This window comes from Herbaspirillum aquaticum, from assembly GCF_002213425.1.
GTDB lineage: Bacteria > Pseudomonadota > Gammaproteobacteria > Burkholderiales > Burkholderiaceae_D > Herbaspirillum > Herbaspirillum aquaticum.
Map to the genome: position 1 here is coordinate 1 of NZ_NJGV01000013.1, position 57,671 is coordinate 57,671.

Annotated in this window: 46 protein-coding genes and 1 pseudogene (1 of these 47 running past the window's edge); 36 read left to right on the top strand and 11 right to left on the bottom strand. The window is 63.4% G+C overall.

Features of this window, described 5'->3' with window-relative positions:
• The 8 genes from CEJ45_RS14285 to CEJ45_RS14320 all read left to right on the top strand — a co-directional run.
• A partial coding sequence (locus CEJ45_RS14285) for an ABC transporter ATP-binding protein (protein WP_088755759.1) occupies nt 1–583 on the top strand: 583 nt, incomplete at its 5' end.
• Nucleotides 584–598: 15 nt separating this feature from the next.
• The gene (locus tag CEJ45_RS14290) at nt 599–1,324 is read left to right on the top strand and encodes an ABC transporter ATP-binding protein (RefSeq protein WP_088755760.1); all 726 of its coding nucleotides are present in this window, start codon (nt 599–601) and stop codon (nt 1,322–1,324) included.
• A gap of 456 nt (nt 1,325–1,780) precedes the next feature.
• Complete coding sequence (putA, locus tag CEJ45_RS14295) at nt 1,781–5,479, top strand: trifunctional transcriptional regulator/proline dehydrogenase/L-glutamate gamma-semialdehyde dehydrogenase (RefSeq protein WP_088755761.1); 3,699 nt, start codon at nt 1,781–1,783, stop codon at nt 5,477–5,479.
• Between the two features lie 199 nt (nt 5,480–5,678).
• Nucleotides 5,679–6,215, top strand: coding sequence for an ATP-dependent protease subunit HslV (gene hslV / locus CEJ45_RS14300; protein WP_006464149.1), 537 nt, complete (start codon nt 5,679–5,681; stop codon nt 6,213–6,215).
• 64 nt (nt 6,216–6,279) lie between these two features.
• A complete protein-coding gene (hslU, locus tag CEJ45_RS14305; protein ID WP_088755899.1) occupies nt 6,280–7,623 on the top strand; it encodes an ATP-dependent protease ATPase subunit HslU in 1,344 nt (447 codons plus the stop codon).
• 41 nt (nt 7,624–7,664) lie between these two features.
• Nucleotides 7,665–7,868: a hypothetical protein gene (locus CEJ45_RS14310; RefSeq protein WP_088755762.1), complete on the top strand. Its 204-nt coding sequence runs from the start codon at nt 7,665–7,667 to the stop codon at nt 7,866–7,868.
• A 295-nt stretch (nt 7,869–8,163) separates the two neighbouring features.
• The gene (locus CEJ45_RS14315) at nt 8,164–9,339 is read left to right on the top strand and encodes a porin (RefSeq protein ID WP_088755763.1); all 1,176 of its coding nucleotides are present in this window, start codon (nt 8,164–8,166) and stop codon (nt 9,337–9,339) included.
• 580 nt (nt 9,340–9,919) lie between these two features.
• The gene (locus CEJ45_RS14320; RefSeq protein ID WP_088755764.1) at nt 9,920–11,455 is read left to right on the top strand and encodes a tetratricopeptide repeat protein; all 1,536 of its coding nucleotides are present in this window, start codon (nt 9,920–9,922) and stop codon (nt 11,453–11,455) included.
• Nucleotides 11,456–11,530: 75 nt separating this feature from the next.
• On the opposite strand, the gene gspG is transcribed toward CEJ45_RS14320, so the two are convergent.
• Entirely contained in the window at nt 11,531–11,986 is a 456-nt protein-coding gene (gene gspG, locus CEJ45_RS14325) for a type II secretion system major pseudopilin GspG (RefSeq protein ID WP_088755765.1), read from the bottom strand.
• Between the two features lie 101 nt (nt 11,987–12,087).
• Nucleotides 12,088–12,420, bottom strand: a complete 333-nt coding sequence (cyaY, locus tag CEJ45_RS14330) for an iron donor protein CyaY (protein WP_088755766.1) — start codon at nt 12,418–12,420, stop codon at nt 12,088–12,090.
• 49 nt (nt 12,421–12,469) lie between these two features.
• Between cyaY and lptM the strand changes: the two genes are divergently transcribed.
• The 17 genes from lptM (at nt 12,470) to CEJ45_RS14415 (ending at nt 32,225) form a co-directional block, all read left to right on the top strand.
• The gene (gene lptM / locus CEJ45_RS14335) at nt 12,470–12,706 is read left to right on the top strand and encodes an LPS translocon maturation chaperone LptM (protein WP_088755767.1); all 237 of its coding nucleotides are present in this window, start codon (nt 12,470–12,472) and stop codon (nt 12,704–12,706) included.
• Between the two features lie 114 nt (nt 12,707–12,820).
• A complete protein-coding gene (lysA, locus tag CEJ45_RS14340) occupies nt 12,821–14,113 on the top strand; it encodes a diaminopimelate decarboxylase (RefSeq protein WP_088755768.1) in 1,293 nt (430 codons plus the stop codon).
• A 324-nt stretch (nt 14,114–14,437) separates the two neighbouring features.
• Nucleotides 14,438–15,358, top strand: coding sequence for a phage tail protein (locus tag CEJ45_RS14345; RefSeq protein WP_088755769.1), 921 nt, complete (start codon nt 14,438–14,440; stop codon nt 15,356–15,358).
• A 257-nt stretch (nt 15,359–15,615) separates the two neighbouring features.
• Nucleotides 15,616–17,073, top strand: coding sequence for a high affinity choline transporter 1 (locus CEJ45_RS14350; RefSeq protein ID WP_088755770.1), 1,458 nt, complete (start codon nt 15,616–15,618; stop codon nt 17,071–17,073).
• A 198-nt stretch (nt 17,074–17,271) separates the two neighbouring features.
• Entirely contained in the window at nt 17,272–18,018 is a 747-nt protein-coding gene (gene otsB, locus CEJ45_RS14355; RefSeq protein ID WP_088755771.1) for a trehalose-phosphatase, read from the top strand.
• 83 nt (nt 18,019–18,101) lie between these two features.
• Nucleotides 18,102–19,991 carry a glycoside hydrolase family 15 protein gene (locus CEJ45_RS14360; RefSeq protein WP_088755772.1) on the top strand — a complete coding sequence of 630 codons (1,890 nt, stop codon included), beginning with the start codon at nt 18,102–18,104 and terminating at the stop codon, nt 19,989–19,991.
• Complete coding sequence (gene otsA / locus CEJ45_RS14365; RefSeq protein WP_088755773.1) at nt 19,991–21,385, top strand: alpha,alpha-trehalose-phosphate synthase (UDP-forming); 1,395 nt, start codon at nt 19,991–19,993, stop codon at nt 21,383–21,385. Before CEJ45_RS14360 ends, otsA begins: the two co-directional genes overlap by 1 nt.
• 177 nt (nt 21,386–21,562) lie before the next feature.
• Nucleotides 21,563–21,919, top strand: a complete 357-nt coding sequence (locus tag CEJ45_RS14370; RefSeq protein ID WP_088755774.1) for an FmdB family zinc ribbon protein — start codon at nt 21,563–21,565, stop codon at nt 21,917–21,919.
• A 19-nt stretch (nt 21,920–21,938) separates the two neighbouring features.
• On the top strand, nt 21,939–22,574 hold the full coding sequence (locus tag CEJ45_RS14375) for a DUF502 domain-containing protein (protein ID WP_088755775.1): 636 nt from the start codon (nt 21,939–21,941) through the stop codon (nt 22,572–22,574).
• A gap of 96 nt (nt 22,575–22,670) precedes the next feature.
• A complete protein-coding gene (gene aspS / locus CEJ45_RS14380; protein WP_017451842.1) occupies nt 22,671–24,476 on the top strand; it encodes an aspartate--tRNA ligase in 1,806 nt (601 codons plus the stop codon).
• A gap of 301 nt (nt 24,477–24,777) precedes the next feature.
• Nucleotides 24,778–26,079, top strand: a complete 1,302-nt coding sequence (locus CEJ45_RS14385) for an MFS transporter (RefSeq protein WP_088755776.1) — start codon at nt 24,778–24,780, stop codon at nt 26,077–26,079.
• Nucleotides 26,080–26,087: 8 nt separating this feature from the next.
• Nucleotides 26,088–27,317, top strand: a complete 1,230-nt coding sequence (locus CEJ45_RS14390; RefSeq protein ID WP_088755777.1) for a metal-dependent hydrolase family protein — start codon at nt 26,088–26,090, stop codon at nt 27,315–27,317.
• Between the two features lie 120 nt (nt 27,318–27,437).
• Nucleotides 27,438–28,343 (top strand): LysR substrate-binding domain-containing protein, encoded by a 906-nt coding sequence (locus CEJ45_RS14395; RefSeq protein WP_088755778.1) that lies wholly within the window; start codon nt 27,438–27,440, stop codon nt 28,341–28,343.
• A gap of 50 nt (nt 28,344–28,393) precedes the next feature.
• A complete protein-coding gene (gene nudB / locus CEJ45_RS14400) occupies nt 28,394–28,897 on the top strand; it encodes a dihydroneopterin triphosphate diphosphatase (protein WP_088755779.1) in 504 nt (167 codons plus the stop codon).
• 52 nt (nt 28,898–28,949) lie between these two features.
• The gene (locus CEJ45_RS14405) at nt 28,950–29,747 is read left to right on the top strand and encodes an endonuclease/exonuclease/phosphatase family protein (RefSeq protein ID WP_088755780.1); all 798 of its coding nucleotides are present in this window, start codon (nt 28,950–28,952) and stop codon (nt 29,745–29,747) included.
• 2 nt (nt 29,748–29,749) lie between these two features.
• On the top strand, nt 29,750–30,913 hold the full coding sequence (locus CEJ45_RS14410; RefSeq protein WP_088755781.1) for a phospholipase D-like domain-containing protein: 1,164 nt from the start codon (nt 29,750–29,752) through the stop codon (nt 30,911–30,913).
• Nucleotides 30,914–31,049: 136 nt separating this feature from the next.
• A complete protein-coding gene (locus CEJ45_RS14415; RefSeq protein ID WP_088755782.1) occupies nt 31,050–32,225 on the top strand; it encodes an acetyl-CoA C-acetyltransferase in 1,176 nt (391 codons plus the stop codon).
• Between the two features lie 108 nt (nt 32,226–32,333).
• Here CEJ45_RS14415 and CEJ45_RS14420 read toward each other — a convergent pair whose 3' ends face one another.
• Genes CEJ45_RS14420 through CEJ45_RS14430 form a run of 3 tightly spaced genes read right to left on the bottom strand, consistent with a single transcriptional unit; the run spans nt 32,334 to nt 38,805 of the window.
• A complete protein-coding gene (locus tag CEJ45_RS14420) occupies nt 32,334–33,962 on the bottom strand; it encodes an SEL1-like repeat protein (protein ID WP_338152870.1) in 1,629 nt (542 codons plus the stop codon).
• Complete coding sequence (locus tag CEJ45_RS14425) at nt 33,959–35,878, bottom strand: phospholipase D-like domain-containing protein (protein ID WP_088755900.1); 1,920 nt, start codon at nt 35,876–35,878, stop codon at nt 33,959–33,961. Before CEJ45_RS14425 ends, CEJ45_RS14420 begins: the two co-directional genes overlap by 4 nt.
• A 26-nt stretch (nt 35,879–35,904) precedes the next feature.
• Nucleotides 35,905–38,805, bottom strand: coding sequence for a type VI secretion system Vgr family protein (locus tag CEJ45_RS14430; protein WP_088755784.1), 2,901 nt, complete (start codon nt 38,803–38,805; stop codon nt 35,905–35,907).
• Nucleotides 38,806–38,988: 183 nt separating this feature from the next.
• Here CEJ45_RS14430 and CEJ45_RS14435 point away from each other — a divergent pair, with 183 nt between their 5' ends.
• The 7 genes from CEJ45_RS14435 to CEJ45_RS14465 all read left to right on the top strand — a co-directional run bounded on the left by CEJ45_RS14435 (nt 38,989) and on the right by CEJ45_RS14465 (nt 47,361).
• Complete coding sequence (locus tag CEJ45_RS14435; protein WP_039785255.1) at nt 38,989–39,363, top strand: RNA-binding S4 domain-containing protein; 375 nt, start codon at nt 38,989–38,991, stop codon at nt 39,361–39,363.
• Nucleotides 39,364–39,446: 83 nt separating this feature from the next.
• Entirely contained in the window at nt 39,447–39,908 is a 462-nt protein-coding gene (locus tag CEJ45_RS14440; protein ID WP_088755785.1) for a hypothetical protein, read from the top strand.
• 216 nt (nt 39,909–40,124) lie between these two features.
• Complete coding sequence (locus CEJ45_RS14445) at nt 40,125–40,826, top strand: TetR/AcrR family transcriptional regulator (RefSeq protein WP_088755786.1); 702 nt, start codon at nt 40,125–40,127, stop codon at nt 40,824–40,826.
• Between the two features lie 17 nt (nt 40,827–40,843).
• A complete protein-coding gene (locus CEJ45_RS14450) occupies nt 40,844–42,634 on the top strand; it encodes an acyl-CoA dehydrogenase C-terminal domain-containing protein (protein ID WP_088755787.1) in 1,791 nt (596 codons plus the stop codon).
• 222 nt (nt 42,635–42,856) lie between these two features.
• Nucleotides 42,857–45,244: a 3-hydroxyacyl-CoA dehydrogenase/enoyl-CoA hydratase family protein gene (locus tag CEJ45_RS14455; protein ID WP_088755788.1), complete on the top strand. Its 2,388-nt coding sequence runs from the start codon at nt 42,857–42,859 to the stop codon at nt 45,242–45,244.
• Nucleotides 45,245–45,294: 50 nt separating this feature from the next.
• Nucleotides 45,295–46,491, top strand: a complete 1,197-nt coding sequence (locus CEJ45_RS14460) for an acetyl-CoA C-acyltransferase (protein WP_008334355.1) — start codon at nt 45,295–45,297, stop codon at nt 46,489–46,491.
• A gap of 105 nt (nt 46,492–46,596) precedes the next feature.
• Complete coding sequence (locus CEJ45_RS14465) at nt 46,597–47,361, top strand: enoyl-CoA hydratase (protein WP_187697684.1); 765 nt, start codon at nt 46,597–46,599, stop codon at nt 47,359–47,361.
• Between the two features lie 27 nt (nt 47,362–47,388).
• On the opposite strand, the gene CEJ45_RS14470 is transcribed toward CEJ45_RS14465, so the two are convergent.
• From CEJ45_RS14470 to CEJ45_RS14485, 4 genes are read right to left on the bottom strand one after another with little or no spacing between them, the layout of a single operon-like run.
• Nucleotides 47,389–47,892 (bottom strand): Lrp/AsnC family transcriptional regulator, encoded by a 504-nt coding sequence (locus tag CEJ45_RS14470; RefSeq protein ID WP_088755790.1) that lies wholly within the window; start codon nt 47,890–47,892, stop codon nt 47,389–47,391.
• 29 nt (nt 47,893–47,921) lie between these two features.
• A complete protein-coding gene (locus CEJ45_RS14475; RefSeq protein WP_088755791.1) occupies nt 47,922–49,289 on the bottom strand; it encodes an aspartate aminotransferase family protein in 1,368 nt (455 codons plus the stop codon).
• The gene (locus tag CEJ45_RS14480) at nt 49,286–50,353 is read right to left on the bottom strand and encodes a phosphotransferase (RefSeq protein WP_088755792.1); all 1,068 of its coding nucleotides are present in this window, start codon (nt 50,351–50,353) and stop codon (nt 49,286–49,288) included. The genes CEJ45_RS14475 and CEJ45_RS14480 overlap by 4 nt, the downstream gene beginning before the upstream one ends.
• 33 nt (nt 50,354–50,386) lie before the next feature.
• Nucleotides 50,387–51,052 (bottom strand): haloacid dehalogenase type II, encoded by a 666-nt coding sequence (locus tag CEJ45_RS14485; RefSeq protein WP_088755793.1) that lies wholly within the window; start codon nt 51,050–51,052, stop codon nt 50,387–50,389.
• A gap of 312 nt (nt 51,053–51,364) precedes the next feature.
• Between CEJ45_RS14485 and CEJ45_RS14490 the strand changes: the two genes are divergently transcribed.
• Nucleotides 51,365–52,639: an NAD(P)/FAD-dependent oxidoreductase gene (locus CEJ45_RS14490; RefSeq protein WP_088755794.1), complete on the top strand. Its 1,275-nt coding sequence runs from the start codon at nt 51,365–51,367 to the stop codon at nt 52,637–52,639.
• Here CEJ45_RS14490 and CEJ45_RS14495 read toward each other — a convergent pair.
• Nucleotides 52,620–53,786 carry a GGDEF domain-containing protein gene (locus CEJ45_RS14495; protein ID WP_088755795.1) on the bottom strand — a complete coding sequence of 389 codons (1,167 nt, stop codon included), beginning with the start codon at nt 53,784–53,786 and terminating at the stop codon, nt 52,620–52,622. The two genes, CEJ45_RS14490 and CEJ45_RS14495, sit on opposite strands and share 20 nt — an antisense overlap.
• Nucleotides 53,787–53,892: 106 nt before the next feature.
• Complete coding sequence (locus CEJ45_RS14500; protein WP_088755796.1) at nt 53,893–54,084, bottom strand: hypothetical protein; 192 nt, start codon at nt 54,082–54,084, stop codon at nt 53,893–53,895.
• A 277-nt stretch (nt 54,085–54,361) separates the two neighbouring features.
• Here CEJ45_RS14500 and CEJ45_RS14505 point away from each other — a divergent pair, with 277 nt between their 5' ends.
• The 3 genes and pseudogenes from CEJ45_RS14505 to CEJ45_RS14515 form a co-directional block, all read left to right on the top strand.
• Nucleotides 54,362–56,320: a putative bifunctional diguanylate cyclase/phosphodiesterase gene (locus CEJ45_RS14505; protein WP_241517348.1), complete on the top strand. Its 1,959-nt coding sequence runs from the start codon at nt 54,362–54,364 to the stop codon at nt 56,318–56,320.
• A gap of 172 nt (nt 56,321–56,492) precedes the next feature.
• Nucleotides 56,493–57,446, top strand: a pseudogene (locus CEJ45_RS14510) (bifunctional enoyl-CoA hydratase/phosphate acetyltransferase); the annotation flags it as partial.
• Nucleotides 57,443–57,671, top strand: the start of a protein-coding gene (locus CEJ45_RS14515) for an acetate/propionate family kinase (RefSeq protein ID WP_088755799.1). The gene runs 959 nt beyond the window's last position; 229 of the gene's 1,188 nt are visible here — the first part of the coding sequence; its start codon is at nt 57,443–57,445; its stop codon lies beyond the right edge, outside the window. The pseudogene CEJ45_RS14510 and the gene CEJ45_RS14515, both read left to right, overlap by 4 nt.

Sequence of the window (57,671 nt, forward strand, 5' to 3'; positions counted from 1 at the left end):
CGAGCTGGACGGCAAGCCTTATTCGCCGAGCGCACCGCACGAAGTGGCCAAGGCCGGCATCGCGCGTACCTTCCAGAACATTCGCCTCTTCGGTGAAATGACCGTGCTGGAAAACGTGATGGTCGGCTGCCACGTGCGCACCAAGCAAAATGTCTTCGGTGCCGTGTTCCGCCACAAGGCAGCACGTGACGAAGAGGCGGCGATCCGCGCCAAGTCGCAGCAGCTGCTGGACTTCGTGGGCATCGGCCAGTTCGCCAAGCGCACGGCGCGCCACCTGTCGTATGGCGACCAGCGCCGCCTGGAAATCGCCCGTGCCCTGGCGACCGATCCGCAACTGCTGGCGCTGGATGAACCGGCGGCCGGCATGAACGCTACCGAGAAACTGGGCCTGCGCGAGCTGCTGGTGAAGATCCAGGCTGAAGGCAAGACCATCCTGCTGATCGAACACGATGTGAAGCTGATGATGGGCCTGTGCAACCGCATCACGGTGCTGGACTACGGCAAGCCGATTGCCGAAGGTGTGCCGGCCGACGTGCAGAAGAACCCGGCGGTGATTGAGGCCTACCTCGGTGCAGGACATTAAGCGAGACCACAGAACATGACAACGAACATCCTCAAAGTCGAACAACTGAGCGTGGCCTATGGCGGCATCCAGGCCGTCAAGGGCATCAGCCTGGAAGTCAACGACGGTGAACTGGTTACCCTGATCGGCGCCAATGGCGCGGGCAAGACCACCACCTTGAAGGCCATCACCGGCACGCTGCCCAGCAGTAAAGTCGATGGTCACATCTACTATCTCGGCAATCCGTTGAAGGGCAAGAAGTCCTTCGAGCTGGTCAAGGACAAGCTGGCGATGGTGCCGGAAGGCCGTGGCGTATTTACGCGCATGAGCATCCAGGAAAACCTGTTGATGGGGGCTTACACCAGCAATGACAAGGGCCAGATCCAGGCCGACATCGACCGCTGGTTCGAGGTCTTCCCGCGCCTGAAGGAACGTGCGGCGCAGATGGCGGGTACCTTGTCGGGTGGCGAGCAGCAGATGCTGGCGATGGCGCGCGCGCTGATGAGCCATCCCAAGCTGTTGCTGCTGGATGAACCGTCGATGGGCCTGTCGCCGATCATGGTGGAGAAGATCTTTGAAGTGATCCGCAATGTGTCGGCGCAGGGGATCACCATCCTGCTGGTGGAACAGAACGCCAAGTTGGCACTGCAGGCGGCGCATCGCGGTTATGTGATGGAGTCGGGCCTGATCACCATGGAAGGGCAGGCGCAGCAGATGCTGGATGATCCGCGGGTGAAGGCGGCTTATCTGGGTGAGGGTTGAGTCGATTCGTCAATGATTCAATTCGTTGATTCATTCAGTCATTAATTCGTAAATGATATAAATCATTTGTGATGTATGTGATGCATGTGATGCATCTGATGTATCAACGAAAAAAGCGCACCCTCGGCTGCGCTTTTTTGCTTTGAGACTGAGTACATCATTTGGATGAATGCTCATCGCCTCGACATGCATCACCTTCGGCGGCCAGCAAAGGAACGGACAACGTGCAGACACCGCGCCTGCCCCCGGCGCATGCGGCCCAAGGGGCTGGCCGCCCGCCAAGCCGCGACAGTGCTGCGCAGGCGGAGCATATTGGCATCATATGGAAAATTAAAGTTCGTAAAAACTATAGTTACCGAATTAAATATTGGATATATGCCTGAAATACAGAATTAATATTGGCATCAAGCACATAGAATCCGGTAGCCCATTTCCATCCCATTTCGACTCCAGACCATGACCACCGTCGCCTCCGCCGCCCCTGCGGCCTCCGCTTCCAGCCTGCCTTTTGGCACTTTCCAGGCCGAGTTGCTGCCGGCCCCCAGCCCGCTGCGTGCGGCCATCACCGCCGCCTATCGCCGCGACGAGCGCGAGGCCGTGCAATGGCTCCTGCAGCAGGTGCAGGGCCAGCAACCCTGGAAGGATGCCACCCAGCAACTGGCCAAGAAGCTGGTGCAGCAGGTGCGCGAGAAGCGCACCCGGTCCTCCGGCGTGGATGCGCTGATGCATGAATTCTCGCTGTCCTCCGAAGAAGGCGTGGCGCTGATGTGCCTGGCCGAAGCGCTGCTGCGCATCCCCGACCGCCAGACTGCCGATCGCCTCATCGCCGACAAGATCAGCAAGGGCGATTGGCGCAAGCACCTGGGCGAGTCGCCCTCGCTGTTCGTCAATGCCGCCACCTGGGGCCTGCTCATCACCGGCAAGCTGGTCTCCACCAGCAGCGAAAGCGGCCTCACGCAAGCCATCACGCGCCTGATCGGCAAGGGCGGCGAACCGCTTATCCGCAAGGGCGTGGACCTGGCCATGCGCATGCTGGGCAACCAGTTCGTGACCGGCCAGACCATCGAAGAAGCGCTGGAAAACAGCCGCGACAACGAAAAGCGCGGCTATCGCTATTCCTACGACATGCTGGGCGAAGCCGCCCTGACCATGCACGACGCCGACGCCTACTACCAGTCCTACGAGACCGCCATCCACGCCATCGGCCGCGCCTCCAACGGCCGCGGCATCAAGGACGGCCCGGGCATCTCGGTCAAGCTCTCGGCCCTGCATCCGCGCTACTCGCGCGCGCAGCATGCACGCGTGATGGGTGAACTGCTGCCGCGCCTGAAGCAGTTGCTGCTGCTGGCCAAGCAATACAACATTGGCCTGAACATCGACGCCGAAGAAGCCGATCGCCTCGAACTGTCGCTGGACATGATGGAAGCACTGGTGGCTGACCCCGACCTGGCCGGCTTCGATGGCCTGGGCTTCGTGGTGCAGGGCTACCAGAAGCGCTGCCCCTTCGTCATCGACTACCTGGTCGACCTGGCCCGCCGCAACGGCCGCCGACTGATGATCCGTCTGGTCAAGGGCGCTTATTGGGACAGCGAAATCAAGCGCGCCCAGGTCGATGGCCTGGAAGGCTATCCGGTCTACACCCGCAAGGTGCACACCGACCTGTCCTACCTGACCTGCGCGCAGAAACTGCTGGCGGCCACCGACGTCATCTATCCGCAGTTCGCCACGCACAATGCCCACACGCTGGCAGCGATCTATCACTGGGCCAAGCAGCACCAGGTCGACAACTACGAATTCCAGTGCCTGCACGGCATGGGCGAGACCCTGTACGACCAGGTGGTCGGTGCCGAGAACCTGGGCAAGGCCTGCCGCATCTATGCCCCGGTGGGGTCGCACCAGACCCTGCTGGCCTACCTGGTGCGCCGCCTGCTGGAAAACGGCGCCAACTCTTCCTTCGTCAACCAGATCGTCGATGAGGCCGTGCCGCTGGAGCGCCTGGTGGCCGATCCCATCGAGACCGTGCGCGCCCAGGGCGGCGCGCCGCATCCGGCCATCGCCTTGCCGCATCTGCTGTATGGCCAGGAGCGCAAGAATTCGGCGGGCATTGATCTCTCCAATGAATCGCGCCTGCAACAACTGGGCGAACTGTTCGTCTCCATGGCCCAGCACCAATGGCAGGCGGCCCCGCTGATCGCGGGTGAGCTGGCTGCGCAGCCGGCGCAGGTGGTGCGCAATCCTGCCGATCATCGCGAAGTGGTGGGGCAGGTCAGCGAAGCCACGGTGGCAGATGTCAATACGGCCCTCGCTGCGGCGACCGACTATGCCCCGCAATGGCAATCGACTCCGGCCGCCGAGCGCGCTGCCATGCTGGAACGCGCGGCCGACCTGCTGGAAGAACATATTGCCGAACTGATGGCACTGGCCGTGCGTGAAGCCGGCAAGTCGCTGCCCAATGCGATTGCGGAGGTGCGCGAGGCGGTCGACTTCCTGCGCTACTACGCCATTGCCTCGCGTCACGACGGCAACGTGCTGGCGTGGGGGCCGGTGGTCTGCATCAGCCCGTGGAACTTCCCGTTGGCGATCTTCATCGGCGAGGTCAGCGCTGCGCTGGCCGCCGGCAACGTCGTGCTGGCCAAGCCGGCCGAGCAGACCGCGCTGATCGCCCATCGCGCCGTACAACTGCTGCATGAAGCGGGCGTGCCGCGCGCTGCGCTGCAGCTGCTGCCGGGCCGGGGCGAGACCGTGGGTGCCGCACTGACCTCGGATGTGCGCGTCAAGGGCGTGATCTTTACCGGTTCCACCGAAGTGGCGCAATTGATCAACCGCACCCTGGCCCAGCGCAAGCATGATGATGGCGATGGCAGCGGCGAACATGGCGATGTCCCGCTGATCGCCGAGACCGGTGGCCAGAATGCGCTCATCGTCGACTCCTCGGCCCTGGCCGAACAAGTCGTGCAGGATGTGCTGTCATCGGCCTTCGACAGTGCCGGCCAGCGTTGCTCGGCCCTGCGCATCCTGTGCCTGCAGGAAGACATCGCCGACCGTACCCTGGAGATGCTCAAGGGCGCCATGGCTGAACTGCGCGTGGGCCGCCCGGACCGCCTCTCCACCGACATCGGCCCGGTCATCGATGCCGAGGCGCAACAGAACCTGCTGGCCCACATCGAGCGCATGCGCAAGAGTGCGCGCGCTGTGCACCAGCTGCCGCTGGGCGAGGATTGCCAGCACGGTACCTTCGTGGCCCCGACCGTCATCGAGATCGACGACCTGGCGCAACTGCAGCGGGAAGTCTTCGGCCCCGTACTGCACGTGCTGCGCTATCGCCGCGATGCCTTGCCGCAGCTCATCGATGCCATCAATGCCACCGGCTATGGCCTGACCCTGGGCGTGCATTCGCGCATCGACGAGACCATCGATTTCGTGGCCCAGCGTGCGCACGTGGGCAACATCTACGTCAACCGCAATATCGTGGGCGCGGTCGTGGGCGTGCAGCCCTTCGGCGGCGAAGGCAAGTCCGGCACCGGTCCCAAGGCCGGTGGCCCGCTCTACCTGAAGCGCCTGCAGCGCAATGCGCAACTGCATGAGGAACTGACCCGCGCGCAACCGGCGCAGGTACCCAACACGCTGCTGGACAGCCTGCTCGACTGGGCCCGCACCCACGGCCACGAGCGCCTGGCCACCAGCGGCCAGCGCTATCATGGTGACAGCCTGCTGCAGCGCAGCCTGCTGCTGCCCGGCCCCACCGGCGAGCGCAATACCCTGGGCTTCGCCCCGCGCGGCCTGGTGCTGTGCGTGGCCGCCAGCGTCGGCACACTCTTGAATCAACTGGCGGCCGCCTTCGCCACCGGCAATACGGTCGTGGTCGACGAAGCCACCGCGGCGCTGTTGCCGGCCGGCTTGCCTGCGCCGGTGCGTGCGGCCATCCGCCGTGCCAGCCAGCTGGAGGCCGAGCCGCTGCAGGCCGCCCTGGTGGACAGCCATCAGGCCGCCGCATGGCGCATGCGCCTGGCCGCCCGGGAAGGTGCGCTGGTGCCGCTGATCCTGTGCAGCGAAGACGGTGCGATTCCGCTCTGGCGCCTGCTGGCCGAACGTGCCTTGTGCGTCAACACCACGGCCGCCGGCGGCAATGCCAGCCTGATGACCATTTCGGTGTAATCGCTCCCGCCACCTGAGACGGGCGGCCCGGCCTTGTGGCCAGGGCGCCCGTTTTTCTTGGCGCGTACAATATTGGCCCGGATGGCGGCCGCCCCGATGGCATGACTTGCAATCCGGCCGGCCAGCCCCATCTCGTCAGGAATGCGGAATCGGTACGTCCCTCCGCTGCTCCCCCGGCACATATTGAACAGAGGCAAGCATGGAACAATTTCACGGCACCACCATCCTTTCCGTCCGTCGCGGCAACCAGGTCGCGCTCGGCGGCGACGGCCAGGTGACGCTTGGCAACATCGTCATGAAGGGCAGTGCGCGCAAGGTGCGCAAGCTCTACCACGGCAAGGTCCTGGTCGGTTTCGCCGGCGGCACGGCCGACGCCTTCACCCTGCTCGACTTGTTCGAAGCCAAGCTGGAAAAGCACCAGGGCAACCTCATGCGCGCCTCGGTCGAGCTGGCCAAGGACTGGCGCACCGACCGCATGCTGCGCCGCCTGGAAGCCATGCTGCTGTGCGCGGACCGCGACACCACCCTGGTCATCACCGGCAACGGCGACGTGCTCGAACCCAATGACGGTATCGGCGCCATCGGTTCCGGAGGCAGCTATGCACAATCGGCCGCCAAGGCCTTGTATGAGAACACCGAGCTGACGCCTGCCGAGATCGTCAAGAAGTCGCTGACCATCGCTGGCGAGCTGTGCATCTACACCAACCTGAACCACATCATCGAGACGCTGGATTAAGCCGCACAGTGCGCATTTCCTGCCTATTTCTCCGATGAATCGTCACAGCGAAAAGATCACCACCATGAATATGACTCCCAAGGAAATCGTCTCCGAACTCGACAAGCACGTCGTCGGCCAGGCCCGCGCCAAGCGCGCGGTGGCCATTGCGCTGCGCAACCGCTGGCGCCGCCAGCAGATCGAGGAGCCGCTGCGCCACGAGATCACGCCCAAGAACATCCTCATGATCGGCCCCACCGGCGTGGGCAAGACCGAGATTGCACGCCGCCTGGCCAAGCTGGCCGATGCGCCCTTCATCAAGATCGAAGCCACCAAGTTCACCGAAGTCGGCTACGTGGGCCGCGACGTGGACACCATCATCCGCGACCTGGTCGACATCGGCATCAAGCAGACGCGCGAGCTGGAAACGCGCAAGGTGCGCACCCGTGCCGAGGATGCGGCAGAAGACCGCATCCTGGACGTGCTGCTGCCGCCGGCACGCGATTTCGGCTTTACGCCGGAAGGCGGTGCCAGCGGCGAGAAGGACGACAAGAACACCACCCGCCAGACCTTCCGCAAGCGCCTGCGCGAAGGCGCGCTGGATGATCGCGAGATCGAACTGGAATTGAACGACGCCGCACCGTCGATGGAAATCATGGCACCGCCGGGCATGGAAGAAATGACCGAGCAGATCAAGACCATGTTCTCGGGCCTGGGCAACCAGCGCAAGAAGGCGCGCAAGATCAAGATCAAGGAAGCCATGAAGCTGCTGATCGAGGAAGAAGCGGCCAAGCTGGTCAACGAGGAAGAACTCAAGCAGAAGGCCATCGCCAATGTCGAGCAGAACGGCATCGTCTTCCTCGATGAGATCGACAAGATCGCCACCCGCTCGCAGAATGGCAATGCCGACGTCTCGCGTGCCGGCGTGCAGCGCGACCTGCTGCCGCTGGTGGAAGGCACGACCGTCAATACCAAGTACGGCATGATCAAGACCGATCACATCCTCTTCATCGCGTCGGGTGCATTCCACCTGTCCAAGCCTTCCGACCTGATTCCGGAATTGCAGGGCCGTTTCCCGATTCGCGTTGAGCTGGATTCGCTGTCGATCGCCGATTTCGAACGCATCCTGACCGGCACCGATGCTTGCCTCACCAAGCAGTACGAAGCGCTGCTGGCCACCGAAGGCGTGAAGATCGAATTTGCCGACAGCGGCATCAAGCGCCTGGCCGAGATCTCGCATACGGTCAATGAGAAGACCGAGAACATCGGTGCTCGCCGTCTCTATACCGTGATGGAAAAGCTGCTGGAAGAGATTTCCTTCACGGCAGGGGAGGCCGGTGTGGATGGCCTGCGCATCGATGCCGACTATGTCAACGAGCGCTTGGGCGAGCTGGCCGTGGATGAGGACATGTCGCGCTACGTGCTGTAACGCGATGCGATGATGACGCCCGCTGGGGCAAGGAGAATGCGATGGCCAACAAGACCTTGGGAACACGGCAGAAGCTGAGTTTTCGGATCGAGCCATCGCAATCCAAGCCACGCAATCCGGTGGCGCTGGCTGCACAGCAGCGTGCCGGTGGTGCGGGTGCGCATCGCAAGAATGCCTCGGCACAGCGCCAGCAATTGAAGTCGGATCTGTTGAAGAAGCTGGTCGGTGATCCTGAAAAGGAATGAAGGCCCCGGCAAGCTCTGCTGGCAAGATGTATCAAAATGTTAGAAATGACGAAAAGCGCCGGTAGGGATACCGGCGCTTTTTCCTTGATGGAGGCCGATGTGGAAGCGGGGCCTTATCAGTACGAGCGAAACCGGCGATAAAAAAATACAACAATTGCCATTTCAATCTTTGGCTCCCGTCTAAAAAATGACTTCTATCGACCAAGGTGCAGTCATGCGCGGCGAGAAGCATTAATGTTTGCCCATCCGACTGCAAGTGCGGATCCTCAAGACTATTTTTAGAGAAGGACGTCACATGAAAAAATCTCTGCTGGCACTCGCCGTTCTGGGCGCGTTCGCAGGCGCAGCCAATGCGCAAAGCTCCGTCACGATCTACGGTATCGTCGATACCGGTGTTGTCTACCAAAGCAAGGTTGCTACTGCCGCCGGCGGCACCGGCACCAAGTTCGGCCTGAACTCGGGCGTCATCCAGGGTTCGCGTATCGGCTTCAAGGGTGTTGAAGATCTGGGCGGCGGTCTGTCGGCTGTGTTCAACCTGGAAGCTGGCTTCGCCAACGATACCGGTGCTCTGGACGATTCCAAGACCAGCAACACCCTGTTCCGTCGCAAGTCGGTGGTCGGTCTGGCCGGCAACTTCGGTACCGTCCTGGTGGGTCGTCAAACCGACTTCGCTGACACCATCTCCGCTTACACCGCCGTCAACGACTTCGGTGGCTGGGTCAGCAACTCCGGTTCCGGTCTGGATCGCCTGCAAGGCACCCGTACCAACAACTCCATCAGCTACACCACGGCCAACCTGAACGGCTTCACTGGTAACCTGATGTACGGCTTCGGTGAGACCGCTGGTCAAACCTCGGCTGGCCAGTCCTTCGGCGTCGGCGGCAAGTACGACAACGGCCCCCTGGGTCTGGGCGTGGCTTACTACCAGTCGAAGGCTGGTTCGACCCCGTCTGACACCTCCCTGCTGGCCGCTGCCAACGCTACCAGCGTGAGCAGCCTGAGCTCCGTGTCCGGCAATACCGCACAGAAGGTCCTGAACGTGGCAGCGTCCTACCAGTTCGGCCCGGCACGTGTGTACGGTAACTACTCGCGCGTCAAGCAAGACCTGAACAACCAGGCCAACCTGACCGCAGTGGGCGTCGGCTCGCTGACCACGGTGACCAACCGCACCCTGGCCCGTTCCAACAAGGCTGACATCTACGAAATCGGTACCGCTTACTCGCTGAGCCCGTCGCTCAAGCTGCTGGCGGCTGTTGACCACACCCGTGCCAACTTCGACGGCGTGTCCAACAAGGCCAAGCTGACCCAAGTCAGCCTGGGTACCGACTACTGGCTGTCCAAGCGCACCGACCTGTACGCCTTCCTGGCTTACACCAAGGCTAGCGACATGGTCAATCCGGGCGTCTCCGACAGCACCGGCACCGATGGCAACCAAGGCGCCGTCGCCGTGGGTATCCGTCACAAGTTCTAATGTGAGTTGAGCTGCGTCGTCTTCCCGGCGGCGCAGTGTGATGCACAAGTGAGCAAAAGAAGCGCCGCATGAGGTTCATGCGGCGCTTTTTTCTTGCTCAATACGCGTTTCATTTTGTTAGTTTTTGTAACAGTGTTTTTCGTGCGTGGTACCAATGTCCCGTTTTCATGGAACATTCCCTTCTCTACTTCGCATTCCCATCAAATTTGGTGCGTCTCGCATGCCGCAGCCATGTTGAGCGCCTCTTTGTGGCACCGCAAAAAGCTCGCTTTTACATCGTAAATAGCTGACGAAACCCTTACTGGTAGCGGCTCTTGATGGCTGTAAAGAAAGCGTAATAAGCTCTCGCCTATGCGCACTTTTTTGCTGCGCACTGCTCTAATAGGAGCACTATTTCGATGCGTGACGAGCTCATCCTCTTCCATGACCCACGCATCGCACCGCCCCAAAACGTAGTGGCGGATCCGCATCCAAATACTTAGTTTTTGATGCACACCGGACTGACGCAGCCTGCTGCGCCAGTGGGGACGTTTTCGTCTGCAGTTTTGCGACTGCGGATTTGCTGAGAAAGGAAAAGAACATGGCAACGAGAGAAGAGCTGGCCGTCATCAAGGCCGCGCGTGCGGGTGAGTCGCGTGCGCAGCTGGCCCTGGGCCGACGCTACCTCAACGGCGGCAGCGGCCTGCCGCGCAGCAAGGGCACTGCCTTCTATTGGCTGCGGCGCGCTGCGCAACAGGGCGTGGATGATGCGTGGATAATCATCGGCCGCAACATCACCTACGACCAGGTCAAGGAATTGTCTTCGCCGCAGGAAGCGGCCATCTGGTACGAGAAGGCCTTCGAAGCCGGCGTGCCGCAGGCCGGCATCATCTTTGCACGCCTGGTGCTGGAGCATACCGAGCAGTTCGACAGCAACGCGCATGCGCGTGCGATTGCGGCACTGTCCCTGCTGGCCAGCCGCGACGATCATGAGGCGCAATGGTTGCTGGCCCAGCAGATGCAGCGTCACGGCCAGCCCATGGTGCCCGGCCTGCCTGCCTCGGCCGTGGAAGAACGGCTGGTGCGGGAAGCTGCACGCGCCGGCATCGAGCAGGCGCAATACGCGCTGCTGGACAAAGCCTGGAACCAGGGCCAGGGCGAGGCCTTTGCGCGGGGCGCAGTGGTGCTCGTCAAGCGCCTGATGGAGCGCAACAGCGCAGCGCTGGCGCAGCTGGACAAAGACGGGGATGCCACCGGCCTGGTACAACTCAACGCCGAGGAGGCCACGCTGCTGCTGCGCTATGGCCAGTGGCAGGCACGCGCGGCCAAGCCGGAGCTGTCGCAACTGATGCGCCTGTTCGAACTGGCGGCCGAGGCCGGCGACGTCGAAGCGCGGCTGGAACTGGGACTGCTGTGCGCCAAGATCGACCGCGCCGGCAACCGCGTATTCATGGAGCAGGGCCTGGCCAATTTCAAGAAGGCGCTGCACTGGCTGCAGCTGGCCGGCGAGGGCGGTTCGGCCCAGGCATGGCATGCATTGGCACGCATTTATTCGCGCTCGATCTATTCGCAGCGCAACCTGCAGGTGGCCCAGCAATACCTGGAGAAGGCCGCCGAAGCGGGACTGTCCGAGGCCCAGTGCGAACTGGCCCAGATCTTCTGGCGCAATCGCCGCGACGATCCCATGCACGACGTGAAGGCGCTCTACTGGTGGCAGCAGGCCGCCGCGCAGGGCGAGCGCAGCGCATCTGAAGCGCTGCGACCTTTCATGGCCGAGGAGACTGCCCAGCCATGGGCGCAGCAGGCACTGGCCCAGCTCAGCGACAAGCTGCGCAACAGCAATCCCTTCCTCAGCGCCCGTATCGAACTGGCGGCCATCTTCGGGCTGACCAAGCCGGAGGCGCTGCTCATCGACATCAAGCAGGCCGATTACGGCCATTGCCTGGTGGTCGACATCTGCGCCCATCATGCCCGCAGCAAGCGACGCCTGATCGCCGTGCAGACCGAAGCCCAGCGGGCTGCCATCAATCGCGTCAGCCGCTTGTTCGGTGACGTGGACTGTGGTTTCAGCGGGCCGGAAGGCAATTACCGGCAGCGCCAGTACCGGCTGCGCACGGCCCTCCCGGATCTGGCCTGAAGCAGGATAGCCGGGATGAAACGCAACGGGGCGGCCTGAGCCGCCCCGTTGCGCAAGTGCGGGTAGGGAACAGCTTCAGTGCTGGCGGATGACCTGGTCGCCGTCGGCGCCGCCTTCCGGTCCGGCCTGGCCGAAGGAGTAGAGCTCGTAGGCACTGCCGTCTTCCTCGGCGCCGTACTGGTAGGAGTTGCCCCAGGGATCGCGCGGCAGGCGCTCGACGTAGCCGCCGATGGGCCAGTTGGCCGGGACCGGTGCGCGCGTGGGCTTGATCACCAGCGCCAGCAGGCCCTGGGCGGCACTGGGATAGCGGCCGTTGTCCTGGCGATAGCGTTCCAGGCCAGCGGCGATGGCTTGCATGTCTTTCTCGGCGGCCTGGGCCTGGGGGCTGTGGTCGTGGTTGAAGCGTGTCACCAGCGGTGGCAACAGCAGGGCGGCGGCTACGGCCAGCACGGTCAGCACCAGGATCCAGCGCAGGCGCGCCAGGCCGCGCTGCAGGAACAGGAAGGCAGGATGTCGGAGGGATCGACGCATGGATGCTGCGGATTTATTCAGGTGGACGAGTGAAGCAGGCAGGGCAGCTGCCCGGCTGCGCCCCACGGATGCGGCAGGGCACAGGCGGGCGCCGCACCGCTTCAGGGCTTGATGGTGACCGGTACGCCGGCCTGGCTGCTGACCACTTCCGAGAGCGTGGCGTAAAGCTCGCTGCCATCGCGGGTATTGAGCCAGTGGCTGCCATCGAATTTGTAATGGAAGCCCCCGGAACGCGCGGCCAGCCACATTTCCTGCATGGGCGCCTGGCTGTTGATGATGATCTTGGAGCCATTGTCCACGCACTCGATTTCCAGCACATTGCCGCTGCGGCTGCATTCCACATCCAGGTCGCTGGCGTCGCAGGCATCTTCCAGGGCCGTCTCGATGGCGTTGAGGGTGGCGTCAGCCAGGTCCAGGAATTCCGATTCGGTCATGCTACACTCCAAGTCATTCTAAGATTTCGATGTAATCCGCCATTTTATCGTGAAGTCACACTATTCTCCCGCCCGTTGTGCAGCTTCCCTGGCGCTGTGCGCCGCCGTCCTGATGCTGGCCGGCTGTGGCCAGAAAGGCCCGCTGTACATGCCCAAGGTGCCGCCGGACCCGTTCGTGCGCACCCAGCCGGCCGCCCCGGCAGCGGTCCCGGACAAGGCGGGCGCCCAATCGGGAGCCGCTGCAGCCGCTGGCGACACCCCGGCCGCCGACGCTCCCAAACGATGATGCCCGGCTGAAACATCGCGCTGCAACGCGGCCGGTCCCCCCGGTGATGAGGGCGGGGACTGCGCCGGACGACTCCACCGAACTGCTTTTTTCCGCTGACTTTTCCGGATCCCCATGTCCCACTTTTCCTACCGCAATGGCGCGCTGCACGCCGAAGACGTCTCCCTGCAAGCCCTGGCCGACCAGTTCGGTACCCCGCTCTACGTCTATTCCAAGGCGGCGCTGGTGCAGAATTTCTCGGCCTATGCCGATGCCTGCCGCGCGGCAGGCCGTGACCAGGGCGGCAAGGGTGGCGCGCTGGTGTGCTACTCGGTCAAGTCCAATTCCAACCTGGCGGTGCTGAACCTGCTGGGCAAGCTGGGCTCGGGCTTCGACATCGTCTCCGGTGGCGAGCTGCTGCGCGTGGTGGCCGCCGGCGGCGATGCGCGCAAGGTGATCTTCTCGGGCGTGGGCAAGGGCCGCGACGAGATGAAGCTGGCGCTGGAACATGACATCCTCTGCTTCAACGTCGAATCCATCCCCGAGGTGGCGCGCCTGAACGAGGTGGCCGGGTCGCTCGGCAAGCGCGCCCGCATCTCGCTGCGCGTCAATCCCAACGTGGATGCCAAGACCCACCCCTACATCTCCACGGGCCTGAAGGAAAACAAGTTCGGCGTGGCCTACGACGATGCCCTGAACTGCTACCGTGCAGCGGCCGCCCTGCCCAACATCGAAGTGGTCGGCATCGACTGCCACATCGGCTCGCAGCTGCTGGATGACGCGCCGCTGCTCGAAGCGCTGGACAAGGTCATCGACATGGTCGATGCGCTGGAAGCCGAGGGCATCCCCATTCACCACCTCGACATCGGCGGCGGCATCGGCATCCGCTATGACGACGAGCAGCCGGTGGCCATCGGCGACTACCTGGCGCGCGTGTTCGCCCGCGTCGATGCCTGGCGTGCCAGCAAGTACGACGGCCGCCCGATCCAGGTCATGTTCGAGCCGGGCCGCTCGGTGGTCGGCAATGCCGGCCTGCTGCTCACCGAGGTGCAATACCTGAAGCATGGTGAAGAAAAAAACTTCGCCGTAGTCGATGCCGCCATGAACGACCTGATGCGTCCGGCCATGTACGAAGCCTGGCATGGCGTCAAGACAGTGAAGGAAAACGCCGGCCAGCCCCGCATCTATGATGTGGTCGGCCCGGTGTGTGAATCAGGCGACTGGCTGGCCCGCTCGCGCGAACTGGCCATCCACGAGGGCGACCTGCTGTCCCTGATGTCGGCCGGTGCCTACGGCATGACCATGGCCTCCAACTACAACACCCGTGGCCGGGCGGCCGAAGTGCTGGTGGATGGCAACCAGGTCCACCTGGTCCGTGCACGCGAAAATCCCGCCGACCTGTTCGCGCTGGAAAAGATCGCCGACTGACGCAGTTTATTGTCATTTTGCTAAACGGCAGTCCCGGCAACGGGACTGCCGTTTCTTTTTGCACATCGTTTGAGGCGGGATTGTTAATAGCCCGGCAAGTCCCACCCGGCTTGGGCTGCAGATATTTTTTGCAGAGCGGCATTTTTGTTTTGCCTTTCAGAAATTTCGGCGCAAAATAGCCATCCGTCCAAAAAACAAACGCAGCATCAAAACCGCCTGGAGGCGCATGCGCCCGACACCGGAGACCAGGCAGCCATCATGGACGTGAGGGAGCACACCAGGGCCGCCGGGAGGGTGGCCGGTAGCGCATACAGGGGAATTCCAATGCAAGTTCTGGAACGTACAGAGGAAGATCGTGAGCGGCGCGGCGCCAACGAAGGCGCGCAGCCTGCCGGCCACGCCAATGCGGCGCATGAAGCCAGCGAGCCTGCTGAGGGCACACGCCCGTTGATGTCGCCGCAGGCGCTCAGTGAGGAAGAACTGGAAGTCCGTGCCTCGCACATTACCGCAGCGGCGGTCGCAGCCGCCGCCGTGACGGCAGCCGTCGCCACATCGGCCGCCACCGCCAGCCTGCCTTACCAGGACGAAGCGCCCGCCGTGGCGGTGCAAGAGGAACCCGCACCGGCCACCCGGCGGGGACCACGCGGTCCGCGTACCGAACCCGAGGTGCAGGCGTCGACCCGCGGCGCCTTGCTGGTGTCGCTGCTGACCTTGGCCATCATCGGCTTGGCCATGTGGCTGGGTGCCCAATGGCCGCAACGTGCGCTCAAGCCGGTGATGCAGCAATTGCCATCGCTGTCCAAGCCCGCCGCGGCCGAACCGGTGGTGCCGGTGGCCAGCCAGGAGACGGCCGAGCCATCCGCCAGCGACCTTGCACCCGGCCCGGAAGTGATTGCCCAGCTGCAGCAGGAAGCCGACGCAAAAGCCCATCTGCTGGCCCAGAAGCGTGCCAGCGCCGAGGCCCGCCACCGCCGCGAGGATGCCGCCCTGGCCCTGCGCGAACAGCGGCGCCGCGAAGCCGAGGCGCAATTGGCCAATGCCCGTGCGAAGGCCGAACGCGCCCAGGCCGTGGTACCGGTGCCGGAAGTGGTCGAAGTGCAGGCCGTGCCGACGCTGGCCGAGCAGGTCAAGCAATGCAGCGCGCTGTCGGTCTTTGCCCGCGAAAGCTGCCTGTGGAAGTTGTGCGACGGCAAGTGGGGCAAGAACGGCTGCCCCTCCTACGAGCGCAACAACGAAGGCGCCTGATCCCGCTTGGTCCTGCGCTGCCCCTTCCGGTGGCGCGGGATGCTGCACTTCCGCTTCATCTCCCCTGACACATCCTGAATGCCCGCGTCCTGCAGGCGGGAGCAATTCTTGCTTGCCTTGCGGGCGATCCGCGCGCATTGCCCAGCCCGGTTGTGGTCCCGGGGCGACAGATGAAAAGTCTTGCCGCAAGCGGCTTTGCGCGAGGAAGTTGCCGCTATAATGCGCGTTTTTCTTACCCCCCCTGCAAGGAAAAAGGCATGAATGCACTGCTCTGGTTCGTCGTCCTCTACTGGGTCATCTCGGTCGGAATCGGCCTGTATGCCACCCGCTATGTGAAGAGTTCGAAGGACTACGCCGTCGCCGGCCGCTCGCTGCCGATGTCGGTGGTGACCGCGACCGTCTTTGCGACCTGGTTCGGTTCGGAGGCTGTGCTGGGTGTGTCCTCGACCTTCCTCAAGGAAGGCTTGGGCGGCATCGTGGCCGATCCTTTCGGTTCTTCCCTGTGCCTGATCCTGGTCGGCGTGTTCTTCGCCAAGAAGCTCTATCGCATGAACCTGCTGACCATCGGCGACTATTACAAGAAGCGCTTCGGCCGTGCCGCCGAAATGCTGGTGACGATCTGCATCGTCATTTCCTACCTGGGCTGGGTGGCCGCGCAGATCAAGGCACTGGGCCTGGTGTTCAACGTCGTCTCGGGCGGCTACATTCCCATGCACTGGGGCATGATCATCGGCGCCGGCAGCGTGCTGGTCTATACGCTGATGGGCGGCATGTGGGCCGTGGCCATCACCGACTTCCTGCAGATGATCATCGTGGTGGTCGGCATGCTGTATATCGGATATGAAGTTTCCGGCATGGTCGGCGGTCCGGGCGTAGTCATTGCGCATGCCGCGGAGGCCGGCAAGTTCAACTTCTGGCCGGCCGCTGAACTGAAAGACGTACTGTGGTTCTTTGCCGCCTGGATCACCATGATGCTGGGCTCGATCCCGCAACAGGACGTGTTCCAGCGCGTCATGTCCTCCAAGAATGAAAAAGTGGCGCGCAACGCCTCGGTGCTGGGTGGCGTGATCTATTTCTTCTTCGTCTTCATCCCCATCTTCCTGGCCTATTCGGCCACGCTCATCGATCCGGACATGGTCTCGCGCCTGCTGGAAACCGATTCCCAGCTGGTGCTGCCGACCCTCATCATGGAAAAGATGCCGGTGTTTGCCCAGGTGATGTTCTTCGGCGCCTTGCTGTCGGCCATCAAGAGCTGCGCCAGCGCGACCTTGCTGGCACCTTCGGTGACCTTTACCGAGAACGTGCTCAAGGAAATTCGCCCCTGGAAGAGTGACCGTGAATTCCTCTTCTCCATGCGTGCGGTGGTGCTGCTCTTCACGGTGGGCGTGACCACGCTGGCCCTGAACAGCCAGTCCAGCATCTATGAAATGGTCGAGAACGCCTACAAGGTGACCCTGGTGGCTGCCTTCGTGCCGCTGGCCTTCGGCGTCTACTGGCAGCGTGCCACGCGCCAGGGCGCACTGATGGCCATGGTGCTCGGCCTGGTCTCCTGGATCACCCTGGAATACGCCGCCCCCGACGGCCTGTGGCCGCCGCAGCTGGCCGGCCTGCTATTCTCCATCGGCGGCATGGTGGTCGGTTCGCTCATGCCCCAGGTGCTGGCCCCCGTGCCGCCCATGGTGGCGGTGCCCGCCGAGGGCAGCGTCCAGTCCTGATCCCGCTTGCCTGATTGAAACGGTCGCCCGGCCTCGCCGCGCGGCCGTTTTGTCTTTTTGGGGAGGTCATCAGAACTGCTGGGCCAGGCGCTGTCAAAGCAATTCCAACGCCCGGGTTTTCGACATTATTCGATATTTAATTGACAATAATTCGAGATCAAGCCGGAACTTATTTGCTTTCCATCAACCTGAAATGGCATGACTGAGCACACTCGCCCCTACGATGTGTCTGCGGATGCATTGTTTCTGGACTTCGATGGCACCCTGGTCGACCTGGCGCCCCAGCCTGAAGAGATCGTGGTGCCGCCGGAGCTGATCACGCTGCTCCAGCGCATCCAGCAAGAGTCCAACGGCGCGCTGGCCATTGTCAGCGGCCGCCCGCTGGATCAGCTGGACTTCTTCCTGGCCCCGCTGCGCCTGCCGGCCGCCGGTGTGCATGGCGCCGAGCGCCGCACGGCCGATGGCCGCATCCTGCAGCAGCCGGTGCCGGACGTGCATCACCTGCGCGAGCGCCTGCTGCCGCTGGTGGAGTCGCATCCCGGCCTGCAGCTGGAACTCAAGCGCGGCGCGCTGGCGCTGCATTACCGCCATGCCGCCCACCTGGAACAGCGCTGCGTGGAGACCATGATGGACGCGCTGCGCCACGAACCTGGCTTCACCCTGCTGCACGGCAAGATGGTGGTGGAAGCCAAGCCGCACATCAACAAGGGCGACGCCGTCGCCGCTTTCCTGCATGAAGCGCCGTTTCGCGGCCGCCGCCCGGTCTTCATCGGCGACGACGTCACCGACGAAGCCGGGTTTGCCATCGCCCAGGGTGAAGTCTTCGGCGGGCTCGGCATCAAGATCGGTGCCGGCCCCAGCCAGGCCCTGCAGCGGCTGGCTGATCCGGCCGCCGTATTGGACCTGCTGCGCCAGAGCGTGGAGGTGCGCAGCACCTCCGCATAGCCGTTTTGCCGGCATCTTTGCCGGCCCGCAGCACATCGCCTTCCATCAAGAAATCTGACCCACAGAACAGAGCACGAGGAACCATGAGCCAGCCCAGCCCCGATCCGCAGCAAGAAGCGCAACCGCAGCCGCATTCCCAGACGCAGCACACCGAACAACCGCACCTGGCCGCCCAGGCGCACGACATGCCCTCGACCTCCTCGCTGGAGCTGGGCGTGATCGGCAATTGCGCCTTCTCGGCGCTGGTGGACAAGATGGGCCGCATCGTCTGGTGCTGCCTGCCGCGCTTTGATGGCGATCCGGTCTTCAATGCGCTGCTCGATCCCACCGACAACGGCGCGCTGTGGGCTTTCCAGCTGGAGAACTTTTCCCACAGCGAGCAGTGGTATGAACCCAATACCGCCGTGCTGCGCACCCGCCTGTACGACACGCTGGGCCAGGGCATCGAGATCACCGACCTGGCGCCGCGCTTCCAGAGCCGCGGCCGTTTCTTCCGTCCGCTGCAGCTGGTGCGCCGCATCCATCCGCTCTCGGGTGCGCCGCGCATGCGCGTGGTGCTGCGTCCCAAATTCGACTGGGGCCGCGAAGTGCCGCCGCAGACGCGTGGCAGCAACCATATCCGCTATGTCGGCCAGGAGCAGACCCTGCGCCTCAATACCGATGCGCCCATCAGCTACATCGTCGACGAGACCGCCTTCGTGGTCAGCCGCCCCTACAACTTCATCCTCGGCCCGGACGAAACCCTGCATGGCGGCATCAACGATACCGCCCGCGATTTCGAGCAGGAAACCACCGCCTATTGGCGCAACTGGAGCCGCGCCCTGGCCACACCGCTGGAATGGCAGGATGCCGTCATCCGCGCCGCCATCACGCTCAAATTGTCGGTCTATGAAGATACGGGCGCGATCATCGCCGCCATGACCACCAGCGTGCCCGAAGCACCGGGCAGCCAGCGCAACTGGGACTATCGTTATTGCTGGCTGCGTGACGCTTTCTTCGTGGTGCGGGCCCTCAACAGCCTCTCCGAGCTGGGCACCATGGAAGACTACCTGCGCTGGCTGACCAATGTGGTGGTGCGTTCCGGCGGCGGCCACGTGCAGCCCCTGTACGGCATCGGCCTGGAAGAAGCGCTGCCCGAACAGATCCTGGATCACCTGCCGGGCTACCAGCACCACCAGCCGGTGCGCGTGGGCAACCAGGCGTATGAACATTTCCAGCACGACGTCTACGGCAACATCGTGCTGGGCGCGGCGCAGGCTTTCCACGACATGCGCCTGCACCATCGCGCCGGTGCCGAGCACTTCCAGCATCTGGAGGCCGTGGGTGAACGCGCCTACGAGGTCTACAACCAGCCCGATGCCGGCATGTGGGAGCTGCGTACCCGCTCGCGCATCCATACCTCCTCGGCGCTGATGAGCTGGGCCGCCTGCGACCGCCTGGCCAAGATCGCCGCCCGCGTGGACCTGCCCGAGCGGGCCCGCTACTGGGGCGACCGCGCCAAGGAAATCGGCGACCGCATCCTTACCGAAGCCTGGAATGAACAGCGCCAGGCCTATGCCGAAAGCTTCGGCGGACGCGACCTCGACGCCAGCGTGCTGCTGATGGTGGAAGTGGGCCTGATCTCGCCGACCGATCCGCGTTTCATCTCCACCGTGGAAGCGCTGGAGAAGTCGCTCTGCGACGGGCCCTACATGCGCCGCTACGAAGCCCCGGATGATTTCGGCCGTCCCGAGACCGCCTTCAACATCTGCACCTTCTGGCGCATCGATGCGCTGGCGCGCATCGGCCGCAAGGAGCAGGCGCGCGAGATCTTCCAGGCCATGCTGGATGCGCGCAACCACCTGGGCCTGCTGTCCGAGGATACGCACCCGGTCACGCGCCAGATGTGGGGCAACTTCCCGCAGACCTATTCGATGGTGGGCATCATCAACTGTGCGATGCGCCTGTCGGCTTCGTGGGAGGCGGTGATCTGATGGGCAGACTCGTCGTCGTTTCCAATCGCCTCGCCGATCCCCGCAAGCCGGCTGCGGGCGGCCTGGCCGTTGCCCTGGGCGAAACCCTCAAGAAGACCGGCGGACTCTGGTTCGGCTGGAGCGGCAAGGTCGTCGAGAACGGTACGCCCGGCGAGGGCGAGTTGCGCGTCAACCAGGCCGGGCCGGTCACCCTGGCCGAACTGGACCTGTCGCAGGAAGACCATGATGCCTACTACCGCGGCTACGCCAATGGCGTGCTGTGGCCGGTCTTCCACTATCGACTGGACCTGGCGCATTTCGAAGCCGGCCACCTGGGTGGCTATCGCCGGGTCAACCAGCTTTTCGCGCGCAAATTGTTTCCGCTGTTGAAGCGCGATGACATCGTCTGGATCCACGATTACCACCTCATCCCGCTGGCTGCCGAACTGCGCGCCATGGGCTGCGAGGCGCGCATCGGCTTCTTCCTGCACATCCCGCTGCCGCCGCCGCCCATCCTGACTGCCATCCCTTCGCATGAATGGCTCATGCGCGCACTGTTTGCCTATGACCTGGTGGGCTTCCAGAACCACGCCGACCTGCAGCACTTCGCCCAGTACGTCCAGGCCGAAGCGACCGCCGAGCCGGTCGGACCCAACCAGTTCCGCGCCTTCAACCGCACGGTGCATGCCAATGCCTTCCCGATCGGCATCGACGTGGCCGAATTCCAGCGCCTGGGCCAGGCCAAGGAAGCGCGCGACACCTATGAAAGCACCAAGGCCGAGTATTCGCGCCGCCGCCTGCTGATCGGCGTGGACCGGCTGGATTATTCGAAGGGCCTGCCGCAGCGCATCCGCGCCTTCCGCGAACTGCTGCGCCTGTATCCGGAAAATCGCCACAGCGCTACCTTGCTGCAGATCGCCTCGCCCAGCCGTGAAGACGTGGAAGCCTACGGCGACATCCAGCGCGAACTGGAAAGCCTGTGCGGCTCCATCAACGGCGACTTCGGCGACTTCGACTGGATGCCGATCCGCTACATCCACCGTACCGTGGCGCGCCGCCGCCTGCCGGGTTTGTACCGCGCCTGCGCGGTGGCGCTGGTGACGCCCCTGCGGGACGGCATGAACCTGGTGGCCAAGGAGTTCGTCGCCTCCCAGGATCCGGACGATCCGGGCGTCCTTGTGTTGTCGCGCTTTGCCGGGGCGGCCGAGCAGATGAAACAGGCGCTCATCATCAACCCCTACGACACCCACGGTGCCGCCCAGGTCATCCAGCAGGCCCTGCAGATGTCGCAGGGCGAACGGCGCGAGCGCCATGCCGCGCTGATGGAGAACATCCGCCGCTTCGACGTGCATTGGTGGTGCCGTGAATTCCTTGACACGCTGCGCAGCAGCCGCGCCGCCCCGGTGGACAGTTGAGCCGGGTGCCCGCGCCGCCCGGCGAGCGTAGTGAATAAAATTGCAAAATGGCAAAATTTGCCTGGCGCGACGGTGCATGCCGTCGCGCCAGCGCATCGCCTGCGCGGGCAGGTTCACTAAAACTCCGCCAAAAGCCTTTATAATTCAGGGTTTTGGAAGTTTTTTGCGGAGTTAGTCATGCCCATTTACGCGTATCGCTGCGAAGCGTGTGGTTTTGCCAAGGATGTCTTGCAGAAGATCTCTGACGATGCGTTGACCGTTTGCCCATCTTGCAACAAGGACAGTTTCCGCAAGCAGTTGACTGCGGCCGGTTTCCAGTTGAAGGGTTCGGGCTGGTACGTGACCGATTTCCGGGGCAATGGCAGTGGCACGGCCAACAGCAAGGGTGCCAATGGCACCGGCATCGCCGGGTCCACCGACGCCCCCGCTGCGGCCGCAGAAGCGCCTGCTGCCGCTACGGCGGCTCCGGCTGCTGCGCCCGCACCGGCGGCGGCTGCCCCTGCGGCGGCACCGTCCACCCCCAGCGCCAGCTAACGAGGTCTTCCTTTCCCCCATGCGCAAATACTTCATCACGGGTCTGCTGATCCTGGTCCCCCTGGCCATCACGCTGTGGGTACTGAACCTGATCATCAGTACCATGGACCAGTCGCTGCTGCTGCTGCCGGAAGCATGGCGGCCGGCGCATTGGCTGGGCCACAACATTCCCGGCCTGGGCGCGATCCTGACGCTGCTGATCGTGTTCCTCACCGGCCTGGCCGCGCGCAATTTCATCGGCCGCCGCCTGGTGCTGCTGTGGGAAGGCCTGCTGACCCGCATTCCGGTGGTGAAGTCGATCTATTCCAGCGTCAAGCAGGTCTCCGATACGCTGTTCTCGCCCTCCGGCAACGCCTTCCGCAAGGCCGTGCTGATCCAGTACCCGCGCCAGGGTTCGTGGACCATCGCCTTCCTGACCGGCACGCCCGGTGGCGAGGTCAAGAACCACCTGCAGGGCGAGTTCATCAGCGTGTATGTGCCCACCACCCCCAACCCGACTTCCGGTTTCTTCCTGATGCTGCCGCGTGCCGATGCCATCGAGCTCGACATGTCGGTGGATGCAGCCCTGAAGTACATCGTCTCCATGGGCGTGGTCGCCCCCGAGATGGTCACCGACAAGAAGATCATCACCGACGCGGCGGCGCCGAAGAATTGAGGGGGCGGCCGGCAGTCCGCTGCCCGGCCAGCCCCGCCTTCGCCCTTAGCGTCTTCTCTGAAATCCAACAAGAACACTGTCAACGGAATCACAACCATGTCCATGCGAACCCAATACTGTGGCCTCACTACCGAGGCACTGCTCGGCCAAACCGTCAGCCTCTGCGGCTGGGTGCACCGTCGCCGCGATCACGGCGGCGTGATCTTCATCGACCTGCGCGACCGCGAAGGCCTGGTCCAGGTGGTCTGCGACCCGGATCGCGCGGATGTCTTCAAGAACGCCGAATCGGTGCGCAACGAGTTCTGCCTGCGCATCACGGGTCTCGTGCGCAACCGTCCGGAAGGCACCACCAACGCCAACCTGAAGTCGGGCAAGATCGAAGTGCTGTGCCACGAACTGGAAGTGCTGAACCCGTCGGTGACGCCGCCGTTCCAGCTCGATGACGACAGCCTGTCCGAAACCACCCGCCTGACCCACCGCGTGCTGGACCTGCGTCGTCCGCAGATGCAGAACAACCTGCGCCTGCGCTACAAGGTGGCCATGGAAGTGCGCAAGTTCCTGGATGCACAAGGCTTCATCGACATCGAAACCCCGATGCTGACCAAGTCCACCCCGGAAGGCGCCCGCGACTACCTGGTGCCCTCGCGCGTGAACGCCGGTGAATTCTTTGCCCTGCCGCAATCGCCCCAGCTGTTCAAGCAGCTGCTGATGGTGGCCAACTTCGACCGCTACTACCAGATCACCAAGTGCTTCCGCGACGAAGACCTGCGTGCTGACCGCCAGCCGGAATTCACCCAGATCGACTGCGAAACCTCCTTCCTCAACGAACAGGAAATCCGTGACCTGTTCGAAGGCATGATCCGACTGGTCTTCAAGAACGCGCTGGACATCGACCTGCCGAACCCGTTCCCGGTGATGGACTTCGCCACCGCCATGGGCATGTATGGTTCGGACAAGCCGGACATGCGCGTCAAGCTCGAATTCACCGAGCTGACCGATGTCATGAAGGACGTGGACTTCAAGGTCTTCTCGGGCGCTGCCAACAGCGAAGGCGGCCGCGTGGTCGGCCTGCGCGTGCCGGGCGGTGCGGAAATGCCGCGTTCGGAAATCGACGCCTATACCCAGTTCGTCGCCATCTACGGCGCCAAGGGCCTGGCCTACATCAAGGTCAATGAAAAGGCCAAGGGCCGTGACGGCCTGCAGTCGCCCATCGTCAAGAACATCCACGATGCGGCCCTGAACGCCATCCTGGAAAAGACCGGCGCACAAGACGGCGACCTGATCTTCTTCGGTGCCGACAAGGCCAAGGTGGTCAACGACGCCATCGGCGCGCTGCGCGTGAAGATCGGCCACAGCGAATTCGGCAAGAAGAACGGCCTGTTCGACGACGCATGGCGTCCGCTGTGGGTGGTCGACTTCCCCATGTTCGAATACGACGAAGACGGCCAGCGCTGGGTGGCCCTGCACCACCCGTTCACCTCGCCCAAGGATGGCCACGAAGACTTCATCTCGACCAACCCGGGTGCGGCCATCGCCAAGGCCTACGACATGGTCCTGAACGGCTGGGAACTGGGCGGCGGCTCGGTCCGTATCCACCGCGCCGACGTGCAGAGCAAGGTGTTCCGCGCCCTGAAGATCGATGACGAAGAAGCCCGCCTGAAGTTCGGCTTCCTGCTGGACGCCCTGCAATACGGCGCGCCCCCGCACGGCGGCATCGCCTTCGGCCTGGACCGTCTGGTCACCATGATGGCCGGTGCCGAATCGATCCGCGACGTGATCGCCTTCCCCAAGACCCAGCGCGCCCAGTGCCTGCTGACCCACGCCCCTTCGGAAGTGGACGAGAAGCAGCTGCGCGAGCTGCACATCCGCCTGCGCAATACCGAGCCGGCAGTGAAGGCCTGATCGATTCAGCGACTCATCGATTCATCGATTCGACATTCATCTCCTCATCAATTCATCGATGGGGTTGATGAATCGAAGAGGGCAGCCACAAAAAGCGCGTGCAGAAATGCACGCGCTTTTTTCATTGTGGAAGCGGATTCATAAAAGATATAAACAATATAAAAAATTAATACGGGAAATCCTCATATCATTTACGCATGCATGCGCACAGAGCATGGCTGCATGCACAGATATCATTTCCGCCTGCCTCCCGCTGACCCTATTATCGGCCGCATATCAACGTCTGACATGAGGGGAGAGCATGCAAGCAACGACATTACCAGCCGGCGGGATTCCGGTGGTCACCAACCACCAGCGCCGTCGCGCGATCATTGCCACCGTGATCGGCAATGGTCTCGAATGGTTCGACTTCACCGTCTACAGTTTCTTCGCGGTGATCATCGCCAAGCTGTTCTTCCCGACCGGTAACGACCTGACGTCCCTGCTGCTGGCAGTGGCGACTTTCGGTGTCGGTTTCTTCATGCGTCCGGTGGGCGGCATCCTGCTGGGCATCTACGCTGACCGCGTGGGCCGCAAGGCGGCGTTGTCGGTCACCATCCTGCTCATGGCGGTGGGCACCACCATGATCGGCCTGGCACCGACCTATGAAAGCGTGGGCCTGTTCGCCCCGCTCATCATCGTCGTGGCGCGCCTGCTGCAAGGCTTCTCGGCCGGCGGCGAGATGGGCAGTGCCACCGCCTTCCTGACCGAATACGCGCCCGAGCGTGAACGCGCCTATTACTCCAGCTGGATCCAGGCCAGCATCGGCGTGGCCGTGCTGCTGGGTGCGGCCGTCGGCACCTTCGTCACCACCAGCCTGGAACCGGAAGCCCTGGCCAGCTGGGGCTGGCGACTGCCCTTCCTGCTGGGCATCATCATCGGCCCGGTCGGTTACTACATCCGCAATCACCTCGAAGAAACCCCGACCTTCCTCGAAGAAAAGGACAAGACCGATTCGCCCTTGAAGGAAGTGATCCGCAACTTCCCGCGCGAGACCTCGGCCAGCTTTTCGATGGTCATCCTGTGGACGGTCTGTACCTATGTGCTGCTGTTCTACATGCCGACCTACTCGGTGAAGGTGCTGAAGCTGCCGCAAACCACCGGCTTCATCGCCGGCATGGTGGGTGGACTCTGCATCATGGTGCTGGCCCCCATCGTTGGCCGCCTGGCCGACCGCATCGGACGCCGTCCGCTGCTCTCCGGTGCCGCCGCGCTGATCCTGGTGCTGGCCTATCCCATGTTTGCCTGGATCAACAGCGCACCCAGCCTGACCACCCTGCTGGTCTTCCAGCTGGTCTTCGGCACCCTGATCGCGGCCTACACCGGCCCCATCCTGGCGGCTTTCTCCGAACTGTTCCCGGCCAAGGTGCTTTCCACCGGACTGTCGGTGGCCTACAACCTGGCCGTGACCATCTTCGGCGGCTTTGCTTCCTTCTTCATCACCTGGCTGATCGCTGCCACCGGCAACAACATGGCCCCGGCCTTCTACGTGATGATCGCCGCTGCCATCAGCTTCGTCGGCACCCGCTTCGTGCGTGAGCCGCAGTACCTGCAACAACATTGAAATTCGCCATGACCAAGATTCTCCTGAAGGGCGGCAACGTCCTCGACCCGGCACTGGGCAGCCTGTTCCCGCGCCATGATGTCCTGATCGAAAAAGACCGCATCATCGATGTCTCCGCCACGCCTCTTGAAGTGAGCGGCGCACGCGTGATCGACGTCACCGGCAAGACCGTCATGCCCGGCCTGATCGATTGCCACGTGCACGTGCTGGCCTCGCTGGCCAACCTGGGCCTCAATGCCTTGCAACCCGGCTCGCTGACTTCGATCCGCGCCTTGCCCATCGTCGAAGCCATGTTGAATCGCGGCTTCACCAGCGTGCGGGATGCCGGTGGTGCCGACTGGGGCCTGGCGCAAGCCATCGCCATCGGCCTGGTACCGGGCCCGCGCATCTTCCCCTCGGGCAAGGCGCTGTCGCAGACCGGCGGCCATGGCGATTTCCGGCCGCGTTCCGATGTGCTGGAGCCCTGCTCATGCGCCTTCCGTGCCGGTGCCATTGCGCGCGTGGCCGATGGTGTGGATGCCGTGCGGCTGGCTGCCCGCGAGGAATTGCAGAAGGGCGCAACCCAGATCAAGATCATGGCCTCGGGCGGCGTTGCTTCGCCGACCGACCCCATCGGCAATACCCAATACAGCGAAGATGAAATCCGCGCCATCGTGGCCGAAGCCGAGGCCGCGCAGACCTACGTGATGGCGCATGCCTACACCGGCCGCGCCATCGCCCGCGCCGTGCGCTGCGGCGTGCGCACCATTGAGCACGGCAACCTGGTCGATGCCGAGGCCGCACGCGTGATGCGCGAGCATGGTGCCTTCGTGGTGCCCACCCTGGTCACCTACGATTCCCTGGCCCGCGACGGTGCGCGCCTGGGCCTGCCGCCCGATTCGGTGGCCAAGATCGAATCGGTGCGCCAGGCTGGCCGCGACTCGCTGCGCATCTATGCCGAACACGGCGTGCAGATGGGCTTCGGCTCCGACCTGCTGGGCGAGATGCATCAGGATCAATCGACCGAGTTCCTGATCCGTGCCGAGATCCTCGGCAACCTGGAAACCATCCGCTCGGCCACTTCGATCGCCGCCGCGATCCTGCAGCGCGACGGCGAACTGGGCACCGTGCGCGCCGGTGCGCTGGCCGACCTGATCGTGGTCGATGGCAATCCGCTGCAGGACATCACGCTGCTGACCGGCCAGGGTGAACACCTGTCGCTGGTCATGCAATCCGGGCACATCCACCGCAGCCGCTGATCGCCGGCACTGCGCATTTACCGTCGCCGCTTTCCGTACACCATCGGAAAGCTGCGGTGGGCATGCTTTTCGCTCTACCATCTCGACCTGGATGAGACCTTTCGAGCCGGAGCGCCGACCATGCGTATATCGCCACTTCCCCCTTTACCTTCGCTGATCGCCTTCGAGGCGGCCATGCGCCATGGCAGCTTCACCCGCGCGGCGGCTGAACTGCATCTCACGCAGAGCGCCATCAGCCGCCAGATTGCCCAGCTGGAGCGCTTTCTCGGCAAGAAGCTGTTCCTGCGCGAGCCGCGCGCACTGCGCCTGACGGTCAGCGGCCAGCGTTATGCGGCGTTGGTGCAGCGCCTGCTGGTCGATTGTGCCGAAGCCACCGAAGACATCATGAAGCGCAAGGGCCACCAGGAACTGACGGTAGCCTGTTCGCAAGGGGTGGCGGTGCTGTGGCTGACGCCACGCCTGGCGCGCTTTCGCGCCCAGCACCCGGATTGCCACCTGCGCCTGGTCGTCAATGACAGCCTGGCCCAGCTGTCAGAAACCGATTTCGACATGGGCATCTACTTCCTGCGCGATGGCCCTCCCTCGGGCCTGGCGGTGCGCCGCCTGTACGACGAAGAAGTGTTCCCGGTCTGTTCCCCGGCCTATCTGAAGGGCCGCACGCTGGCACCCGCCGAGTTGCCCCAGGAGACCCTGCTGATGCTGGAAGACGGGCAGCGGCAGTGGATGTCCTGGCAGAACTGGCTGGCGCACAACGGCGTGGACGACGTGCGCATCGAACAGCAGATCCTGTCCAACCAATATCCGGTGCTGCTGCAACTGGCCATGGAAGGGCAGGGCATCGTGCTGGCCTGGCGTCACATGATCGACGCCTGCATGCAACAAGGACTGCTGGTGCGCGCCTGTGAAGCCAACGCCAGCCTGGGCGGCGGCTATTACGCGGTGTGGCCGCGCGACCGCATCGAGCACGCTGCGGCACGGGCCTTCCGCAGCTGGCTGGTGGCCGAGAGCGAAGCCTCGCTGCTCTGAAACGCTGCCGTCCCGATACAATGGAACCTTTCCCGCATCACGGACAGGCCATGACGCAAGCCAAGCCCTACAAGATTCCCGAATCGGTGCTGGTGGTGATCCACAGCCCCGATCAATACGTGTTGTTGATCGAACGCGCCGACCAGCCCGGCTTCTGGCAATCGGTGACCGGCTCCAGGGACGCCCTCGATGAGCCCTTGTCGGAGACCGCCCGACGCGAAGTGGAGGAAGAAACCGGCATCGTGGTGGCCGATCTCGGCGTAGACTCGGCCCACGATGGCGGAAACCGCGTGCCGCGCGCGCATCTGCGCGACTGGCAACTTTCCAATGTCTATGACATCTATCCGGTCTGGCGGCACCGCTACGCGCCGGGCGTGACCAGGAATACCGAACACGTCTTTGGCCTGCTGGTGCCGCGCGACATCCCGGTGACGCTGGCCCCGCGCGAGCACACCCGCCATGTCTGGCTGCCGTATCGCGAAGCGGCCGACCGCTGTTTCTCGCCCTCCAATGCCGAGGCGATCCTGCAGTTGCCGCGCTACCTGGCCTCCTAGCCAGCGCCAGGCGCGACCGGCACCGGACAAGAACAAGAGAAAGGTTGCATCGATGAAGCTGCGTGTTGCCACATACAACATCCACAAGGGCGTGACCTCGTTTGCCGGCCGCCCGCGCATCCTGGCGCTGAAGCAGGCGCTGGCGCAACTGGATCCGGACATCCTGTTCCTGCAGGAAGTGCAGGGCCGCCATGACCTCAACGCCCTGCGCCACGCCTCCAACTGGCCGCAGCAGGGCCAGCATGAATATCTTGCCGGTGACACCCATCACTCGGCCTACGGCATGAATGCGGTCTATGACCACGGCCATCATGGCAATGCCCTCATCTCGCGCTTTGAAATCGCGTCCATCCGCAACCAGGATGTCTCCGACCATGCCTACGAGTCGCGCGGCATCCTGCATTGCGTGGTGCCCATCGAAGGGGTGGAAGTGCATTGCTACGTGATCCACCTGGGCTTGTTCGCCGGGGGCCGTCGGCGCCAGATCGATGCGCTCATTCAAGCGGTGAGCACGTCCTCGCCGCCCGATGCGCCCCTGCTGATCGCCGGCGATTTCAATGACTGGACCAACCAGCTCAGCCGCACCCTGTACCAGAACCTGGCTGTGACCGAAGTCTTCGACCAGCCGCAACCCACTGCGCGTGGCGTGATGCAGGGCTTGCGCCGGTTGGGTGGCCTGTCGGCGCCGATCCGCCCGGCGCGGACCTTCCCGGCCATGATGCCGTGGCTGCGCCTGGATCGCATCTACGTGCGCGGTTTCCGCGTGGAAACGGCGGAGGTCCTGAAGGATGGCCCTTGGGCGCGCCTGTCGGACCATGCGCCCATCGTCACCGAACTGCAGCTGGCCTGATCTTGCGCCACCTCGCCTTTACCGACGGCAACCAGATTGCGCTGCTGCACAGTGGTGCGGGTTTCTATCCCGCACTGATCAGTGCGATTGATGCGGCGCGCGTCGAGATCTATCTCGAAACTTATATTTTTTCCCTCGATGAGACGGGAATGCTGGTCTGCGAAGCCCTCCAAAGGGCTGCTGGACGCGGTGTTGTGGTCTATGTCATCAATGACTGGCTCGGCACGGGCCGCGAAAATACTAACAAATTGCGCCTAGCGCTGACGGCGGCCGGGGTGCAGCACCGCTCCTTCAATCCCTGGTTCCGGCGCGGCGTGGCGCGCAGCCATCGCAAGCTGTGCGTAGTGGATCGCCAGGTGGCCTTCGTCGGTGGGCTCAACATCAATGACGACATGGTCTCCGACCGCGACCATGCCATGCCCTTGCCCGCACCGCGTTGGGATTTCGCCGTGAGCGTGGTGGGGCCGCTGGTGCAGGACATCTATCGTGAAGTCCAGGCGCAATGGCTGCGTGTGGGGCGCATGAAACTGAAGGCGCGCTGGCGCAACTTCAAGCACCTGCGCCATGGCCATCCGGGCCCGGTGCATGACCAGACCCAGGCCGCGCTGGTGGTGCGCGACAATTTCCGCAACCGGCGCACCATCCAGCGCGCCTACCTGCAGGCGCTGGGGCGTGCCCGCGAGAGCGCCTTCCTCGCCAATCCGTATTTCGCGCCGGGCCGCAAGATGCGCCGCGCGCTGGAAGAGGCCGCCATGCGCGGGGTGAAGGTGACCCTGCTCTTGGGGGTAGGGCAGTTCGTGATGCAGGATGCGGTGGCGCATTCCTTCTATCCGAAGCTCCTGCGCGCGGGGGTGCGCATCGTGGAATACACCCATACCGAGCTGCATGCCAAGGTAGCCGTGGTGGACGACAAATGGGCGACGGTGGGATCGAGCAACTATGACGGGCTCTCGCTGTTCGTCAACCAGGAAGCCAACGTGGTGGTCCAGGATCCGGCCTTCGCCGCTTACCTGCGCCAGGAGATCGAGGCCGGTGCGGCCGGGGGCAGGGTGGTGCACCTGTCGGACTTCCTGCACGTGCCCTGGTACAAGCGCGCCGCGTATGGTGCCGCCTTCCTCCTTTATCGCACGGTAATTCACATCATCACGCTGGGAAAAGACGCCTGAGTCTTTCTGCCGGGTGTTTGATTTACCGAAAATTCACTATATCGCGTTCCAAGCTGAAATCGAATAAGATGACCATCCCGGTTTTCGAAGGACAGCCGTGCGCGGCTGCCTGCCATTTCAATAAAAGGAGCGAGTTATGGATGATGTGGTCATTGTCGCAGCACAGAGAACGGCGATCGGCAAATTCGGCGGATCCTTGTCGAAGATTGCGGCGGCCGATCTGGGTGCGCAAGTCATCAAGGCCCTGCTGGCCAAGACCGGCATCAAGCCGGAAGCCATCAGCGAAGTCATCCTCGGCCAGGTGCTGACCGCTGGCCTGGGCCAGAACCCGGCGCGCCAGTCGGTCATCAAGTCCGGCCTGCCTGACATGGTCCCGGCCTTCGTGGTCGGCAAGGTCTGCGGCAGCGGCCTGAAGGCGGTGCAGCTGGCGGCGCAGGCGATTCGCTGCGGCGACGCGCAGATCGTCATCGCCGGCGGCCAGGAGAACATGAGTGCCTCGCCGCACGTGCTCAACAACTCGCGTGACGGCTTCCGCATGGGAGACGCCAAGCTGACCGACACCATGATCGTGGATGGTTTGTGGGACGTCTACAACCAGTACCACATGGGCATCACCGCCGAGAACGTGGCCAAGAAGTTCGAGATCAGCCGCGAAGAGCAGGATGCTTTTGCTGCCGCCTCGCAGAACAAGGCTGAAGCAGCGCAGAAGGCCGGCAAGTTCAAGGATGAGATCGTGCCCATCGAGATCAAGGGCAAGAAGGAAACCGTGGTCTTCGATACCGATGAATTCGTCAAGCACGGCGTGACCGCTGAGGCGCTGGCGGCGCTGCGTCCGGCCTTCGACAAGGCCGGTACGGTGACGGCCGGCAACGCCTCGGGCATCAACGATGGCGCAGCGGCCGTGGTGGTGACCTCGGCCAAGCTGGCCGCCGAACTGGGCCTGCCGGTGCTGGCCAAGATCAAGGCCTATTCCTCGGCCGGCCTGGATCCCAGCATCATGGGCATGGGCCCGGTGCCGGCATCGCAGCTGACCCTGAAGAAGGCAGGCTGGACTGCACAGGACCTGGACCTGATGGAAATCAACGAAGCCTTCGCTGCGCAAGCCATTGCGGTGAACAAGCAGATGGGCTGGGACACCAGCAAGATCAACGTCAACGGTGGCGCCATTGCCCTGGGCCACCCCATCGGTGCCTCTGGCTGCCGCGTGCTGGTGACGCTGCTGCACGAGATGGTGCGCCGTGATGCCAAGAAGGGTCTGGCCAGCCTCTGTATCGGTGGCGGCATGGGTGTGGCGCTGGCTGTGGAGCGTTGAGCCTGTTGAAGCGCTTGTTGAGATGAAGAAAACGCCGGCTTGCGAGCCGGCGTTTTTCTTTGGGGAAGGGTGGGTTGGCGCAGCTCAGCGTGTTGTTGATGCCGGTTCTTACGGACTGAAGTTGCGGATGGTGATGTCCTTGCGCCCCGACGGCAGAGGCTGATTCGCCTGATCCAGCCATTGCCACTGGATATCTTTTGGAGAAATGTCCAGGCCGCGATCACGCGGGTCAGGGAAGGGCTGCCCCTCTTCGACATAGGCTTGGCGCGTCCATTGATTGAAGACCTTGGCCAGTGGATGGGCGGGATCGACCTCGCCATGCCAGAAGCCGGTGGCTGGTGCAGTGAGCAAGCCGCTGGAGCGCAAATCGCGTGAGGGGACGGGGATCTCGCGCAGCACGCCTTGCGGGACTCGCCAGTCAGGGACATGCCGCGCAGCCGGCGGTTTGGGAACAGGAGTGCCGAGATAGTGGAAACGAAGAATGCCGGACTCTTTTGTAATGTCTTCAGGGGGAGTGAAGGATTCGCCCTGTGCGTAGTACATCGGTACCTGCGCGGCATTCCATGCCACCTGCTTGGGTGTGTAAGGTTTGGCCAATTGGGCGAGCCAAAATCCGCTGATGGTGGCATCGGTGTGCAGGTGCTGGATAAGGTGGCCACCTTGCGGCTCGTCGGGGAGGACAAGGCCGTCGGGGATATGAGCGCGGCCCTGGCGCAGTGAAGCGGGGGAAGGTTTGATGTCCGCCAGTGAGGTTGCCTTGACGGGTTTGGCGCCATTGATCAGGGTTTCCTTTTCGCCATCCCAGTAGGGGAGGATGGCAGGCGGTAGAGGAAGAACTTTGTCCAGGTTGGGAAGGCGCAGGTCGGGGTTGAGGCGGAGCATGTCGGCGATGGCAGAGTAGCGTTCAGCACGATCGGGATCCGGTCTTGGACCACCAGGTTCGAGACCTCCTCGAAACTCTACTGCCATGTGGATGGCACTCATTTCGTTCCCGAATTTCACGCCGTCGTGATAAACCTTGAGTGAGCGTTCCAGCTCTTCAGGGAGTGCGATACGCAATCCTAGCTCGGACGCACCATTGCCATTCTCTTGTGCGTAGGAACATTCCAGCATTTTTCTTCCAATGACTGAATTGCTCCAGACTGTTCCCTTGGTGTCGTCGTATGCCGCCATGAGCTTTGCCCCCAGATGAGCCTGTGCATCAGCATTTCCCATCTCGGCCGCCAGGGTCCAGAATGCATAAGCCCTTGTGGCATCTTGTTTAACACCCGTTCCATTGATGTGGTAAGTCCCCATTAAATCGAAGGCTTTCGGAACTCCTTTGCGCATAGCTTCTTCAACAAGTTGAACAGCACGTTCCGTGTCCCGCGTAACACCTTTTCCGTCAACATAAAGACTTGCCAGGTTGAGCATGGCTTTCCAATGCTCTTTTTCGGCCGCCTTGGTCCAGAGAGCCGCCGCCTTATTGAATTGACGATCATCAGGCCAAAGTTCAAAACTGGTTAACGCCAAGCCTTCTCTGAACCATTGCTCGGCATCTGCATCTAGTTGAGGTTCTGCAGACTTTTCGTATCGGCACATCCAAATTTTCATGTGTGGATCGAATGTCGCCAGGGGCATGTTGCGGGGAAGGGAGTTCATGCAGGAATTCAAGAAAAGATAAAGAGTAATGGCGAGCGAAACTGTCTTGAGAATGCCCTCGCCGGGAAATGCTTTTGGAGTAGATTCGTTATTCATGCAAGGCGGATCGAGGAAGTGCGTACATCAAAAAATGGCAACAAGAAGCCTGTTATCGGTTTCCGTGTATCTTTCTTATTCTGGTTAATTCGCAACAATTCCTGCCAAGCTTCAAACGCAAATTTAATTGACGATGAAGTTCCGTTGCCGCCGTCACAGGACGCAGCCCCTCCAGAGTGCATAGAAAAAACCTCCCTACGTAATTTCTCGCTCAACAGCGGATCATCACACCCGATGTTGATCTCAGCATCTACCGCCATGCTGCGCAGATTCATGTTGGCGCTACCCAACGTAAAGAACGCATCGTCGATGATCATCAACTTGCTGTGGATGTAGATCTCGCGATATTTTTCCCCTTTGCTGTCGCCGGCATGATCGTAGGTCCACAGACTGGCCACGAGTGTTTTGATGCCGAGGGAATCGAGCTCCTTGGCAATGTCGGCATTGCTCCGTGATTCACTATCAGGAGAGGCCTGCTTGGATCCCCGCACCAGCTCTGGCGGAGCACCATTTTTCCTTTCCTTGAACTCGTAGGTCGCCAGTTCTTTCTCCCGTTCCCGGAGAGCCAGCTCTCGTTCCACCTCCTTGTCCTGATTGGGCATCGATGTGCCATGCCCGAGTGCCTTGACGGTCTCATGCGTAGCCGGAACCATCTGCGGGCGCTCTGGAGTGGGGATGACGATGAAGACGTGCAGATCGGGGAGCTTGTTCATCGGCTGCCCCGCTGCCTTCCATGCTGTGATGAAATCACGCCGCAGCTGCTTGAGATACTTCGCCCACTCTGCGTACTGGAAATACTGGTTTTCGATGTAGATGTAATTGGACGCGAAGCTGGTTGCTTGCCGATAGAGGCGCTGGATGGTCTTGTCGCCTTCCTCCGCCTGTGTGCGCACGATCTGCGCGCGATGAGCGGCCCTGCCAGCGCGAACCTTCAGGCCAGCCGGTGGTGAGCGCAGGTCGTGCATGCGCTGGATTTGTTGGTCGGCTGTGGCTACCCGGTTCCAGGCATCCACGAAATTCTTGCTCACGCTGATCAGGGCCTCGCCGCAAATGCGGCAGGCATAGTCTTGCAGTGGTTTCAGCCCGGGAAGTTCATCCCCGCCACCTTCCCACGATTGGCCCCGGCGCGGGTCGTAAAACAAGTGCTTTCGCGTATCCCAATAATCGGTGACGCTGTTCAGTCCCATTACGTAGCCGACCGCATGTTCTCCCTGCGCATGGTCGTAGTCGATGAGTATTGTTTTCTGATGGGCAGTCGATGCTTGGACCAGGGATTGGTGCTCAGTCATCGACAGCCTGGCGGAACGCTCTTCTGCCAAGCTCTGGCGGACTTTATCGGCGTCGCCCGCGCGGACCTTGAAGGTGAGATGAGGATGCGTGCCGTGAGTGGCCTCAAAGAACCACAAGGCATTGAAATAGCCACGGCGTTCTTGCGGCGAAAGCCCAGCTTCGTGAGGTTTTCCGGAGAGTCGTTCGTGATGCCGGATGCGCTTGACCTGCTGGGCGTCGAGCTTGCCGTAGCCCGGCGTATTGTTGGCCATGGCCGAGATCGGGCTCTCATTCCAGCACAGCACCCGTACCTCTAACGGCTTGCCATTGTTGTACTTGCCGGCTGCGACCTCCCTGAGCAAATCCCCCCAGGTCGGACCGCGAGGCCAGGTGTTGCCCTCGCGCTCCAGTTCCATGGCAGGGTCGAAACCCCAGCAGATGATTTCCACGCTGTGCTTTGCCTGGCGGATGTCCTGCAGGATGCGGGCAAATCCTTCTTCGCCGCAGATTAGTACTTCAAGCTGGTTGGCGTGATAGATCGGGGAATTGCTGTCTTCTGCGCGCTCCAGCAGCCATTGTGCCGTTGCGGTAGCACTACGTTTGCGCAGATCGATGGGAATGCTGCCTGGATGGTAGGTCTGTGTCATGGCGATGATCAAAAAAGGGAAGGGGGTCAGGCGCCTGCATGGCGCAGGCGGCTTTCTGCGTCCGCTTCAGTGCTGCGGTAGCCCGAGGCTGCCAGCTGTTGGTCCAGAGCACCGATCTGTTCATGGACCGGTAAATCAAAGCGATAGCCATTGGGGAGCTTGACCGAATAGTCGTCGTCGCCCGGTTGATGGCCTTCGATCCATAATCGCCCGGCCGCGTCAGTGACGCCCTCGGCGATCTGCGCCCCCTGTTTGAAGAGCGTATAGGGTTGGTGTGCCAGCGGCCTTCCATGGCGCGCATGACTGCGCAAGCGCACCAGCAAACTGTCGCTCTGCTGCAAGTCTTCATAGGTGGGCGGCGGCGGTATTTCCGGTGGCGGACAATTGGCCGGGCCCAGCACATTGTGCTCGGCCGCCTGTTGCCGCCACTGTCCGCTGGTGCCGTGTTCGATGAGGCTGGCGTGCCAGCGGCTGAAGCTGCCGCCTCCATTGATTTCGGTGTTGTCGCGCGAACGGATGCTGATCTTCGGGGCCTGCAGGATGATCTCCTCGCTGGCCTCCAGCAGGATGCGTCGCGCAGCCTGAAGCTCGATGTGTTCTTCGTGAGCCTGTACCTGGACGCTGCCCTTGCCGCTGATCAGCTTCATGTGCTTGGCCGCAAAGGCAGCGAACAGTTCTCCTGCCCGCATCAGCAGCTTGCGTCCGGCACTGAGCTGGATATTGTCCCGGCTGACCAGATCGATATGCCGCGTCGCGCCCAGTACCATGGTGTCCTGGCTGGTCACGCTCACGCCGGCCGGCGCGTCGAGGGCGACCATGGGTGCCGCAGCGTGCCTTGTGCCGCCGGCCCCTTCGCTCGACTCCCATGCTTGCAGTTGCTTCCTGATGCGCTCCAGTTGTGCCAGATCGGTCGCTTCTGCGTGGTGCCTGGCGGCATCCTGGCTCAAACGCTGCGCCAGTTCCTCCAGGCTGCGCAGCGTGTCCAGCAGGGTCTCCCGCTCCAGCATGCGGCCACGCCCACCGTCCTGTGCTTGCGCCGTAATGAGGACACCCTTGGCCCCGCGCAGGACGCCATGCCCATCCGTGCGCATTTCCAGCCCCTCGCCACGATCATCGCCATGTCCATCGTGGCGCGGTTCGGTGAGATAACCCAGGTTGATCTGGCTGTGCTGGTGCTCGCTGGCCAGTTGCGAGCTGATCTGTCCTGGCGTGTCGTCCAGGCGCAGCTGGTTGTAGCGCGCGCCGTCGATCTCCTTGGACTTGATCCCGGAGAGAAAACGATTGCCGGGCAAACCGCCACCGTGGCTGAAGCGGGCGGGATGGTTGATGCCGTTGTGCAGGACACCGGCGACGACCATCTTGTCGGGATCACCCCCGAGGAAATCGATCAGTACTTCCATGCCCACCCGCGGCACGGCATCCTGCCCATAGCCTGCACCCGCCCAGGCGCTCGATACGCGCACAAAAGCGCTGTCGCGGTCCTCTCCGGTGGTACCCGCGCCTTGCGCATGAACATGGTCTTCCGCATGCAGTCCCTGCAGTTGCACCTTGATGCGACCAAGTTCGTCGCAGTACACCTCCTCGCGTGCAGGACCGACCACCAAGGCCGTGATCGGATGCACGGGCGGCAGGTGCAATCGCGGGTCGTAGTGCGGTGCCAGCGTCGCACTGCGGCGGCGGCAGCTGAGCTGGTTGCGGTAGCGCATGTCCGCTGCACCCGGCACCTCGGCTTGCCAGATGGAGGCGGGCAGCAGGCGCTCGATGGCATCCTGCAGCGCTTTGGGGAAATTGTTTTCAGCCTGTTGCCGTAACGAGGTCACGATGAATTCGCGCAAGGTGCGATCGTGTCCGCGTAGGTCGGGATGCCCTTCCAGCACGAACCAGTGCCCCACGGCCAGATCGCGCACCGTGCCACTGGCCTCGAAGGATTCGCTGCGGCCCTCGTGCGCCATCATGCGGGCATGGGCCATGCGCAAGTGATCTTGCTGGCCGTCGGCCGTGTGCGGGGCCTCGATGAGCCCGTCATCCAGGACACAGGCCAAGGCCCTGCCCGCATCGCCCTGGTCGAGTACATTTTGACTGGCCACCTCGTCCACGCGCACCGCCTTGTAGTCCCAGCTGCCGCGCCACACACGCCCCGGCACCAGGCTGCGCTGCCGGCTCCAGGCGTTGATGGTGTCGCGCTGCTCGGTAGCGCCGGTGCGGTGGTAACGCACGGTGCCGGCAGCGGCCTGGGGCAGCAGCGCGGCGTAATCACAAAACACCAGCGTGTGCATCGGAACGCCCGCATCGGCTGGCTTGCCAGTATCGTCCGCAGGCTGGGCGCTGGCTATGTACCAGCCGATGCCTTCGCGCCGGCAGAGGCGTCTGATGAAGTGCGCGTCGGATTCGTTGAACTGATGACTGATCTCGCGCACCGGATAGCGGCGATTTTCCAGGCGATGGAGGTCGAAGTGAAACGCCGCCGCCAGTGCCGGGCTGCGCTGGCGCCATTCACCCAGCATGATCTCCAGGATGCGGGGTACGCTCAGTTGACGGAAGATGCGGGTATTGATGCGCTCCTCCATGATCGACAGCGCGTCCTTGAGCGTGAGCTGGTAGATCCGCAGCGCCCCGTCGGCGTGGCCTGCGCGCGCCTCGGTGATGATCCCGTTGGTGTGATGCAGCCCGCCACGGTCGGTCACCATCTCGATGCCCAGCGGCTGTCCAAGCAGGGCCTGCAGCGGCAGTTCAGGATCGCTGGAAACGCAGGTCAGTTTCGCCTGCAGTCCTTCCAGCCAGGCTTCCTCGATATCGACCCGCTGCACCAGCAGCCATTGCGCGAAACGGGCTTCCTGCGGTCGCCAGCGCAGCCTGAGCGGGCGGTGTTGCTGCGAGAGTACGGCGCTGGCGAACGCCGCAGCGATGGTCTGGAGGTGATCTGTCATGGCGGAATGGACTGCAGCAACAAGCGTGGTCACAAAAACTGCCCAGCATAGTGACGCCTGCCCGCCAGGACGCCGATCCGCCAAAGAAAGGAAGTGAATCCCGATTTTCTTGAGCAAATGATTCAAAAAATATCGATAATTACCGCTACCTACTGAGCGTCACTCACCAATTCACATCCTGACATGGACACCACCCGCATCGACAAATGGTGCTGGGCCGCACGCTTCTTCAAGACGCGGTCACAGGCCACCGAAGCCGTGGAGCGCGGCCGCATCAAGCTCAACGGCGAGCGCACCAAGCCCGCCCACAACGTCAGGAATGGCGACCGCCTGGATATCGACAACGGTTCCACCGAATGGGAAGTGCTGGTCACCGGCATCGCCGACAAGCGCGGCTCGGCCGCCATTGCCGCCACCCTCTATCAGGAAACCGAAGAGAGCATCACGCGCCGTGCCGCGCTGGCCGAACGCCATCGACTCTTCCGCGAACCCTCGGCCGAGATCAAGGGACGCCCGACCAAGCGTGACCGCCGCCTGCTGGACCGCTCCTCATCCTGATCCCGCCGCAACGCTGGCTCGTTGTAAGATGAAGACCGTTTTCCCCGGCCTGTCTTTTCTCCAACCCAGGTGCAAAGGTGCAGATGTCTCAGGTGGTCTCTTCCGAATCGATGCAGTCCGTCCCCGTGGCCCGGCCCCTGCGCAAGGAGTGCCCGCCCGGTGCCTGCGATTGCCAGCGTGAAGCGCTGCTGGAATGCCTGCACGCGCCGGAAGCCCGCGTGCTCTGGCTTACCCGTGAAGAAGAAAAACGCCTGATCGAGCGCATCACCCGCATCAGCACCTACGACGAGCTGCTGCATGTGGGCAGCCTCATGCGCAAGAACCTCGGCATCCACCTGCACATCAGCCCCGGCCCCAACGAGGTGCGCACCGTGCGCGGCCTGCAGATCCACCTGGCCGAGCAGCCCGGCCTGTGCCGCAAGACGCGCGATACCATCCCGGCAGCCATCCGCAAGTGCCTGGAAAACAACCCCACCATCGTCTACGCCCTGCTCGATGCCCACGACCTGCTGGGTGCCGCCAATCCCCCTCCCACGTCCGCCTGAAGGCTTGCCACCCGGCAAAATCCGTACCGCAAGACGGCCCGATTTTTTGTTTGACATTTGCGGCGTGATGAATAATAGTACGATCGTTCGAATAAATTCTGCATGAAGATAAATTCATGTCAGTTTATCCAGGGCACAAGACAGCGGACCCCGAGCCGCGCCCGTCGAACCGGTTCCTTCCCGTCGCCGCCTGCGGCGGATATCAAAGAGACAACGATGACTGAGACAAGCAAGGTGACCACCGCGCCCGCCCGGCCCAAGTTCCTGCGCAAGGGCGAGCAGACCCGCGCCGCCATCCTGGATGTGGCGCTGGAGCTGGCCAGCCGTGATGGCCTGGAAGGGCTCACCATCGGCCTGCTGGCGGAGAAGATGAAGATGAGCAAGTCCGGCGTCTTCGCCCATTTCGGCTCGCGCGAGGACCTGCAGATCGAGGTCGTGCGCCTGTACCACAACCGCTTCGAGCAGGACGTGTTCTATCCCTCCATCAAGGAGCCGCGCGGCCTGCCGCGCCTGGAAGGCATGTTCGCGCGCTGGATCAAGCAGGTCACGGTGGAAATCGCCCTGGGCTGCATCTACATCAGCGGCGCGGTCGAGTATGACGACCGTCCCGGCGCCATCCGCGATCACCTCGTGGCTATGGTCCAGGCCTGGCGCGATGCGCTGGAGCGCTGCATCAAGCAGGCCATGGAAGCCGGCCACCTGCGCACCGACATTGAGGTCAGCCAGATGGTCTATGAAATGTATGGCCTGATCCTGGCCCTGCATCACGATGCGCGCTTCCTGCACATCCCCGGCAGCGTTGAACGTGCCGAGGCCAGCTTCCGCCGCCTCATCGACAGCTACCGCCCGCAGGGCAGCGACAGCGCCAGCACCAGCACCCCCAAGAATTCCAAATCGGCTGCCAGGAAGGCAGCGTAACCCGTCCGGAGACATCCATGCCCCAATACAACGCCCCCTTGCGCGACATGCAATTCGTGCTGCACGAGCTGCTCAATGTCGAGGAAGTGTTCAAGGAACTGCCGCCCCACGCCGACACCAACCGCGAACTGGTGGACCAGGTACTGGAAGAGGGCGGCAAGTTCGCCTCGCAGGTCCTGTTCCCGCTGAACCATTCGGGTGACCGCGAGGGCTGCCATTTCGATCGCGAGAGCAAGTCCGTGACCACGCCCAAGGGTTTCAAGGAAGCCTACAAGCAATATGTGGAAGCCGGCTGGGCGGCGTTGTCCTGTGATCCGGACTTCGGCGGCCAGGGCCTGCCGCTGACGATCAACAACTCCTTCTACGAGATGCTGAACTCGTCCAACCAGGCCTGGACCATGTACCCCGGCCTCTCGCACGGTGCCTACGAGTGCCTGCATGCGCACGGTTCGGACGAACAGAAGCAGCTCTACCTGCCCAAGCTGGTCTCGGGCGAATGGACCGGCACCATGTGCCTGACCGAAGCCCACTGCGGTACCGACCTGGGCCTCTTGCGCAGCAAGGCCGAGCCGCAGGCCGATGGCTCCTACAAGATCACCGGCAACAAGATTTTCATCTCCGCCGGTGAAAACGACGTGTCCGCCAACATCGTTCACCTGGTCCTGGCCCGTCTGCCCGATGCACCCGAAGGTTCGAAGGGGATTTCACTTTTCCTGGTGCCCAAGTTCCTGCCCAATGCCGATGGCTCGCTGGGCGCACGCAACCCGATCTTCTGCGGTGCCATCGAAGAGAAGATGGGCATCCACGGCAACGCCACCTGCCAGATGAACCTGGACGGCGCCACCGGCTGGCTGATCGGCCAGCCGCACAAAGGCCTGCAGGCGATGTTCGTGTTCATGAACGCAGCCCGCCTGGGCGTGGGCATGCAAGGCCTGGGCTTGACCGAAGTGGCTTACCAGAACGCCCTGGTCTACGCCAAGGACCGCCTGCAGATGCGCAGCCTGTCCGGCATCAAGGCCGCCGACAAGCCGGCCGATCCGATCATCGTGCATCCGGACGTGCGCCGCATGCTGCTGACCGCCAAGGCCTTTGCTGAGGGCGGCCGCGCTTTCACCTCCTATGTCGCGCTGGAGCTGGACAAGGAACTGACCCACCCGGATGAGCAAGTACGCAAGGACAGCGCCGACATCGTGGCCCTGCTGACCCCGGTGGTGAAGGCCTTCCTGACCGACAACGCCTGGATGGCCACCTCCGAGTGCCTGCAGGTCTACGGCGGCCATGGCTACATCGCCGAGTGGGGCATGGAGCAATATGTGCGCGATGCCCGCATCAACATGATTTATGAAGGAACCAACACTATCCAGTCGCTGGACCTGCTGGGCCGCAAGATCCTGATGGACAACGGCGCCAAGCTGAAGAAATTCGGCGCGCAGATCCAGGCCTTCGTGGAAGAGCACGGTACCGATGAATCCATGTCCGAGTTCATCACCCCGCTGGCCGACATCGGCGACAAGGTGACCAAGCTGACCATGGAAATCGGCATGAAGTCCTTCGCCAACCAGGATGAAGCCGGCGCGGCTGCCGTGCCTTACCTGCGCGTGGTGGGCCACCTGGTGTTCTCCTACCTGTTCGCGCGCATGGCCAAGATCGCGCTGGAAAAGCAGGACAGCGGCGACGCCTTCTACACCGCCAAGCTGGCCACGGCGCGCTTCTACTTTGCGCGCCTGCTGCCGGAAACCGCGATGCTGATCCGCCAGGCCCGTTCGGGTGCGGCCAACCTGATGGCGCTGGACGCAGAACTGTTCTGATCGCAACACCACGCCGCGCGCGGGCTGCACGCCTGCACGCGGCGTTGATCCAACGCAATGCGGCCCGTGACGGCGTCACGCGGGCGTCACTGCGGCAGGGCATGCTGTGAGCCGCCGCACCAGGGATAAAGAGCGTACAGTGAGCGCTCGCCCCTGCGGCGCAGCACCTTGCCAGGCCCGAATTCATGTTTCATGTTTGCAGCACCAGCAAAGGAGATTTGCGTGTCCAATTTCATCGTCAAAAAAGTGGCCGTGCTCGGCGCGGGCGTCATGGGGGCCCAGATTGCCGCCCACTGCATCAATGCCCGCGTGCCGGTCGTGCTGTTCGACCTGCCGGCCAAGGAAGGCCCGAAGAACGGCATCGTGCAACGCGCCATCGAGAACCTGAAGAAACTCAGCCCGGCACCGCTGGGCAACAAGGATGACGCGGCCCTGATCCAGGTCGCCAACTACGAGGATGACCTGGCCGTGCTGGAAGGCTGCGACCTCATCATCGAAGCCATCGCCGAGCGCATGGACTGGAAGCATGACCTCTACAAGAAGGTCGCCCCGCACATCGGCCCCAAGGCCATCTTCGCCTCCAATACCTCGGGCCTGTCGATCAATGCCTTGTCCGAAGGTTTCGATGCCGGCCTGAAGGCGCGCTTCTGCGGCGTGCACTTCTTCAACCCGCCGCGCTACATGCACCTGGTCGAACTGATCCCGACCCAATCGACCGAACCGCACATCCTCGACCAGCTCGAAGCCTTCCTCACCACCACGCTGGGCAAGGGCGTGGTGCGAGCCTTCGACACCCCGAACTTCGTGGCCAACCGCGTGGGCGTGTTCGGCATCCTGGCCACCATCATCGAAGCCGAGAAGTATGGCCTCTCGGTCGATGTGGTCGATGACCTCACCGGTGCCAAGCTGGGCCGTGCCAAGTCCGGTACCTTCCGTACCGCCGACGTGGTGGGCCTGGATACCATGGGCCACGTCATCAGGACCATGCAGGACAACCTGAAGGACGATCCCTTCTTCTCCTCCTATGCCACCCCGCCGCTCTTGGCCAAGCTGGTCGAGCAGGGCGCACTGGGCCAGAAGAGCGGTGCCGGTTTCTACAAGAAGGTCGGCAAGGACATCCTGCGCATCGATCCGGCCAAGGGCGATTACGTCCCGGGCGGTGCCAAGGCCGATGACATCATCGCCCGCATCCTCAAGGAAAAGGATCCGGTCAAGCGCATGAAGGCGCTGCATGATTCGACCAATCCGCAAGGCCAGTTCCTGTGGGCCATCTTCCGCGATGCCTTCCACTACATCGCCGTGCACCTGGAATCGGTGGCCGACAACGCCCGCGACCTGGACTTCGCCATGCGCTGGGGCTTCGGCTGGAGCGTCGGTCCCTTCGAGACCTGGCAAGCCGCCGGCTGGAAGCAGATCGCGCAATGGGTCAAGGAAGACATTGAGGCCGGCCGTGCACTCTCCACCGCACCGCTGCCCGAATGGGTCTTCGATGGCCGTGACGGCGTGCATTCGGAGAAGGGTTCCTGGTCGCCCTCCAAGAAGGCTGACGTGGCTCGTTCCGAGCTGCCGGTCTACCAGCGCCAGGCTTTCCGCGCCCCGCTGGTGGGCGAGGGGGCAGCCGATGGCAAGAGCGCCGGCACCACCTTCTTCGAAGACGAATCGGTGCGTATCTGGCACCAGAACGACGATGTGCTGATCCTGTCCTTCAAGACCAAGATGCACGTGATCGGCCAGGGCGTGATCGATGGGATGAACAAGGCCGTCACCGAAGCCGAACAGAACTTCAAGGGCCTGGTGATCTGGCATCCGGATGCGGCCGAAGGCGGCGCCTTCTCGGCCGGTGCCGACCTGCAATCGATGCTGCCGCTGTTCATGTCCGGTGGCGTCAAAGCGATTGAGCCGGTGGTGCATCAGCTGCAGCAGGCGCACCAGCGCCTGAAGTACGCCAGCGTGCCGGTGATTGCCGCTGTGGCGGGTCTGGCTTTGGGCGGTGGCTGCGAATTGCTGCTGCATACCGCCAAGCGCGTGGTCTCCATCGAGTCCTATATCGGCCTGGTGGAAGTGGGCGTGGGCCTGATCCCGGCCGGTGGCGGCCTGAAGGAAGCGGCCGTGCGTGCGGCCAAGGAAGCCAAAGGCAATGACATCCTGCAATTCCTGAAGGAATACATGCTGGCCGCGGCCACTGCCAATGTCTCCAAATCCGCACTGGAAGCGCGCAAGCTGGGCTACCTGCGCGAGGATGACGTCATCGTCTTCAACCCCTATGAATTGCTGCACGTGGCCAAGGTCGAGGCGCGCGCGCTGTTCGATGCCGGCTACCGTCCGCAGCTGCCGCCGCAGGTGCCGGTGATCGGCCGCAACGGCCTGGCCACCATCATGGCGCAGCTGGTGAACATGCGTGATGGCGGCTTCATCTCGGCCCACGACTTCAAGCTCGGCAAGATGATCGCCGAGACCGTCGCCGGTGGCGAGGTGGAAGAGGGCAGCATCGTCAATGAACAATGGCTGCTCGACATCGAGCGCAAGTTCTTCATGGAGCTGCTCAACCACCCCAAGACCCAGGAACGCATCATGGGCATGATGCAAACCGGCAAGCCTGTGCGCAATTAATGAAACCTCTCTCCCCCTGAAGGGGAGGGAGAGTCCAAGGAGATTTGGTAATGAGCAAACAACTGCAAGACGCCTACATCGTCGCCGCCACCCGCACCCCTATCGGCAAGGCGCCGCGTGGCATGTTCAAGAACACCCGCCCGGATGACCTGCTGGTGCGTGCCATCCAGTCCGCCGTCGCACAAGTGCCGGGCCTGGACCCCAAACTGATCGAGGATGCCATCGTCGGCTGCTCCTTCCCCGAAGGCGCACAGGGCCTCAACATGGCGCGCAATGCCGTGCTGCTGGCCGGCCTGCCCAATACCATCGGCGGCGTCACCATCAACCGCTACTGCGCCTCTGGCATCACCGCCATCGCCATGGCCGCTGACCGCATCCGCGTCGGTGAAGCTGACGTCATGATCGCCGCCGGTGCCGAATCGATGTCGATGGTGCCGATGATGGGCTTCCATCCTTCCATCAACATCAATGCCTTCAAGGATGAGAACGTCGGCATGGCTTATGGCATGGGCCTGACCGCCGAGAAGGTGGCACAGCAGTGGAAGGTCTCGCGGGAAGCGCAGGACGAGTTCTCGCTGGCCTCGCACCAGAAGGCCATCGCCGCCCAGCAGGCCGGTGAATTTGCCGACGAGATGACCTCGGTCGAGATCGTCGAGCGCTTCCCCAACCTGGCTACCGGCGAGATCGACATCAAGACCCGTACCGTCGCCCTGGACGAAGGTCCGCGTGCCGATTCCAACCTGGCCGCGCTGGCCAAGCTCAAGCCTGTCTTCGCCGCCAAGGGCAGCGTCACCGCAGGCAACAGCTCGCAGACCTCCGATGGCGCAGGTGCACTGATCATCGTCTCGGAAAAAATCCTGAAGCAATTCAACCTGACCCCGCTGGCGCGCTTCGTCTCCTTCGCGGTGCGCGGCGTGCCGCCGGAGATCATGGGCATCGGCCCGAAGGAAGCGATTCCTGCGGCCCTCAAGGCCGGCGGCCTGACCCAGGACCAGATCGACTGGATCGAACTGAACGAAGCCTTCGCTGCGCAAGCTTTGGCCGTCATCGGCGACCTCGGCCTGGACCCGAGCAAGGTCAACCCCATGGGCGGTGCGATTGCCCTGGGCCACCCGCTGGGTGCCACCGGTGCGATCCGTGCCGCCACCACCATCCATGCACTGCGCCGCAAGAACCTGAAGTACGGCATGGTGACCATGTGCGTGGGTACCGGCATGGGTGCAGCGGGCATTTTCGAACGCGTCTGATCCGCACCCGCAAGGCCTGATGCAAAAGCCGCACTGCGCATGCCGTGCGGCTTTTTTTTCATGAACCTTATAAATCATTTATAACATTCAAGGAGACCTGTGCAGATGGATATCCAGCTCACCAAGGCCGATGGCGTCCTGACCATCCACTTCGACCGCGAAGACAAGAAGAACGCCATCACCGCCGCCATGTACCAGCAACTGGCTGATGCCCTGAAGGAGGCCGAGACCGACAGCGCGGTGCGCGCCATCCTCTTCACCGGCAAGCCCAAATCCTTTTCGGCCGGCAATGACCTGGAAGATTTCCTGAAGAATCCGCCCAAGACCCAGGACGCACCGGTATTCCAGTTCCTGTGGCAGATCAGCCATGCCAGCAAGCCCATCGTGGCGGCCGTTGCGGGCGTGGCCGTGGGCATCGGTACCACGCTGCTGCTGCATTGCGACCTGGTGTACGCCGCCGACAATGCCAAGTTCTCGATGCCCTTCACGCAACTGGGTTTGTGCCCGGAGGCGGCGTCGTCGCTGCTGTTGCCGCATATCGCCGGTTACCAGCGTGCGGCCGAGAAGCTCTTGCTGGGCGAAGCCTTCGGTGCAGACGAAGCCTGCCAGATGGGTGTGGTCAACCGCGTGCTGCCGCTGGAAGAATTGCTGCCCTATGCGCAGCAGCAGGCCGCCAAGCTGGCGGCACTGCCGGCGGCGTCGATCCGGGTGACCAAGCAGTTGATGAAGAAAAACCGGGTGACAGCGACCGAGCAGCAGATGGTGGCCGAGATCGAGCACTTCTCGCGCATGCTGACCGCGCCCGAGGCCAAGGAAGCGTTCACGGCTTTCTTCGAGAAGCGCAAGCCGGATTTCACCCGGTTTTCCTGAGGGCGGCGACGGCGGGCTCGCCTGCCGTCACTTCCAGCTGCTCTTCCCCGAAGCAATCACCTCCACCGGCTCCACCCGCCGCTCATACGGATGCCGCAACACGATGCGGCTGGCGAATTTCTCGATGCCGATCTCGTCCTCCAGCAGGCGTTCCATCAGTTCCTGGAACAGCCCAACAGTGGGCGAGACGATCTTGAGCAAATAGTCATACCCCCCGCTGACGTTGTAGCACTCCACGATTTCCGCATACCGGGCTGCCCCCTCTTCGAACTTGCGAAAGTCCGCGGGACGGTGGCTGCCCAGCGTGATTTCGGAAAACACCACGACGTGGCTTCCCAGCTTCTCCAGTGCCACCTGGGCCGCATAACCGGCGATGACGCCGGTTTCTTCCATGCGCTTGGTCCGCGTCAGGCAGGGGCTGGGACTGAGATTGACGGCCTCGGCCAGCTCCACGTTGGAACAGCGGCCCTCGCGCTGCAAGTGCTCGAGGATCTTGATGTCGGTGCGGTCGATGGGGTCGGGGGTGCGCATGGATCGATCATAGCACCGCATCATCGGCCTCAGCCGCGTGCCGCAGCTGCCCGGACTTCGGTCAGCGACTCGTCCAGCGCATCGATCACCATGCCCGCCTGGTCGGCCGACAGCACCAGCGGCGGCCGGATCTTGAGCACGTTGTGGCCCATCGCGCAGGCACTGAGCAGCACGCCCTTCTGGCGCATCCGGTTGACCACTTCGCTGGTGAGCGCCCGGTCCGGCGTACGCTGTGCCCGGTCCGACACCAGTTCCACGCCCACGAACATGCCCGCACCGCGCACGTCGCCGATGGCCTCATGGCGTTCGGCCAGCGCACGGATGCCGTCAAGCAGCACGCCACCGACCTCCCGTGCATGGGGAATCAGGCTTTCGCGTTCTATCGTCTTCAGTACCGCCAGCGCGGCTGCACACGAGACCGTATTGCCGGCGAAGGTATTGAAGTAACGCGAACGCTGCCCGAATTCCTGCAGCACATCGGCGGTCGCCAGGATGCCTGCGACCGGCTGGCCATTGCCCATCGGCTTGCCCATGGTCACGATGTCGGGCGCGACGCCATGGCGCTGGAAGCCCCACATGTGTTGGCCGGTGCGGCCGAAGCCCGGTTGCACTTCATCGGCGATGAACAAGCCACCGGCTGCCTTGATGGCCTGCACCGCGCCCTGCAGGAAGCCCGCAGGTCCGGGGAGGATGCCGTCGCTGGTGAACAGTGAATCCACGATCAGGGCAGCAGGCCGGATGCCGTGCCGTTGCAGGTCGGCAATGGCGGCTTCGACGTCGCGCGTGAATTTTTCTCCCAGGTCCTGCCCTGGCGCATGATAGGCGCGCGGGGCCGGTACCAGGCGCACATGCGGCCCCAGGTTGACGCTGCTGCCCAGCGAGGGCGAGAACTGCGAGACGGCATCGGTGATGCCGTGATAAGCCGTGTCAGTGACGATGACGCCGGTGCCGCCGGTATGTACCTTGGCGATGCGATAGGCGAGGTCATTGGCTTCGCTGCCGGTGCAGGTGAGCATCAGGTGGGCCAGCGATGTCTCCGGTACCGTCGCCAGCAAGCGCTCGGCCAGCTCCAGGATGGTGTCGTGCAGGTAGCGCGTATTGGTGGCCAGCGTCTGCACCTGTTCGCAGATCGCTGCGGTGACGGCCGGATGGCAGTGTCCCAGCGAAGTGACATTGTTGTACACATCCAGGTAGCGCCGCCCCTGCGGATCGATCAGCCAGACGCCTTCGCCGCGCACGATGTGCAAGGGATGTTCATACATCAGGCGATAGGCCGGCCCCAGCAGGGCATTGCGGCGCTCGATCAGGGCCCCTGTCACGGGGCCGACGTCGGCGCGGCCGGGAATGTAGGCGTTGACCATGGTGAGGTCGGTGGTGGTGGTGGTGGTCGTGCTCATGCAATGCTCCTGTGTCGGATGTCGGAAAGCAGGCGGTCACGTGCGTCCTGGCGCGGCAGGTCGGCCATCTGGCCGAGCGCCTCCCAGGCCGCCGGGTTGTGCCGCATGATGTAGGCGCGGTTGTGGGGATAGCGCACGGCGCGCCATTCCGAGATGAGGGCCGTGACCAGCTGGCGCGTGACCATCAGGTCGGTGACGATCTCCTGTTCGGGTGCGCTCAGCGGCAGCACGGCGTGATAGGCCGCCACGAATTGTGCCGGCCCGGTAAAGGGATCCTCGTTGCCTGTCATGTGGAAGGCTGCCGCCGTGGTGACTTCCCCCACCAGAGGCGCGTGCAGCATGTCGCCGAAGTCGATGATGCCGGTGATGCGCTCCTGCTCGTGCGGGGCCACCAGCACGTTGTAGAGGTGATAGTCGTTGTGAATCACCTGCGCACGGACGTCGCGCAGGCGCGGCAACACCTGCTCTTCGAAGCGCGTCATGAAGTGCCGTGCCAACTGGCGTTTGGCCGGATCCTGCAGGCTCTCCATCTTGTCGCGCAGCCGGTGCGCCGCAGAGACGTTCCACAGCAGGTCGTGATGCGCCCCGGCGTGGTTGAAGCCTTGCAGGGCCAGGTCCAGCCTGGCCAGGCCACTGCCCATGGCGCGCCGCTGGCCGTCGCTGCGGTCGGTATGCTTGATCTGCACGCCGTCGAGGTAGGTCAGCATGCGCACCATGCTGATGCTGCCATCCGGCAGCCTCACCCGTTCGATGCTTTGCCCGCCCAGCGAGCGCAGCACGCGCGGGATCGGCAGGTCCGGTGCCGCCTGCGCGATGTGATCCAGCGCGGCGATCTGGAAATCCACCACGGTGGCCTGTTCGGACGGATTGCTGATCTTGAGCACGTAGCGCGTGCCATCGGCGCTCTCGATGCAGGCGTTCTGGTCGCGTTCACCGCCCAGCGCAGTGGCCACGCCTTGGATGCCGTAATGTTGCGCGGCCAGCCTTTGCAGCGCCGGCGCCGGCAGGTCAGGTGCCGCCGTGCTGAGGGCGGCGGTATCGGTCGAAGCGGTCTCAAGCATCATGCGTCTCGCATCGCGTGAACGGCCCGGCGTCCATCAGAGGCCCACCAGCGCGGCCAGCTGGCGGAAGTCGGTCAGCCGGCTCACGCCATAACCATCGCAGTAGGGCTCGTGATTGCGATCGATGTAAGCCTTGCCCATGAAGCCGAGATCCTTGGCCGTCATCAGGTCGTAGCGGAAGCTCGACGAGCAGTGCACCATCTCTTCCGGACCGCAGCCGAGCTGGTCGAACATGTATTCGAAGGCCTGTCCGCGCGGCTTGTAGGCTTGCGCTTGCTCAGCGGTGTAGACCGCATGGAAGGACGCCTTGAGGTGCGCCACGCTGTGCGGGATCAGGTCGACCATGGAGTTCGACAGGATCACCAGCGGGATGTGCGGGGCGATCTTCTCCAGCGTTTCCACCACATGCGGATGCGGCTGCCAGGTCGGCACGGCTGCATAGAGCGCCTGCGCATCGCTGGCGCGGTACTCCACGCCATGAGCGTGACAGGCACGTTGGATGGCGCTTTCCACCACGTCGAAGAAGGGCTTCCAGGCGCCCAGCACTTCGTCCAGACGATAGAAGCGGAAGCTGTCCAGGAAGGCCGGCATGCGCTTCTCGTCGACACGATCGGCAAAGAGTGTGCGGGCGGTCGGACCCATCTCGAAATTGATCAGGGTTCCATAGCAGTCAAAACTGATGTACTTCGGCTTGAAAGTCATTTGCTCAAACTCCTTCGTTGGGGATGGAAGAAGTATGGCCGCCGGCCTCCAACTAATAATTCTTATTGCGCCGGGATCGGAGCAGCTTCTACTTTTAAACGGCGGCTTTCCGGCATTTTTCGTTACGCTGCGCCGCTCGTCCTGCTGGCAGCCAGCAAGGACGGGCGCTGCACGAGCATTAACCTGCGTTTAATGCTGCGTTCAATGAGCATTAATCACCGTACCGGGAGCGCACACCATAATCAGCACACACCCTGTTGCGGCCTCGCCCTGCGTTCATGCCCCGGCTGCCGACTGTCGATGGAGCTCCTGATGCAATTGAAGTCGTACTGGCTGGACACCTCATCCCCCTTCATCAGCACCCATCCCGCCTTGCCCGACGGCGGTTGCGACGTCCTGGTCGTCGGCGGCGGCATCACCGGTTCAGCCGCGGCCCTGGCGCTTGCGCGCAAGGGGGCCAGGGTGGTGGTGTGCGAAGCCGATATCGTCGGAGGTGCCGCCTCCGGACGCAATGGCGGCATGTGCAACAACGGTTTCGCGCAGGACTATGCTGCGCTGTCACAACGCCTGGGAACGGAATGCGCCAACCGGCTCTATCGGGCCTTCGATGCCGGAGTGGATACCGTGGAAAGGCTGGTGCGCGAGGAATCCATCGACTGCAGTTTTGCCCGTTACGGCAAGCTCAAGCTGGCGGCCAAGCCCGAGCACTTCGACAAGCTGGCGCGCAGCCAGGCCCTGCTGGCCGCCAATGTGGATGCCGATACGCGCCTGGTCAGCCGCGCCGAACTGCGTGACGAACTGGGCAGCGACCGTTATTACGGCGCACTGCTGATGCAAAAGAGTGCCGGCATGCATGTCGGACGCTATGTGCGCGGCCTGGCCCACGCCGCCCAGCGACGCGGCGCGATCTACCTCGAACACACGCCCGTGCTGGGCCTGAAGGCGCAGGGAGGCGGGTATCAGGTGCAGACGCCGGCAGGCAGCCTGCGCGCCGGCCAGGTGCTGCTGGCCAGCGGCATTTCACAGGTCGGTCCGTTTGGCTGGATACGCCGCCGCATCGTGCCGGTGGGTGCTTTCCTGATCGTCACGGAACCGCTGCCGGCGGAACTGCTGGCGCAGTTGCTGCCAACGCGTCGGATGTACACCGATACCAAGAATTTTGTAAATTATTTCCGCGCTACGCCCGACAATCGCCTGCTCTTCGGCGGGCGGGCGCGCTTTGCCGTGTCCAATCCGCAGTCCGACGCCAAGAGCGGCGAGATCCTGCGCGGCCAGATGCTGGAGGTGTTCCCGCAACTGGCCAAGGTCCGCATCGACTACTGCTGGGGCGGCATGGTCGACATGACCGTGGACCGCCTGCCGCGTGCCGGACAGCGTGATGGCGTCTTCCATGCCATGGGCTACAGCGGCCACGGCACGCACATGGCCAGCCTCATGGGGACGCTGATGGCCGAGGTGATGGACGGCCGCACCGATCTCAACCCATGGAAAGACTTCGACTGGCCGGCCATCCCCGGTCATGTCGGCAAGCCCTGGTTCCTGCCCCTGGTCGGTGCCTGGTACCGCCTCAAGGACTGGTTGCAGTGATGTGTGCCGGGCTCACGATGAGCCGGTCGCGCCCGGCCCGCTTGGCATCATAGAGGGCGGCATCGGCTGCCGCCATCAGCTTTTCCAGCGTCAGCGCGGGCGTGGTGTAGAGACTGGCGCCCACGCTCAGGCTCACCGCATCAGGGGTTGCCACTGCCTTGCGCGCTACATGCGCAAAGGCCATCCGCAATTGTTCTCCAAGATGGGCCACCTGTTCTGCACGCACATCCCGCAGCAGGATCACGAACTCGTCCCCGCCCAGCCGCGCGGCCAGCGCATCGGCGGGCAGCTCATCGCGCAGCAGGGTACTCAGGGCTTCGAGCAGCTTGTCGCCCGCAGCATGGCCGTGCAAGTCGTTGACCTGTTTGAAGTTGTCGATGTCGATGAGCAGCAGCGCACCCGGATGGGCCTCGCTGGCCTGGGCCAGCAGTGCCGGCGCGCCCGCCTGCAAGGCACGGCGGTTCAGCAGTCCGGTCAGGGGGTCGCGCGCGGCCAGCTGGCCGATGCGTTCTTCGCGGCGATGGCGTTCGGTGCCGGTCATCGACAAGGCGATCAGCATCACCGCCATCGATCCTTCCACCAGCGAGACCTGGATCAGCGCCCCGCCGAAGGCCGCCAGATCCACGAACGCGCCCAGCGCCAGCGCCGAGACCGCCTTGGCGAGATAGAACAGCCCGTGGATCAGCAGGACATAGCGCAGCTGTACCGCGCCCACGCTCAAGGAGGCGCCGTGCGGACGCAGCAGCAGGCTGGCGTGCAAGGTGAGGGCGGCGATCATTAGCGACTGCAGGCCCAGCATCACGCGCGACCACCAGGCGTGCGCGGGCAGCAGCAGCATCAGCAGCCAGAGCAGGGCGATGAGCCACCACCAGCGTGAGACACGAGTGCGCGTGAACCACGCCACCCCCGCCAGGAAGCAGCCGTGGGCGGCGATCAGCAGGCCATTGGCGAACCAGATGCCCACCACCAGGTAGCCGCGCGAGCGCAGCAGCGCCAGGAAGGAGCCGACCGTGATGATGGCGAAACCGCTGCTCCACAGCAGCAGCGAACGTTCCCGCACGCTGCCCCATTCGATGGCCAGGTACAGGGAGGCGGCGGCGGCCAGCGCAATGGTGAGGATGAGGAGAGTGGAGGGATCGAGAGCCATGACAGGAGCAGCGCCAATTTGCCGCGCAGTAAATACCGCTCCATTTTAGCCTTCCGGCGCACCGGGTCCGGAAATCCCCCTGCGGGAACTGTTGCTTTCGGAGAACTCAGCTTGCCGCCGATGGCGCCGCGGGCGCCTGCGGTATTGCCTCCGGTGCCGCAGCAGCAGCGTCCCCGCCAGCCTGTTGCGGCGACAGCTGCGGCAGTTTCCTGTTGACCAGGGGCAAGTTATGACGCTCGCTGCCGTCGGGCATGACGGCCTGTTCAGCCGATAGCCAGTTGCCGTTGTCTTGGGACATGAGGGTTCTCCAGGTCATGAAAAGGGATCAGCAAGCCCGGAGCTTGTCTCTTCCGCGCCAACAACTCGTTGATACATCTCAATGGGGCTCATGTTTTGATGGGAATTTTTCTTATTCATTGGATAATACCCGCGACCGGTAGCGCTACCCTGGACAGGGAGGCCCAGCCGGTTCTGCCTGGCCGCTCGGCAGGCAGCGCAGATGGGCATGACGGGATGGAGATGTGAACGAACTCAAGACAGAAACCGGCGCCGGGGATCAAGACTCCCGGATCGCATTGCGACAACTGATCCGCGCCGACCAGCTCACGGCGGCACGGCATACCGTCATGCTGTCCATTCCGGTGGCCTTCGTGCTCAGCGGCATTTCCACGTTCGTGGCCTGGCATTCCGGCAAGATCTGGGTCGCCCTGGTGTGGCTTGCCTGCGCCACGCTGGTCAACGTAGTGCGCATCCCGCTGTGCCGTCTGTCGCCGCAACGCGTGGCGCAGCTGGTGCCGTGGATGCAACGGCGCGGCGAGGCTGGCGGCCCGGGCGCCGTGGTCGAATTGAACCTGCGCCTGCACTGGATCCTGGCCCTGGTCTCGGGCATCGCCTGGGCCGGCATGCCCTGGCTGAGCGAGGGTTACACCACGCCCGAGACGCTGTTCTACCTCACCTGCGTGTGCGGCATCACGGCCGGTGCGGTCACGCACGGATTTGCCTTTGCCCGCATCCCCATCAGTTTCATCACGCCGCCCCTGCTGTCGGTGATCTTCTGCCTGCTCGCATTCGATCGCACCCCGACCCGCCTGGCCCTGGCCGCCACGGCCGTGATCTATCTCGCCGGGCTGATCCGCGGTGCGCGCGTGGGCGAGCGCATGTTCTCGCGCGCCTGCGCCCTGAAGAACGAAGCCACCACCGCCAACCACGCCCTGGCCGTGGCGCATGAAGACCTGCGCCAGTTCGCCGCGCGCATGCAGTACCAGGCCGAGCACGACCTGCTGACCGGCCTGCTGGACCGCGCCGGTTTCATGCAGGTGGCCACCCGGGTGCTGGCACAGCAGCAGGAGCGGCATTGCCTGATGTTCCTCGACCTGGATGGCTTCAAGGTCATCAACGATGCCTATGGCCACGAAGCGGGCGACCAGGTGCTCATCGAAGTGGCACGGCGCCTGCAGGCCGCCCTGCCCGAAGGCGCCACGCTGGCGCGCCTGGGCGGCGATGAATTCGTGATCCTCTATCCGCTGACGGTGCAGGCAGAGCTGCCGGAGCAGGTGGCCCAGCGCCTGATCGCAGCGATCCGCCAGCCCTTCGCGCGCCTGGCCCATCGCCACATCGGCCTGAGCCTGGGCATCTACCTCTCGCGCGGGGACGACATCAACGAGATGCTGGTCTGCTCGGACGCCGCCATGTATGAGGCCAAGCGCCGTGGCCGCAACCAGTACCAGGTCTTCAACGCCGCGCTGGATGCCCATCTGCAGATGAAGCGCGACGTCGAGCGCGACCTTGCCCAGGCCCTGGCCGATGGCGAACTGCAGGTCTGGTTCCAGCCCATCGTCTGCGATGGCGGGCGTGCCCTGGACGGCTTTGAAGCGCTGGTGCGCTGGACCCATCGGCGCCACGGCGCCATCGCCCCGCCCGATCTCATCGAGATCGCGGCGCTGGCGGGTTTGTCCGAAGAACTGCTGCGTTTCATCATGGGTGAAGTCGCCGCGATGATCCGCTTCATGCAGGACAACGGCCGCAGCGACCTGCGCGTGTCGATGAACATCTCGCCGCGCGAAATGGAGCGCATCGTCATCGAAGACCTGGTCGCCGGTACCCTCAAGCGCCAGGACCTGCCCGCGCGCATGCTGGAAATCGAGATCACCGAAGAGACTGCGCTGGACCTGCAGGCGGCCACGCAGACCTTGACTGCGCTGGCGATGCAGGGCGTCAGCATTGCCATCGACGACTTTGGTGTGGGCTATTCCTCGCTGGGTTTCCTGCGCCAGATGCATGTCTCGCGCGTGAAGATCGACCGCAGCTTCGTCACCGGCCTGGCCGACCAGACCGAGAACCAGGCCCTGGTCTCGGCGGTGCTGCAGCTGGCCGAGTCCTTCGGCTTCCAGGTGGTGGCCGAAGGCGTGGAGAGCGCTGAAGACCTGCAGGTGCTGCAATCCATGCGCTGCCACGCCATGCAGGGCCATTACTTCGCCGAACCGATGCCGGCCGAACGCGCGCGCCAGCATGTGCTGGCTCTGGCGCCGGCCTGATCGACCGGATCACAGGACCAAAGTTGAAGCAGATCAAGCTTTGTGTTCTCTGTCCCGCCAGCGGGCAGTCCTGCAATTGAACTCACCTCCTGCCAGGGATATGCTGCGACACAGCAAGCCCGCATGAGCGCGTCCTGCCTCATGCCATCCCCCCAAGGAGGTCGACATGGTCCCACCTGCGCAGGCCACGCCTGCCGAACGCTACGGTCAACTCATCCGCGATGCCCTCGGCGCACAGCCCATGCGGGTAGCCGTGGTCCATCCCTGTTCTGCCGAGGCCTTGCAGGGCGCACTGGAGGCGCGTGAAGAAGGCCTGCTGGAGCCCCTCCTGGTGGGGCCGGAAGCCAGGATACGACGGGTCGCCGAGGCGGCGGGCCTGTCGCTGGCGGGTTTGCAGATCGAGTCCACCGAACACAGCCACGCCGCTGCCGCACGCGCGGCCGAACTGGCCGTCCAGGGGCGCGTGGCCGCGCTCATGAAGGGCAGCCTGCACAGCGATGAATTGCTGGGCGCGGTGGTCGCCACCGGTTCGGGGCTGCGCACCGAACGCCGCATCAGCCATGTCTACGCCATGGCCATCCCCACCTACGCCAAGCCGCTCATCATCACCGATGCCGCCATCAACATCACGCCCACCCTGGCCCACAAGCGCGACATCTGCCAGAACGCCATCGACCTGCTGCACGTGATGGGCGTGCCGCGTCCGCATGTGGCCGTGCTGGCGGCAGTCGAAACGGTCAACCCGGCCATGCCCTCGACCCTGGATGCGGCGGCCCTTACCGTGATGGCCACGCGGCACCAGATCACGGGCGCCCTGGTGGACGGACCGCTGGCCTTCGACAATGCCATCAGCCTGCAATCAGCCAGCATCAAGCAGATCGATTCACCCGTGGCGGGCAGTGCCGACATCCTGCTGGTGCCTGACCTGGAGGCCGGCAACATGCTGGCCAAGCAGCTGATCTACCTGTCCCAGGCTGAGGCGGCCGGGTTGGTGCTGGGGGCGCGTGTGCCGGTGATCCTGACCAGCCGCGCCGACAGCCTGCGCGTGCGTCTGGCCTCGTCTGCACTGGCGCGCCTGTTCGCCTCGCGCAGCAAGGTGGCGGCCATCGGCAAGGAGGCCGTATGAACCGCTGGCTGCTGACCTTCAATGCGGGCTCCTCCTCGATCAAGCTGGGCGTGTTCCGCCTTGATGGCAGCAGTGCCAGCAAGATCGGCCACGGCCAGCTCGACCTGCATCTGTCTCCCTTGCGGCTGCGCCTGGAGATCGAGGGGGTAGCCTCGGAGATGGGCATCGATGCCGATCCTGCCGCTTCCATGGACCAGGTGCTGGAGCAGGTCCTGCACCAGCTCG

Coding starts and splice junctions, on each gene's coding strand:
- CEJ45_RS14440 (WP_088755785.1), top strand. CDS start 39,447: ATGTCTCAGGTGGTCTCTTCCGAATCGATGCAGTCCGTCCCCGTGGCC.
- CEJ45_RS14490 (WP_088755794.1), top strand. CDS start 51,365: ATGCAATTGAAGTCGTACTGGCTGGACACCTCATCCCCCTTCATCAGC.
- CEJ45_RS14310 (WP_088755762.1), top strand. CDS start 7,665: ATGGCCAACAAGACCTTGGGAACACGGCAGAAGCTGAGTTTTCGGATC.
- CEJ45_RS14375 (WP_088755775.1), top strand. CDS start 21,939: ATGCGCAAATACTTCATCACGGGTCTGCTGATCCTGGTCCCCCTGGCC.
- CEJ45_RS14500 (WP_088755796.1), bottom strand. CDS start 54,084: ATGTCCCAAGACAACGGCAACTGGCTATCGGCTGAACAGGCCGTCATG.
- CEJ45_RS14415 (WP_088755782.1), top strand. CDS start 31,050: ATGGATGATGTGGTCATTGTCGCAGCACAGAGAACGGCGATCGGCAAA.
- CEJ45_RS14360 (WP_088755772.1), top strand. CDS start 18,102: ATGAGCCAGCCCAGCCCCGATCCGCAGCAAGAAGCGCAACCGCAGCCG.
- CEJ45_RS14480 (WP_088755792.1), bottom strand. CDS start 50,353: ATGATGCTTGAGACCGCTTCGACCGATACCGCCGCCCTCAGCACGGCG.
- putA (WP_088755761.1), top strand. CDS start 1,781: ATGACCACCGTCGCCTCCGCCGCCCCTGCGGCCTCCGCTTCCAGCCTG.
- otsB (WP_088755771.1), top strand. CDS start 17,272: ATGACTGAGCACACTCGCCCCTACGATGTGTCTGCGGATGCATTGTTT.
- CEJ45_RS14495 (WP_088755795.1), bottom strand. CDS start 53,786: ATGGCTCTCGATCCCTCCACTCTCCTCATCCTCACCATTGCGCTGGCC.
- CEJ45_RS14395 (WP_088755778.1), top strand. CDS start 27,438: ATGCGTATATCGCCACTTCCCCCTTTACCTTCGCTGATCGCCTTCGAG.
- lysA (WP_088755768.1), top strand. CDS start 12,821: ATGTCCCACTTTTCCTACCGCAATGGCGCGCTGCACGCCGAAGACGTC.
- CEJ45_RS14475 (WP_088755791.1), bottom strand. CDS start 49,289: ATGAGCACGACCACCACCACCACCACCGACCTCACCATGGTCAACGCC.
- CEJ45_RS14470 (WP_088755790.1), bottom strand. CDS start 47,892: ATGCGCACCCCCGACCCCATCGACCGCACCGACATCAAGATCCTCGAG.
- CEJ45_RS14390 (WP_088755777.1), top strand. CDS start 26,088: ATGACCAAGATTCTCCTGAAGGGCGGCAACGTCCTCGACCCGGCACTG.
- gspG (WP_088755765.1), bottom strand. CDS start 11,986: ATGCGTCGATCCCTCCGACATCCTGCCTTCCTGTTCCTGCAGCGCGGC.
- CEJ45_RS14445 (WP_088755786.1), top strand. CDS start 40,125: ATGACTGAGACAAGCAAGGTGACCACCGCGCCCGCCCGGCCCAAGTTC.
- otsA (WP_088755773.1), top strand. CDS start 19,991: ATGGGCAGACTCGTCGTCGTTTCCAATCGCCTCGCCGATCCCCGCAAG.
- aspS (WP_017451842.1), top strand. CDS start 22,671: ATGTCCATGCGAACCCAATACTGTGGCCTCACTACCGAGGCACTGCTC.
- CEJ45_RS14345 (WP_088755769.1), top strand. CDS start 14,438: ATGCAAGTTCTGGAACGTACAGAGGAAGATCGTGAGCGGCGCGGCGCC.
- CEJ45_RS14290 (WP_088755760.1), top strand. CDS start 599: ATGACAACGAACATCCTCAAAGTCGAACAACTGAGCGTGGCCTATGGC.
- CEJ45_RS14460 (WP_008334355.1), top strand. CDS start 45,295: ATGAGCAAACAACTGCAAGACGCCTACATCGTCGCCGCCACCCGCACC.
- CEJ45_RS14350 (WP_088755770.1), top strand. CDS start 15,616: ATGAATGCACTGCTCTGGTTCGTCGTCCTCTACTGGGTCATCTCGGTC.
- CEJ45_RS14315 (WP_088755763.1), top strand. CDS start 8,164: ATGAAAAAATCTCTGCTGGCACTCGCCGTTCTGGGCGCGTTCGCAGGC.
- nudB (WP_088755779.1), top strand. CDS start 28,394: ATGACGCAAGCCAAGCCCTACAAGATTCCCGAATCGGTGCTGGTGGTG.
- cyaY (WP_088755766.1), bottom strand. CDS start 12,420: ATGACCGAATCGGAATTCCTGGACCTGGCTGACGCCACCCTCAACGCC.
- hslU (WP_088755899.1), top strand. CDS start 6,280: ATGAATATGACTCCCAAGGAAATCGTCTCCGAACTCGACAAGCACGTC.
- CEJ45_RS14320 (WP_088755764.1), top strand. CDS start 9,920: ATGGCAACGAGAGAAGAGCTGGCCGTCATCAAGGCCGCGCGTGCGGGT.
- CEJ45_RS14385 (WP_088755776.1), top strand. CDS start 24,778: ATGCAAGCAACGACATTACCAGCCGGCGGGATTCCGGTGGTCACCAAC.
- CEJ45_RS14465 (WP_187697684.1), top strand. CDS start 46,597: ATGGATATCCAGCTCACCAAGGCCGATGGCGTCCTGACCATCCACTTC.
- CEJ45_RS14430 (WP_088755784.1), bottom strand. CDS start 38,805: ATGACAGATCACCTCCAGACCATCGCTGCGGCGTTCGCCAGCGCCGTA.
- CEJ45_RS14435 (WP_039785255.1), top strand. CDS start 38,989: ATGGACACCACCCGCATCGACAAATGGTGCTGGGCCGCACGCTTCTTC.
- CEJ45_RS14425 (WP_088755900.1), bottom strand. CDS start 35,878: ATGACACAGACCTACCATCCAGGCAGCATTCCCATCGATCTGCGCAAA.
- CEJ45_RS14485 (WP_088755793.1), bottom strand. CDS start 51,052: ATGACTTTCAAGCCGAAGTACATCAGTTTTGACTGCTATGGAACCCTG.
- hslV (WP_006464149.1), top strand. CDS start 5,679: ATGGAACAATTTCACGGCACCACCATCCTTTCCGTCCGTCGCGGCAAC.
- CEJ45_RS14370 (WP_088755774.1), top strand. CDS start 21,563: ATGCCCATTTACGCGTATCGCTGCGAAGCGTGTGGTTTTGCCAAGGAT.
- CEJ45_RS14405 (WP_088755780.1), top strand. CDS start 28,950: ATGAAGCTGCGTGTTGCCACATACAACATCCACAAGGGCGTGACCTCG.
- CEJ45_RS14450 (WP_088755787.1), top strand. CDS start 40,844: ATGCCCCAATACAACGCCCCCTTGCGCGACATGCAATTCGTGCTGCAC.
- CEJ45_RS14420 (WP_338152870.1), bottom strand. CDS start 33,962: ATGAATAACGAATCTACTCCAAAAGCATTTCCCGGCGAGGGCATTCTC.